General features: G+C 70.5%; 48 protein-coding genes and 3 tRNA genes (2 of these 51 running past the window's edge). 11 read left to right on the forward strand and 40 right to left on the reverse strand.

Annotation, left to right across the window (positions count from 1 at the left end; translation table 11 throughout):
- Positions 1-1,734 carry the 3' portion of a LuxR C-terminal-related transcriptional regulator gene (locus ACFC1I_RS10450; protein WP_376009347.1) on the forward strand. 501 nt of this gene lie to the left of the window's left edge, so only the last 1,734 of its 2,235 coding nucleotides appear in the window; the start codon falls outside the window, past its left edge; its stop codon occupies positions 1,732-1,734.
- A gap of 21 nt (positions 1,735-1,755) precedes the next feature.
- On the opposite strand, the gene ACFC1I_RS10455 is transcribed toward ACFC1I_RS10450, so the two are convergent.
- Complete coding sequence (locus ACFC1I_RS10455; RefSeq protein WP_376008685.1) at positions 1,756-2,079, reverse strand: carboxymuconolactone decarboxylase family protein; 324 nt, start codon at positions 2,077-2,079, stop codon at positions 1,756-1,758.
- A gap of 133 nt (positions 2,080-2,212) precedes the next feature.
- Positions 2,213-2,857 carry a hypothetical protein gene (locus ACFC1I_RS10460; protein ID WP_376008687.1) on the reverse strand — a complete coding sequence of 215 codons (645 nt, stop codon included), beginning with the start codon at positions 2,855-2,857 and terminating at the stop codon, positions 2,213-2,215.
- A gap of 96 nt (positions 2,858-2,953) precedes the next feature.
- Between ACFC1I_RS10460 and ACFC1I_RS10465 the strand changes: the two genes are divergently transcribed.
- On the forward strand, positions 2,954-3,373 hold the full coding sequence (locus ACFC1I_RS10465; RefSeq protein WP_376008688.1) for a hypothetical protein: 420 nt from the start codon (positions 2,954-2,956) through the stop codon (positions 3,371-3,373).
- A 329-nt stretch (positions 3,374-3,702) separates the two neighbouring features.
- Here ACFC1I_RS10465 and ACFC1I_RS10470 read toward each other — a convergent pair whose 3' ends face one another.
- The 10 genes from ACFC1I_RS10470 to ACFC1I_RS10515 form a co-directional block, all read right to left on the reverse strand.
- A complete protein-coding gene (locus ACFC1I_RS10470; RefSeq protein WP_376009350.1) occupies positions 3,703-5,916 on the reverse strand; it encodes a family 78 glycoside hydrolase catalytic domain in 2,214 nt (737 codons plus the stop codon).
- A 347-nt stretch (positions 5,917-6,263) separates the two neighbouring features.
- Positions 6,264-8,705 carry a glycoside hydrolase family 3 N-terminal domain-containing protein gene (locus ACFC1I_RS10475; RefSeq protein ID WP_376008690.1) on the reverse strand — a complete coding sequence of 814 codons (2,442 nt, stop codon included), beginning with the start codon at positions 8,703-8,705 and terminating at the stop codon, positions 6,264-6,266.
- Complete coding sequence (locus tag ACFC1I_RS10480) at positions 8,705-9,982, reverse strand: MFS transporter (protein ID WP_376008692.1); 1,278 nt, start codon at positions 9,980-9,982, stop codon at positions 8,705-8,707. The genes ACFC1I_RS10475 and ACFC1I_RS10480 overlap by 1 nt, the downstream gene beginning before the upstream one ends.
- A gap of 300 nt (positions 9,983-10,282) precedes the next feature.
- Positions 10,283-11,272 (reverse strand): LacI family DNA-binding transcriptional regulator, encoded by a 990-nt coding sequence (locus tag ACFC1I_RS10485; RefSeq protein ID WP_376008694.1) that lies wholly within the window; start codon positions 11,270-11,272, stop codon positions 10,283-10,285.
- A 184-nt stretch (positions 11,273-11,456) separates the two neighbouring features.
- Positions 11,457-12,392 carry an AraC family transcriptional regulator gene (locus tag ACFC1I_RS10490; RefSeq protein ID WP_376008696.1) on the reverse strand — a complete coding sequence of 312 codons (936 nt, stop codon included), beginning with the start codon at positions 12,390-12,392 and terminating at the stop codon, positions 11,457-11,459.
- A 47-nt stretch (positions 12,393-12,439) separates the two neighbouring features.
- Positions 12,440-13,843 (reverse strand): glycosyl hydrolase 53 family protein, encoded by a 1,404-nt coding sequence (locus ACFC1I_RS10495; protein WP_376008698.1) that lies wholly within the window; start codon positions 13,841-13,843, stop codon positions 12,440-12,442.
- Between the two features lie 425 nt (positions 13,844-14,268).
- Positions 14,269-14,342, reverse strand: a tRNA-Met gene (locus ACFC1I_RS10500).
- Positions 14,343-14,376: 34 nt separating this feature from the next.
- Positions 14,377-14,448 (reverse strand) — tRNA-Thr (locus tag ACFC1I_RS10505).
- A gap of 63 nt (positions 14,449-14,511) precedes the next feature.
- Positions 14,512-16,095, reverse strand: a complete 1,584-nt coding sequence (locus tag ACFC1I_RS10510) for a peptidoglycan DD-metalloendopeptidase family protein (protein WP_376008699.1) — start codon at positions 16,093-16,095, stop codon at positions 14,512-14,514.
- 365 nt (positions 16,096-16,460) lie between these two features.
- Entirely contained in the window at positions 16,461-17,270 is an 810-nt protein-coding gene (locus ACFC1I_RS10515; protein WP_376008701.1) for an inositol monophosphatase family protein, read from the reverse strand.
- Between the two features lie 59 nt (positions 17,271-17,329).
- Here ACFC1I_RS10515 and ACFC1I_RS10520 point away from each other — a divergent pair, with 59 nt between their 5' ends.
- Entirely contained in the window at positions 17,330-18,922 is a 1,593-nt protein-coding gene (locus tag ACFC1I_RS10520; protein ID WP_376008703.1) for a phytoene desaturase family protein, read from the forward strand.
- Between the two features lie 42 nt (positions 18,923-18,964).
- Here ACFC1I_RS10520 and ACFC1I_RS10525 read toward each other — a convergent pair whose 3' ends face one another.
- From ACFC1I_RS10525 to ACFC1I_RS10565, 9 genes are all read right to left on the reverse strand, one after another.
- Positions 18,965-19,945, reverse strand: a complete 981-nt coding sequence (locus ACFC1I_RS10525) for a hypothetical protein (RefSeq protein ID WP_376008705.1) — start codon at positions 19,943-19,945, stop codon at positions 18,965-18,967.
- Between the two features lie 130 nt (positions 19,946-20,075).
- Positions 20,076-20,160, reverse strand: a tRNA-Tyr gene (locus ACFC1I_RS10530).
- A gap of 89 nt (positions 20,161-20,249) precedes the next feature.
- Positions 20,250-21,161: a PfkB family carbohydrate kinase gene (locus tag ACFC1I_RS10535; RefSeq protein ID WP_376008707.1), complete on the reverse strand. Its 912-nt coding sequence runs from the start codon at positions 21,159-21,161 to the stop codon at positions 20,250-20,252.
- Positions 21,158-21,658: an FBP domain-containing protein gene (locus tag ACFC1I_RS10540; protein WP_376008710.1), complete on the reverse strand. Its 501-nt coding sequence runs from the start codon at positions 21,656-21,658 to the stop codon at positions 21,158-21,160. Before ACFC1I_RS10540 ends, ACFC1I_RS10535 begins: the two co-directional genes overlap by 4 nt.
- Before the next feature lie 64 nt (positions 21,659-21,722).
- Entirely contained in the window at positions 21,723-22,631 is a 909-nt protein-coding gene (locus tag ACFC1I_RS10545) for a bile acid:sodium symporter family protein (RefSeq protein ID WP_376008712.1), read from the reverse strand.
- Positions 22,632-22,693: 62 nt separating this feature from the next.
- Positions 22,694-24,601, reverse strand: a complete 1,908-nt coding sequence (locus tag ACFC1I_RS10550; RefSeq protein ID WP_376008714.1) for a glycoside hydrolase family 13 protein — start codon at positions 24,599-24,601, stop codon at positions 22,694-22,696.
- Positions 24,602-24,696: 95 nt separating this feature from the next.
- Positions 24,697-25,593: a sugar ABC transporter permease gene (locus ACFC1I_RS10555; RefSeq protein WP_376009353.1), complete on the reverse strand. Its 897-nt coding sequence runs from the start codon at positions 25,591-25,593 to the stop codon at positions 24,697-24,699.
- A gap of 115 nt (positions 25,594-25,708) precedes the next feature.
- Entirely contained in the window at positions 25,709-27,328 is a 1,620-nt protein-coding gene (locus tag ACFC1I_RS10560; RefSeq protein WP_376008716.1) for an ABC transporter permease subunit, read from the reverse strand.
- An 82-nt stretch (positions 27,329-27,410) separates the two neighbouring features.
- On the reverse strand, positions 27,411-28,640 hold the full coding sequence (locus ACFC1I_RS10565) for an extracellular solute-binding protein (protein ID WP_376008718.1): 1,230 nt from the start codon (positions 28,638-28,640) through the stop codon (positions 27,411-27,413).
- A gap of 264 nt (positions 28,641-28,904) precedes the next feature.
- Here ACFC1I_RS10565 and ACFC1I_RS10570 point away from each other — a divergent pair, with 264 nt between their 5' ends.
- Positions 28,905-29,393: a YajQ family cyclic di-GMP-binding protein gene (locus tag ACFC1I_RS10570; RefSeq protein WP_376008720.1), complete on the forward strand. Its 489-nt coding sequence runs from the start codon at positions 28,905-28,907 to the stop codon at positions 29,391-29,393.
- Positions 29,394-29,420: 27 nt separating this feature from the next.
- Here ACFC1I_RS10570 and ACFC1I_RS10575 read toward each other — a convergent pair whose 3' ends face one another.
- On the reverse strand, positions 29,421-30,578 hold the full coding sequence (locus tag ACFC1I_RS10575; protein ID WP_376008722.1) for a MalY/PatB family protein: 1,158 nt from the start codon (positions 30,576-30,578) through the stop codon (positions 29,421-29,423).
- Between the two features lie 47 nt (positions 30,579-30,625).
- Between ACFC1I_RS10575 and ACFC1I_RS10580 the strand changes: the two genes are divergently transcribed.
- Entirely contained in the window at positions 30,626-31,102 is a 477-nt protein-coding gene (locus ACFC1I_RS10580; RefSeq protein WP_376008724.1) for a hypothetical protein, read from the forward strand.
- A gap of 161 nt (positions 31,103-31,263) precedes the next feature.
- Here the strand turns inward: ACFC1I_RS10580 and ACFC1I_RS10585 are convergent, their stop codons facing one another.
- From ACFC1I_RS10585 to ACFC1I_RS10605, 5 genes are read right to left on the reverse strand one after another with little or no spacing between them, the layout of a single operon-like run.
- Positions 31,264-32,352, reverse strand: a complete 1,089-nt coding sequence (locus ACFC1I_RS10585) for an alpha/beta hydrolase (protein WP_376008726.1) — start codon at positions 32,350-32,352, stop codon at positions 31,264-31,266.
- 24 nt (positions 32,353-32,376) lie between these two features.
- A complete protein-coding gene (locus ACFC1I_RS10590; RefSeq protein ID WP_376008728.1) occupies positions 32,377-33,750 on the reverse strand; it encodes an FAD-dependent oxidoreductase in 1,374 nt (457 codons plus the stop codon).
- A 27-nt stretch (positions 33,751-33,777) separates the two neighbouring features.
- Positions 33,778-34,833, reverse strand: a complete 1,056-nt coding sequence (locus tag ACFC1I_RS10595; protein WP_376008730.1) for a polyprenyl synthetase family protein — start codon at positions 34,831-34,833, stop codon at positions 33,778-33,780.
- Positions 34,834-34,842: 9 nt separating this feature from the next.
- Complete coding sequence (locus ACFC1I_RS10600; protein WP_376008732.1) at positions 34,843-35,622, reverse strand: demethylmenaquinone methyltransferase; 780 nt, start codon at positions 35,620-35,622, stop codon at positions 34,843-34,845.
- A gap of 10 nt (positions 35,623-35,632) precedes the next feature.
- Positions 35,633-36,211 carry a DUF402 domain-containing protein gene (locus tag ACFC1I_RS10605; RefSeq protein WP_376008734.1) on the reverse strand — a complete coding sequence of 193 codons (579 nt, stop codon included), beginning with the start codon at positions 36,209-36,211 and terminating at the stop codon, positions 35,633-35,635.
- A 98-nt stretch (positions 36,212-36,309) separates the two neighbouring features.
- Between ACFC1I_RS10605 and ACFC1I_RS10610 the strand changes: the two genes are divergently transcribed.
- Positions 36,310-37,608 carry an isochorismate synthase MenF gene (locus tag ACFC1I_RS10610; RefSeq protein ID WP_376008736.1) on the forward strand — a complete coding sequence of 433 codons (1,299 nt, stop codon included), beginning with the start codon at positions 36,310-36,312 and terminating at the stop codon, positions 37,606-37,608.
- A gap of 26 nt (positions 37,609-37,634) precedes the next feature.
- Here the strand turns inward: ACFC1I_RS10610 and ACFC1I_RS10615 are convergent, their stop codons facing one another.
- The 7 genes from ACFC1I_RS10615 to ACFC1I_RS10645 form a co-directional block, all read right to left on the reverse strand.
- Positions 37,635-38,441, reverse strand: coding sequence for an ABC transporter permease (locus tag ACFC1I_RS10615; protein ID WP_376008738.1), 807 nt, complete (start codon positions 38,439-38,441; stop codon positions 37,635-37,637).
- Positions 38,438-39,469 carry an ATP-binding cassette domain-containing protein gene (locus tag ACFC1I_RS10620; protein WP_376008740.1) on the reverse strand — a complete coding sequence of 344 codons (1,032 nt, stop codon included), beginning with the start codon at positions 39,467-39,469 and terminating at the stop codon, positions 38,438-38,440. The genes ACFC1I_RS10615 and ACFC1I_RS10620 overlap by 4 nt, the downstream gene beginning before the upstream one ends.
- A 68-nt stretch (positions 39,470-39,537) precedes the next feature.
- Positions 39,538-40,428 carry a permease prefix domain 1-containing protein gene (locus ACFC1I_RS10625; RefSeq protein WP_376008742.1) on the reverse strand — a complete coding sequence of 297 codons (891 nt, stop codon included), beginning with the start codon at positions 40,426-40,428 and terminating at the stop codon, positions 39,538-39,540.
- Positions 40,425-40,778, reverse strand: a complete 354-nt coding sequence (locus ACFC1I_RS10630) for a PadR family transcriptional regulator (RefSeq protein ID WP_376008744.1) — start codon at positions 40,776-40,778, stop codon at positions 40,425-40,427. The genes ACFC1I_RS10625 and ACFC1I_RS10630 overlap by 4 nt, the downstream gene beginning before the upstream one ends.
- 77 nt (positions 40,779-40,855) lie before the next feature.
- Complete coding sequence (locus ACFC1I_RS10635; RefSeq protein ID WP_376008746.1) at positions 40,856-41,719, reverse strand: polyphosphate kinase 2 family protein; 864 nt, start codon at positions 41,717-41,719, stop codon at positions 40,856-40,858.
- Between the two features lie 27 nt (positions 41,720-41,746).
- Positions 41,747-43,570 carry a 2-succinyl-5-enolpyruvyl-6-hydroxy-3-cyclohexene-1-carboxylic-acid synthase gene (gene menD / locus ACFC1I_RS10640; RefSeq protein ID WP_376008748.1) on the reverse strand — a complete coding sequence of 608 codons (1,824 nt, stop codon included), beginning with the start codon at positions 43,568-43,570 and terminating at the stop codon, positions 41,747-41,749.
- Between the two features lies 1 nt (position 43,571).
- Positions 43,572-44,066: a PLDc N-terminal domain-containing protein gene (locus ACFC1I_RS10645; RefSeq protein WP_376008750.1), complete on the reverse strand. Its 495-nt coding sequence runs from the start codon at positions 44,064-44,066 to the stop codon at positions 43,572-43,574.
- Between the two features lie 102 nt (positions 44,067-44,168).
- Here ACFC1I_RS10645 and ACFC1I_RS10650 point away from each other — a divergent pair, with 102 nt between their 5' ends.
- Positions 44,169-44,477, forward strand: coding sequence for a DUF4229 domain-containing protein (locus ACFC1I_RS10650; RefSeq protein WP_376008752.1), 309 nt, complete (start codon positions 44,169-44,171; stop codon positions 44,475-44,477).
- A gap of 42 nt (positions 44,478-44,519) precedes the next feature.
- Here ACFC1I_RS10650 and ACFC1I_RS10655 read toward each other — a convergent pair whose 3' ends face one another.
- Positions 44,520-45,503, reverse strand: coding sequence for a 1,4-dihydroxy-2-naphthoate polyprenyltransferase (locus ACFC1I_RS10655; RefSeq protein WP_376008754.1), 984 nt, complete (start codon positions 45,501-45,503; stop codon positions 44,520-44,522).
- A gap of 88 nt (positions 45,504-45,591) precedes the next feature.
- On the opposite strand from ACFC1I_RS10655, the gene ACFC1I_RS10660 reads away from it, so the two are divergent.
- Complete coding sequence (locus ACFC1I_RS10660; RefSeq protein ID WP_376008756.1) at positions 45,592-45,975, forward strand: VOC family protein; 384 nt, start codon at positions 45,592-45,594, stop codon at positions 45,973-45,975.
- A 7-nt stretch (positions 45,976-45,982) separates the two neighbouring features.
- Here ACFC1I_RS10660 and ACFC1I_RS10665 read toward each other — a convergent pair whose 3' ends face one another.
- The gene (locus ACFC1I_RS10665) at positions 45,983-47,137 is read right to left on the reverse strand and encodes an AMP-binding protein (protein ID WP_376008758.1); all 1,155 of its coding nucleotides are present in this window, start codon (positions 47,135-47,137) and stop codon (positions 45,983-45,985) included.
- 13 nt (positions 47,138-47,150) lie between these two features.
- Positions 47,151-48,065, reverse strand: a complete 915-nt coding sequence (locus ACFC1I_RS10670) for a 1,4-dihydroxy-2-naphthoyl-CoA synthase (RefSeq protein WP_376008760.1) — start codon at positions 48,063-48,065, stop codon at positions 47,151-47,153.
- 76 nt (positions 48,066-48,141) lie between these two features.
- Between ACFC1I_RS10670 and ACFC1I_RS10675 the strand changes: the two genes are divergently transcribed.
- Genes ACFC1I_RS10675 through ACFC1I_RS10685 form a run of 3 tightly spaced genes read left to right on the forward strand, consistent with a single transcriptional unit; the run spans position 48,142 to position 52,136 of the window.
- A complete protein-coding gene (locus tag ACFC1I_RS10675; RefSeq protein ID WP_376008762.1) occupies positions 48,142-48,690 on the forward strand; it encodes a hypothetical protein in 549 nt (182 codons plus the stop codon).
- A gap of 1 nt (position 48,691) precedes the next feature.
- Positions 48,692-51,688 carry an ATP-binding cassette domain-containing protein gene (locus ACFC1I_RS10680; RefSeq protein WP_376008764.1) on the forward strand — a complete coding sequence of 999 codons (2,997 nt, stop codon included), beginning with the start codon at positions 48,692-48,694 and terminating at the stop codon, positions 51,686-51,688.
- A 25-nt stretch (positions 51,689-51,713) separates the two neighbouring features.
- The gene (locus tag ACFC1I_RS10685) at positions 51,714-52,136 is read left to right on the forward strand and encodes a hypothetical protein (RefSeq protein ID WP_376008766.1); all 423 of its coding nucleotides are present in this window, start codon (positions 51,714-51,716) and stop codon (positions 52,134-52,136) included.
- Between the two features lie 181 nt (positions 52,137-52,317).
- Here ACFC1I_RS10685 and metH read toward each other — a convergent pair whose 3' ends face one another.
- The 3 genes in view from metH to ACFC1I_RS10700 are tightly spaced (at most 48 nt apart) and all read right to left on the reverse strand, a layout consistent with a single transcriptional unit that may run on beyond the window.
- Positions 52,318-55,950: a methionine synthase gene (gene metH / locus ACFC1I_RS10690; protein ID WP_376008768.1), complete on the reverse strand. Its 3,633-nt coding sequence runs from the start codon at positions 55,948-55,950 to the stop codon at positions 52,318-52,320.
- A 48-nt stretch (positions 55,951-55,998) separates the two neighbouring features.
- On the reverse strand, positions 55,999-56,796 hold the full coding sequence (locus ACFC1I_RS10695) for an LLM class F420-dependent oxidoreductase (RefSeq protein WP_376008770.1): 798 nt from the start codon (positions 56,794-56,796) through the stop codon (positions 55,999-56,001).
- Positions 56,797-56,830: 34 nt separating this feature from the next.
- Positions 56,831-57,070 carry the end of a permease prefix domain 1-containing protein gene (locus ACFC1I_RS10700; RefSeq protein ID WP_376008772.1) on the reverse strand. It continues 726 nt past the right edge of the window, so 240 of the gene's 966 nt are visible here — the last part of the coding sequence; the start codon falls outside the window, past its right edge — the gene reads right to left on this strand; it ends in the stop codon at positions 56,831-56,833.

Raw genomic sequence — 57,070 nt, forward strand, 5'->3', positions numbered from 1 at the left:
GTCGTGATCGCGGGCCGGCAGGATCCCCCTCTGCTCGCTCGGCTGCGCGCTCGGGGCGTCGTGTGGGAGATCTCTGCCGACGATCTCAGTCTTGATGCCACCGACGCCCGGACGGTGTTCGACGAGGCAGGCGTGCCCGACGTCCCTGAGGCTGATCTCGAGGGCATCGTCGCGAAGTGCGAAGGGTGGCCGGCGGGGCTGTACCTGTGCGCGCTGGTCGAGCGCGCAGGCGGCGATGCCACGAGCGTCACCGGCGAAGAACGATATGTCGCGGGCTACCTCTACCGCGAGTGCATCGAGCGTCTTCCCGAGACGACGCAGTGCTTCCTGCGCCGCATTGCGGTGCTCGACCAGATCTCGCCGGAGGCCTGCAACGCGCTGCTTCAGATCGGCGACGCACGACGCCGCCTCCGCGAGATCGAGTCGGCGAACCTGTTCCTGGTGCCCATGGATCGCAAACGGGGCTGGTTCCGCTTCCACGCGTTGTTCCGCGAGTACCTCCTCGACGAACTCGAGCGTTCCGAGGGCGCCGCCGCCGCCGGCGCGCTTCATCTGCGCGCCGCCCAGTGGCACGAAGCACAGGGAGCCCCGGCGAGAGCCGTCGAGCACCTGCTGCGGGCGGACGAACCCGCGCACGCTGCGGCATTGGTCGAGGAGATCGCGCTCGGCATGTACGAACGGGGCCAGATCACCACCGTGCGGCGCTGGTTCGAAGAGCTCGGCCCCGCCGTGCTCCTGGCCAATCCCGCCCTCGTCGTCCTGCGGACCTGGACGGCGGTGCTCCTGGGCGAGGTGGCGGAGGGCGAGAAGTGGTCGACGCTGCTCGACGAGATCGACGCGAGCGTCTTCCCCGACGACGATCGGGTGCAGTTCGAGTCGGCGCGCTCGATGGTGCGCGCCGCCATGTGCCGCGATGGTCACGAGCAGCTCGCCGCCGACGCCGCATACGCGATCGAGCACGAGCCCGCGACCAGCCTCTGGCGAGCCCAGGCCCTCCATCTCTGGGGGTCCGCAGCGATCCTGAGCGCGGACACCGACACCGCGGGTTCGGCGTTCGCCGAGGCGATCGAGGTCGCGACGGCCATCAACGCGCCCGACACCGTCATCCTCAGCGAGCCCGAGCTCGCGCTGATCGCGATCGACCGCGGCCAGTGGAAGGCCGCAGCCCTCCACGCGCAGCGAGGCGTTGAGGCGATCGATGCCAACCATCTCGAGGGCTACCCGACCACGGCCTTCGCGCTGGCGGTCGCGGCGCGCGTCGCCGTGCACGACGGCGACCGCGAGCGCGGCGAACGGCTCCTCGCGCGCGGCATGCGCGCGCGTGTGGGGTGCACCCATCTGCTCCCCTTCCTCTCGCTGCGCGTGCGCCTGCAGCTGGCGAAGGCTCACGTCGCGCTCGGGGACCGATCAGCGGCGTTCCACCTTCTGGTGGAGTGCGACCATCTGCTGCGCAAGAGGCCCGATGTGGGCGTCGTCTCGACGCAGATCGAGGAGTTCCGCGCCGGTCTCGCGGTCGAACCCCACGCCGAGGGAACAGTCCCCCTCACGCCCGCCGAGCTGCGTCTGCTGCCGTACCTGCAGACGCACCTGACGATCGCCGAGATCGGTCAGCGCTTGTTCGTCTCGCGCAACACCGTGAGCTCCCAGCTCAGCTCGATCTACCGCAAACTGGGCGTGACCACCCGGGGTGGCGCTGTCGAGCGCGCCGTCGCGATCGGTCTTCTCGGCGGCTAGGACCGAGGTCGTTGCACCGATTCAGCGCTCGTCGTCCTGCAGGTCCTCGGTGTAGCCGAGCGCGGAGGCGATGCGCGGAGCCGCGGCGACCGCCCGGGGCAGACCGACGACGGTGACCAGTCCGTCCATCACGGCGATGATCTCCTCGGCCGCAACACCTGCGGAGAGCGCATCGTCGATGGCGGTGTGCAACGACACGTCCGGTGCCGACATCGCGATCAGCGCGCCGATCCGGACGAGGTCACGCGTGCGATGGTCGAGGCATCGCGACCACAGCTCGCCGGAATCCTCGGCAAGGGCCGGGTCGCCGATGCAGAACCGCCGGAGAAGCTCAGGTCCATCCAACGCCGGTCTCCCACCTTCGCGAACGAGCTGCAGAATGATCTCCCCACAGTTCACACGGCAGCGGGCGTCACCGCACCATGCAGATGACGTGAACCACGACCGGCCGGCGGGCGACGGTGTCGCCGCCGCAGGGTCAGCCTCCCGGCCCCGACGGGTCGATCGGCGCGCCGTCGCCGTTCTCGGGGATGTCGCCGCGTTCGACCGGCGGCCCCGTCGGCACCTCGGGCGCGTCCGCGAAGAGCAGCGCGAGCTCGGCGGCCGACGGCACGTGCGCGGCCTCGGCCGCGGCGCGCAGATCCCCGGGCGGAGCACCGCTGCCGCTGACGCGGATGAGCACCCCGTCACGCGTCGCGACGTACTCGTGCACGTCGCTCGCCGACCGGTGCCACAGCCCGTCCTCGTCCTCCTCGCAGGTCACCGCCGCGTCGAACGCCCCCTCGAGCGGGATCGCCGCACATGTCTGCGCCGTGAGCTCTCCGCGGTCGGTGCGGATCGTGAGCATCCTGCCCGACGCGGTGTCGAGCCAGGTCCCCTGCAGACCGTCGGCGCCGTTCGGCCCGACCGACTGCACCGCAAGCTCGTACCCGTCGACGTCGGTCGTGTAGACGAGCTCGGGTGCGATGCCGAGGGAGCGCGCACTCTCGGCGATCTGCGCGGAGTCCGCGGGCCCTTCGGCACCCGCATCGTTCGCACCGCTCGCGCACGCGGTGAGGGCGAGGACGACGGATGCTGCGACCCCGACGAGGATCGCCGGCCGGAGCGGAGCGGAGGAGCGCACGACGCCATCCTGCCGCATGGGGATCGCAGCGAGACCCAGCGACGACGTCTGCGGTGAATGTCGGACCGCGCACGCGCACCTGCCAGGCTGTCCTCTATGAGCCTCGCAGCCAAGATCACCATCCGGGTCTCCGCACTCGCCGTTGCAGGGGTCGTCGCGCTCGCAGCTTCCGCCTGCGCATCCCTCGGCGGTGCCACGCCCGAGCCGGCAGCGGTCGAACCCGCCGCCTCGGCTACCCCGCCTGCCGGGGCCACCCCGGGCGAGGACGAGCCACTGACTGAGCTGCCCGCCTGGGCGCGCGGGACGACCTGGCTCATCTACCCGGAGGGGTTCCGGTGCTCCGGCACCGAGGGCTGCGGGAACGACTACGTTGCGACCTTCGGCGAGCCGGGCGGCGTTCTGCCGGATGGCGTCGAGTACTACGACCCCGCCACACACGACTACAACCCCGCAACGAACACCGGCATGGTGTTCCCCGAGGGGCATGACCTGGTGGTCCCCGCCCCCGAGCAGTAACCTCATGGCGATCAGGCGCCAACACCCGCGTAATCAGGGTGGTTCTGATCTGTCGCAGGCCTACGCCCCCGTTGCGGAGAAGGCCGAGCTTCGTCGAACGCTCTACGAAAGAGCAGGATCCCGCTGACGCGTTGCGCGGCGAACAGGTCCAGGGGCGGGCTTGACGGTCGACAGATCCGGCGTGGTTGGCGATGACGACGTTGTAGCCGAGCTCGCTGGACAATCATGACAACCGCGCACGAGCTCCGTCGTCTCGGGCAACAAGTGACCAGCTCGGTCCACGCGACGTCGTTCGCGAGCTGGTCACTTGCACCGGCAGACGGTCCTTCTCAGGCAGCCACGCCTGTCACCACCGCGGCAGAGCAGGTGAACTCGTGCGCGCCACTGGTCACCCTCGTCCGCGTGCCGTCGGGGAGCACGACGAGGCACGTGGTGGACACGGGGACCTCCACACGCAGGCGGAAGAGCTGGTCGTCGTCGATGCGCCAGTGTGATGCGGCCCGTCCGTAGGGGGTTTCGATCGTGGCGTCGGCGTGAGTGAGCCCGCCGCCGAGGAGGGGCGCGACGGTGAAGGACTTGTAACCGCCCTCGAGCGGTTCGATACCCGCGATACGGCGGTAGAGCCAGTCCCCGACCGCACCGGCGGCGTAGTGGTTGAATGACACCATCCCACCGGTGGACTCTTCGTCGGAGCCGCCGTTCAGGTCGGCAGTGTTCACGGTGCCGTCGGGGCGCAGCGCGTCCCAGCGTTCCCAGATGGTCGTGCCGCCCGACTGGACCATGTACAGCCAGGATGGGCACGACGTCTGCAGCAGCAGGTCGAACGCGTCTTGCACACGTCCGTTGTCGGACAGCGCAAACAGCAGTTGCGGGGTGCCGGGGAAGCCGGTGGAGAGGTGCCCGTCCGCGTGAGCGATCAGGCGGACCAGGTTCGAGGCCATCGTGTTGGTCTCCTCCCCCTGTGTCATGCCGAACGCCAGCGGCAGGACGTACCCGGTCTGGAACTCCTTCTTGAGTGTTCCTGCACCATCGGTGAAGACCTCGCGGTACGCGTTGACGATCTCGGCCTGCAGAGCACGGTACTTCTGCGCGTCCACGGTCTCGCCGAGGAGGTCGGCGATGCGGGCGACAATGCCGCACGAGTTCGCGAAGTACGCGGTGGCGACCCACCGACCACGGCGGATCCATTCCTTCACATCACCGTCCGGCGCGGTCCAGTCGCCGAAGTGGAAGAGGAACCGCCAGATTCGCCGCCGGGACCGGCGCACCGAGAACAAGCCCGACCACCACTTCGCCGCGTGCAGGAAGCGCTTCATCACCGGGTACTGGCTACGCAGCATCCCCAGGTCGCCGCGGGCGAGGTATTCCGCCCACGGCGCGATCACGCACACGTCGCCCCAGGTTGCGGTCGCAACGACCGGAAACGGGTTGCCGGCGCGCGGCACGACCATGGGGATGCCGCCGCCGCGGCCCTGTTCGGCGTCGATGTCCCGCAGCCACTTGCCGAGGAAGCGGCTCATGTCGAAGTTGTACGAAGCCGTCGAGGCGAAGACGGCATAGTCGCCCGTCCAGCCCTCGCGTTCGTCGCGCTGCGGGCAGTCGGTGGGGATATCGACGAAGTTCGACCGGCCGCCCCATTCGATCGCGGACTGCAGCTTGTTGATCAGCTCGTTCGAGGTCGAGAAGGTGCCGGTCCGCGGGATGTCGGAGTGCAGGACCAGTGCCTCGAGCTCGAGGTCGGCCGGGTCGATGCCTGTGACGCCAACATACCGGAACCCCATGTAGGTGAGCCGGGGCGAGTATTCTTGATCCCCGTCGGTGCAGGTGTAGGTGGCGGTCGCTTTCGCGGTTCGCAGCGACTTCACGAACAACTCCCCGTCGACGAGGACTTCCGCGTGGCGGAACGTGATCGTCTGCCCGGCGCTGCCGCGCACGCTGGCGCGGATCACGCCGGCGAAGTTCTGCCCGAAGTCGTAGACCGTCTCCCCGCTGGGGGCAGTGGTCTGCTCGACCGGGGTGAACACGCGTTGGACGCGCACCGGTGCACCGTACTGTGCCAGCAGCCGCGGTTCGCCCTGGGGGCGGGTGACAGTGGCGGCCCGCCAGATGCGCTGCGCGTCGGTGACGGTGGCATCGTAGGTCTCCCCGTCGTACCACTCCGCCATCCGGTAAGGACCGTCGGTGCTGACCACCCAGTCGATGCCGGTGGGGATGACCTGGACAGTGCCGTCGTCATAGGCGAGGTGGATCTCGGCGAGCAGCGCCTGGCGGTCCGCGTAAATCTTGCTCTTGCGTTTGTGGGTGAACGAGCCCACCGCCCATCCTCCGGCGACCGTGACCTCCACGAGGTTCTCCCCCACCATGGGGTCAAGCTCGTACGTCTGGTATTGGATCTGATGGGCGTAGGAGGTGAACCCGGGGGCGAAATAGTCCTCGCCGACCTTGGCGCCGTTGAGGGTGAGTTCATAAACGCCGAGAGCGGTGATCTCCGCCCATGCGCGCACCAGGCCAGGGCGCACCGCGATGCCGCGGCGGAACACCATCGGCACCGGTGACTGCTTCTCCGGCGTCTCGTACGCGCCGTCGGTGATCCACTTTCCGGCCCAGGGAAGGCCGAGGCGTCCGGTACGGAAGCTCGCCTGCGCCTGCGCGACTGTTCCGCTGGTACCGGTCGCTGCAACCTCGACCGCATAGTCGGTGCGCGGAGTCAGGGGGCCCGCGTAGACCGTTCCGGTCTGCTCGTTCGTTTGCACCGTCCAGTCTCCGACGGTGATCGTCGCCGTGTCGAGGGCCTCACCGGGGAGGTCGGATTCGAGGGCGAAGGCGAAGCGGGGGGGCTCGTCGGTCACGCACCCGGAGGTGAGCGAGTCGATGGTCAGGCGGGAGATTCTCATGCCGGTCCTTTCCGGAGGATCGTCTTCAGGGCGCGGATCGGATGCCAGGCGGCGAACTCCGCAATCCCCCGCGCGACGTTATACGGGAGCGCGCCGCCGGAGGACATCGCCATGCTCCGCAGCGACTGGAACGGCATCATTCGCAGAACGAAGTGCGCGTTCTTGACCTGGGCGTCCCGTTCCAACCCGTCGGGGAGGGCGAGGGCGCGCTGGTAGTCCTTCCGCACGGTGGCCGACACCATGCGGAGCATGATCGCGCCGATCAGCGTGCGCCTGGCGTCGGTGAGCCGGGTCTCCATCGTCAGCCGGCGCGGCGTCGCCGAGGGCGGGACGTCGCGTCCAAGCAGGGCGGGGAATGAGGCCGGAACCCGGGCCGGCGGGGTGGCGTAATCGCGGTCAACCGCGGCCGGGTATGGGGAGTGGGAGTCCCGCCCGCTGGTCACGACCAGTGGGGTGTGCAGGCGGGGGTCGTGGGCGGAGGCGGCCAGGACGATCTCGTAGTCACCGTTCTCCAGCACCCACCCGTGCTCGGCGACATCCCAGTAGGCGAGGTCGCTGAGCGGGAACGAGATCTCCACCGGCACCGCAGCGCCTGCGGGAACATGGACGCGGGCGAACCCGCGCAGCTCCTTGTCCGCCTTGAACACCTCACCGCGGTTGTTGCGCACATACAGCTGCACGACCTCCGCGCCATCGCGATCGCCGGTGTTCTCCACAACGGCGCGGACGGTGACCGCCCCGTCCTTCACCTTCGCCTCCAGGTCGGAGTAGGTGAATTGGGTGTAGGAACGCCCATGTCCGAACGGGAACCTCAATGCGGTTCGGGCCGCGTCGTAATACCGGTATCCGACGTAGATCGACTCGTAGTACTCGGCGCTTGTCGCCCTGTTGTAGTCGGCGGCGGAGCTCGCATCGGCCGAAACCAGCGGCCAGCTCTCTGTCAACTTCCCAGAGGGGTTTGCTTCGCCGAACAGCAGCTGCGCGGACGCTTCACCGCCCTGCATGCCAGGCAGGTGCAGATCGAGGATCGCCGCGAGCCGATCCGCGAACGGCAACTCCACCGGAGCTCCGGCGAACAGCACGAACACGACGCGCGCCCCGGTGTCCGCCAACTGCTCGAGCAGGGCGGTCTGGCTGTCGCCGAGGGCCATCGTCTGCCGGTCGAAGCCCTCGCTCTCCTCCAAATCGCTGAGCCCGCCGAAGAACAACACGGTATCGCGCGCGTTCACCCCGGCGAGAGCTTCTGCCTCCAGCTTGAGGTCGCGTTCGGTGGACATGGCGCGGTAGCCGCGGGCGTACCGGTACCGGACGCCGCGCGCGTCGAACGCCTCGCGCGGGGTGACGATCGCGGTCGGGTTGATCAGGGACGACCCGGCGCCCTGGAACCGCATCCGATCGAACATCTCCCCCACCACGACGACCTCGCGGGCCGGGTTCAAAGGCAGGGTGCCGTCGTTGGTCAGCAGCACCGCACCATCGGTCGCGATCTCGCGCGCGAGGGCCGCGTGGGCGGCGGGGTCGTGCGGCGCAGAGGGTCGCGTCGCGTCCTGCGTCTGCCGGACGAGGCTGAGGATGCGGCGCACCGCCTCGTCAAGCGTCTCCACCGGGAGCCGTCCATCGCGGACGGCGGCGATGATCGCCGCCCGATTGTGCGGGGTGTCGCCGGGCATGTCCAGCTCGCATCCGGCCGCCAGCGCCGACACACGGTCGTGCGTAGCACCCCAGTCGGTCATCACGACCCCGTCGAACCCCCACTCCTCCCTCAGGAGGCCAGTGAGAAGGTCCCGGTTGTCGGAACTGAAGGTCCCGTTGATGGCGTTGTACGCGCACATCACGGTCGCCGGCTTCGCGTCCCGGACGATGCGTTCAAACTGCCGGAGGTAGATCTCCCGCAACGCGCGCTCATCGACAATGCTGTCGCCGACGAACCGGAAGTCCTCGTTCGAGTTCGCCGCGAAGTGCTTAACCGCCGTCGCGATCCCGTTCGACTGCACACCCTCCACGAACGCCGCACCGAACGCCCCGGACACAAGCGGGTCCTCGGAGAAGTATTCGAAATTGCGGCCACACAGCGGGTTGCGCTTGATGTTCACCCCGGGAGCGAGCAGCACGTCGACATCGAGATCGGCGGCCTCGTGCCCGATCGCTTCCCCCATCCGTCGGGCGAGCTCTGGATTCCACGTGCTCGCCACCGTGACCGCTGGCGGGAATGCAGTGGACGGGATGTTGTCGGCGACACCGAACGCCCCCTCCCCCCCACGCACCTTACGCACCCCGTGCGGCCCATCCGTGAGATACAGTCGCGGGATACCGAGCCGCTCAATCCCGTTGCTGCTCCACGAGTCGACGCCCTCCAGAAGGAGCGCTTTCTCCTCAAGCGTCAGCTCCGCGAGCAGAACGTCGGCGTCGACCGCGGCGGCAAGGGCACTATCGGACATCAGCGCACTCCTCGAACGAAGGCCGTGACCACCCCGGTGCCCAGGGCGATGCCCGCACCGGTAAGGAAAAGGGCGGCGTAGTTCGTTCCCGACGGGGAACCGATCAGCAGCAGCACGGATCCCAGCAGCGGCGCCACGGCACCGGGGAGACTGGCGGCGAGGTTGTAGATCGTCATCCACCTGCCCGCCTGCTCCCGGTCGGGAACGAGGTCACTGGCCATCGCGACATCCACCGCACCGAACATGCCCGCCGCACCCAGGATGCACATCACCGCCGCAAAGAACAGCCCGAACCCGTCCGTGAACCCCATCAATGCCAGTCCCGTCGCCGACAATGCGGATGACGTCATGATGAACACCTTGCGACGCTTCACCTTGTCCGACAGGATGCCCGACACGATCGCGAACGTCATCGTGACCAGGATCCCGATCCCACCCACCAGCGTGAGCTTCTGCCCGGCCTCCGCTGCGGTGAACCCGAGCCGGTCGGCCAGGAAGTACAACTGATAGGTCGTCAGGAATGCCAACGCCATCTGCATCAAGAATTTCCCGAGCCACACCAGGGAGAAGTCGCGGTGCTTTCGGGGGCTGAACACCATCAGCCGGAACGTCTGGCGAATCGTCGTCTGCGGCAACGGCACGATCGGATCCGGAACCACCAACATGTACACCACCGCGAGGACAAGGAACGCAACGACCGGCACGACGAACAACAGCACGATGTTCCCGGTGAGCAGCCCCCCGATGGTGTAGCCGAGCACTCCCGCCAATTGGGTGGCGACCCCGACGATCGCGCCCATCGAGCCGCGCTGCGCCTCCGGCACCTGCTCCGCCACCACCGGTGTGATCGCCGCGGCAGGGCCAGCGCCGCCGACGCAGACAATCACCCACCCGAGCAGCAGCATGGGGACCGACGGGGCAAGTGCCACCAACACAGCCCCGATCAGCCCCACCAGGATCCCACCCAGCAACCACGGGCGGCGGCGGCCCCACCGGGTCCGGGTGCGGTCGCTGAGGACCCCGGCCATCGGACCGGCGACCAAGGAGACCACCGCCCCCGCCGCGGCCACGATGCCCAACACAAGAGCCTTGTTGTCCGGAGCGACCTGCTGCACCTTGTACGGCAGGCTGAACAACGCCGGCATCATCACGGTCAAGTACAGACCGAAGTTCACCAGGCCGAACGCGATCTTGAACCCGACGCCCACCTTCTTCACCGCGCCGGGGGGGCCTGCCGGGCCGGACATCACAGTGGTGTGGTCATCATCGATAGACATAAGCGACTCCGCTGTCATAAGCACACCGAACTAGCGCGCGCTACCAGCGTAGACAAGGAAGGAACACTGCGCAAAGCCGAATCCGAATATCGCGGCGCCGCCCGTTGCCCGACTGGCGCATCGGGTCGTTCCTCGTTACGCTTTCGGGTACTCCGGCACCGGCCGCGCACCCGGTCGATGGCTGTTCTTCTTGCGCCCGTGGAGCGCAGGTCCGCAGCGACACAACATCAACGGTCGAACGGATCAGATGGCCCCGATTGAGAGTTGAGGTCGTCCAGACGGGACGACGGCACGGGATGGTCAGGCGCTTTCGCGCGGCACCAGCACGGCGCGAACGTCCACTGTAGCGCCGGGTCGTGCGGTGCCATTGACCTCACTGAGCGCTAGCTCCGCAAGAAATCTTCCGAGACCTGCGACGTCCACTCGGATAGTCGTCAGCGAGGGGACGGTGAGCGATGCAAGCGGGGTGTCATCGTGACCGATGAGCGCGATGTCCTCCGGCACCCGCACACCGCTGCGGACAGCGGTGCTGATCACGAGCGCGGCGATGTCATCGTTGTACGCTACGATCCCGTCGACACCGTCTGCGAGCCAGCCTGCGAGCACCGTTGTCGCGTTAACCGCGTTCAAGTCGGCGCGACCTTCCAGCTGCCCGCCGGTGAGATCCAGCATCGTCGCCTCGGTGAGAGCAAGACGCTGGGCGACCAGACCTGCGAGCCGTGAGTCACTGGTGCCCGCGAACACGATCCGGCGACAGCCACGCTCTACGAGCCGCTGCACCTGCAGCCTTGGCCCATCGGCGAAACTCAGCCCGCGCTCGATCTCCCCCGCGGCGCCACGGCCCGGCACCAGCGTCTTCGCGCCGGTCGCGACGATCGCGTCGAACTGCTCGTCCGGCAGCGCCGAGAAGGCAAAGACGACGTCCGGTGCAAGCGTCTCCCACAGTGGGGCGGCATGACCATCGGGATGCGGGGTCATGGTAACCAGCGAATAGCCAGCCCGGTCCAGCATCAGCGACGCCTCGTCGAGATGCACACGCATGCTGTGGTCCAGCGGCCATTCCGGCAGCACCAGCAATACGATCCGGCTCCGGCCGCTCGCCAGAGCACGCGCCGCCGTATGTGGCCGGTACCCGAGACGCTTCGCTTCCGCCAGCACACGGTTCGTCGTCGCCGCCGAGATCGACTGCCCCGGAGTGTTGTTCAGCGCGAACCCCACGGTTGCCCGCGACAAGCCCAAGGACCGCGCGACATCAGCCGCCGTCACTCGCTTCGCCACATCACCGCTCATGATCTCCACTCTGTCACGCCCACCCAGTGTCGGCGACGCTCGAGATGCCGTTGATCAGGCGGCTGGTCGCGGGCGGAGGTCCGCAACACCCAAGTGGTGACGTCGGCGTGTCAAACCGCCGAGAGCCTCCGTCATCCGGGCGTTCGCCACGCGCCGGAGCCGCCGTTCAGGATCGGCGCCAGTGTCAGCTCCGGGCAGGGGCGAGCTGCAACGCCCCTCCCGCATGATGCACCTGGCGATAGGCCCTGGGCGCGATGCCGAACTCCGCCCGGAAGCGCCGGGAGAAGTGACTCGCGTCCGCCCAACCCACTTGCGCTCCGATTACTCCCACGGGCAGGTCAGAAGCAATCAACAGCCGCGCGGCAGCCTCAGCACGCAGACGCGAAAGGTAAGCGAGCGGCGGCTGCCCCATCGCCGCACGGAACCGCCTGACCAAATGCTCGGGGGTGACGAATAGGGCGCCTGAGAGATCGCCCAGGTTCCACTCGCGCCCAAGATCCGACCGCAGCAGCCGCGCGGCCTCCGCCACCAGCAGGGGTGGAGATGGCGCAGGTTCGCGTGAGCCGGCACCCACCGCGCGGGCCAAGGCAGCGAAGAAGATGAGGAGCTGTGCAATGGCGTCAGCCTTGCTGGCGTGGTCGGAATAGGGAAGACCGGCAATATGGTGCAGTGGCGCGGCACAGTCGTTCAGTGATCGCGTATCCAGCCGCAGCGTCGACACGCCCACCTGTTCGCGATCCTGATTCACCAGCGCGCCCATCGCGGGGTCGCGGCTCACCCACGCCAACTCATCGTGCAGCAGCGACCTGCTGATACCGCAGTTGAGCACCGTGAGGCCTCGGCACTGCGCGTACGAGTGGGCGATACCGGGAGGAATGATCAGCGCGTCTCCCCGCCGCAAGAGCGTGCGGCCGACGAAACACTCGTGCAGTCCGCTCCCACCGAGAACGAGCAAGATTTCGAGGAAGGAGTGTGCGTGCGTCGGATACCACTCCTCATGGTGATGGACACCCGCATATACCGGGAGCCCGGTGCGAAGGTGGACCATTCCCCCGACATCCTCGACGAGCGGGTCCCTATCCGCGATGCGGGGGCCTACCGGCATGGCTTCATTGCGCACGCGAATACGCTAGCACGCGCTAGCCATCAGGGTCACCGCGGCAGACGTCAAGCGGCGCCGGCGATGACGAGGCCCTCACGAATCGCCCCGATCGCGGGTTCGGCGACCGCGACTGCCCCCTGAGGGGCGAAGAGGCTCATCGGCTGCCAGCCGCCGGCTGTGTAGTCCGGCGCCCATGGCCGGATACCGGCGAGGACTCCGCTGCCGGCGCCCCACGCCGTGAGATCGCGGTAGAAGCGGAACTCGCCGTCGGAATCCGCAGGGTAGCCGGGCACCGGGTTGTTCCAGGCGAAGGGCGGCCCCATGGTCCCCGACGGATATCCCACCTCGGCGATGAAGACCTTCTTGCCGTACTTGGCGCTCGCGGCCGTCGCGGTCGCCTGGAACTCGGTCAGTGCATTCCCGCTCGTGGCTGCGGTCGGATAGAACGAGACGCCGAGCTCTGCCACATCGAAGCCGAAGTCGGCCATCGCCCGGTAGAAGGCATCGAACAGTCCGGGCACCTGGAGGGCGACGGTGCTCGTGTGTGTGCTGAACTTTGCTCCGCGGTCAACCTTGCGCACTCCTTCTGCGACGGCGGTGAAGATCGCCGCGACGTACGGCCAGAGGTGCGCGCGCAGCCACTCGACGCGATCGGGCCTGCCGAACAGCTGGAACGCATCCATCCTGCCGATCTCCGGGTCGACCGCATCCGGTGCGGCGTAACTCCAGTACGACGTCTCGGAGGTGAAGCTCCGCACCGCCACGCCGGCGACGCCGAACTCGACCTCGTTGCCGAGATCCCAGATGTTCACCTTCGCACCGGTGCGCAGCACCTGCTCGGCGACGCGTGAGCCGTACTCACGCATAGCCCTCGTCATCTCCGCGAGGGTCAGCGACTCCCATGGTCCTGGCAGCCGGATCTGGGGGTAGCCCGCGAAGTCCGGGCCGGGCTGATGCGAGATATCGCCGTACACGTTCCATAGCCCGAGTTCGGGATTGAAGGGCAGATCCAGCTTTCGCGCGAGACGCGCCTTCTCCAGGCCCATCTTGAACCCGTGCTCCGCATCTGGAGCCTGCAGCGCATCGCGTCGGGTAGCGATTCGCGCGAACACCTCGTTAGCCCCATGCCTCATGAACAGGCGCTGAACACCTTCCAGACTATCGACGGTGCGAACGCCGTCCGTGTAAGCCACCCCTGCTGCGAGCAATGCCGCAGTGAACGGGCTGATAGACAGGGCATTGCGGAACGAGCGCGGAGAATCGTGTCGGTCGCCGCCGCGAGCCGCGTGCGCGGCCGGGGTAGCCATCCCTGCGAGCACAGCTCCGGAGGCGGCCGCGCCGATCATGAACCCGCGGCGGCTGATGCCGTTGCCTTCGACCGGCCCCACAGTGTTTGCGCCTGACGTCATCGTCATTCTCCTTTGCTCTGGCACCCGTTGCATGCCTCCCCCGATCATCAGCTTGCGCACGCGTGACCGGGTAGGACGAGGTTGTGGAGGACTAGCACCGTATTGATCACTTCGCCTTTCCGTTGCGGAAGCGCTCCGCTCGAGACGAGGACGGGATGCCGCCGATCGCAGTTCTCGTTGACGCATCCGCCGAGTTGGGTGACCTATTGGCCATGCTCGCGCACACCGGTGTCCGGTGGGATGAGCTCGCGGCGATACGCGTGCGAAACGTGGATCTGCCTCATCGTCGCCTGGTGACCGTCCGCGATGCTGCCGCTCACCTCACAGGAAAGGTGTGGCCGACGGCCGACCTCGGTCCCCTCCACGAGGAGGTCACGAACAGCTGGGCCGAGAACTTAGGGGAAATTTGTGGCTAGCGCCGAATCACTGTGGCGCGCCGAGCGTGCAAACCAGAAAACCCCCGGAATTCCGGGGGTTCTGATCTGTAGCGGGAGCGGGGCTTGAACCCGCGACCTCACGATTATGAGTCGTGCGCTCTCACCAACTGAGCTACCCCGCCATACGCATCCGACGGTCACGATGTGGATGCTGCGAGCCCCGAGTCAGGATTGAACTGACGACCCCTTCCTTACCATGGAAGTGCTCTGCCACTGAGCTATCGGGGCGTGCTGCCCGCAAGCAGGCAACTAGAAGAGGATACCAGAGCCGCGGCATCCTTCCGAACCGGCTCAACCCACCGTGTGGGTCCCGTCGGTGTACTCCTGCAGCCACGGCCACGGGTCGATGGCGGTGGTGCCGTTCTTGAGGATCTCGAAGTGCGTGTGAGCGCCGTACGAGCGTCCGGTGTTGCCGGTGCGGCCGATGACCGTGCCGACCGTCACGTGCTGGCCGGGGCTGACCTGCAGCGATCCGTACTGCATGTGCGCGTAGTGGCTCGAGACCAGCTGCCCGTCGACGATGTGGTCGATGGTGACGTGCACGCCGTAGGCGCCGCCGGCCTCCGAGGCGATGCGGACGGTGCCGTCGGCGATCGCCTGCACCGGCGCGCCGTTGCCGGGCGTGAAGTCGATGCCCTCGTGCATGCGGCCGGAGCGCATGCCGAACCCGTACGACATCGTCACACCGACCGCGAAGGGCCACTGGATGTTCGAGTTCGGGTTGTTGTGGAACAGGTTCGAGAAGTTGCTGATGCCGGCCTCGGACGCGAGCTGAGCCGTCGTCGTCGTCGAGTAGTTCTCGGTGCGCTGCAGCATGTCGCTCTGCGCGTCGCCGGGAGCGACGTAGGCCTGGATCTCCGCCTCGTCGATGACGGGCACGGAGTCATCGGCCGCGGCGAGCACCGAGAGCGAGGCATCCGTTCCGTTCACGGCCGCGACCGCTTCGGCCGGCGTCGTCATGCCGACGGCCATGAGACCGACGATGCCGAAGACGCCGATCGAGAACGACGCGGTGGCGACGCGCTTGAAGGCGCTGCCGCGACGGGCCTGCGCGCGGCGCGGCGCCGTGTGCGGGGCGGCCGCAGTCCCGGCTTCGGCCTGCGCCTCGGCCGCGGGCTGCTGGACGGGGGTCTCGCCGGTGAAGGAGAAGAGGCGCGATGCGGCTTCGAACTCGTCGACTCCGGATGCTGCGGGCTGAGGAATCGGGCCGGTCAAGGGCTCGATCCGCTCGGTGCGGGGGCGCTCGGTGCGCGCGCGCGAGACCCGGGGCTCTGCGGTCGTCTGCGGCTCGGCGACCTCGACCTCGGGCACCGTCGACGCGACGGGCGCGGGGGCCTCGGCCGCACGGTGCTCTGCGAAGGTGTCGGCCGTCCACGTGGAGGCGGCCTCAGCGGGCGTCTCCTCCGAGGCTGGGGCGGGGACGGCTGTGGTGGAGGCGGGCGCCTCGGCCACTGCGACAGGCTCGAGAAGCTCGAACGGCTCGGCCGGAGCGAGCACGGCGTCGAGCAGCGGCGCCGGCTCTTCGCGGGTCGGCAGCTCGGCCTCGAAGGCGGCAGCGGGACGCTCGGGCTCGGCGGGAGCGACAGGGGCGATCGGCGGGACGACCGCGACGGGCTGTGCGCCTGTCTGCGCGCGGCGCGCGCGACGGCTCACGTGCTCGACGACGGGCGCGGCAGGGGCCGAGACAGCGGCGGACGAACGAGCACGGGTGCGCGAGACGCGGGGCTCGACGACGGGCTCGGATGCGACCGGGAGCTCCACCGACGACGGCGCCGGGGCGGCGGGCGCGGCGGCCTCAGGGGCGGACGTCAGGTACGACGTGGCCTCGGGCTTCGCCACGCGGGTGGCCGCAGCATCCGTCGCCTTCGCGTCCACGGGACGACCCCACACCACCGCGGGACGCTCGGGAGCGGTGCTCGCCGCCTGACGCCGCGCGGTCGCACGGCCTGCCCCGGGAGTCTCCGGCGTCGCCAGAGCAGGCGCTGCGGAGGGTCGACTGGATCGCCGTGTGGGCGCAGATCCGGCCTGGGGGGCGTCGAAAGGCAAAGCGGAAGCGGGCTCTCGGGTCGTGCCGCGACGGGGGGGGTTCGCGACAAGGCGGTCTTCGGGCAAAGAGTACCTCCGCCGGTTCGGGCGGCGAAGGTAACGATCGGGTAAACCCTACCCCGGGCGCCCTGGGAATGCCATGTACGGCTCGGATTTCATGACGCGCGTTTCATGAGGATTGAATGAGAACGCTCTCATGACCCGAGTCCGGCTGCCTCGGCGAGACGGTCGAAGATGGCCGGAGTCGCCGCGACGACGAGGGGCTCGCGCCACCCGCCGTCGGGCTGGGCGCGGCCGAAGCGGCCACCCGCCTCGGTGACGAGCAGCGACCCTGCCGCGAGGTCCCACGGCGCGAGCCCGCGCTCGAAGTACCCGTCGAGGCGGCCCGCGGCGACGTACGCGAGGTCGCTCGCCGCCGAACCGCCGCGACGCAGGTCGCGCGCGGGCACCGCGGGCATGACCCGGCCGATGAGCTCGATGTCGCCGGGCCGCGTCGCCGGGTCGTAGCCGAACCCCGTCGCCAGCAGCGCACCCGCTCCCCCGACCTCGGGGTTGACCGCGAGCCGGTTCACACCGAGCCACGCGCCCTCGCCGCGGGCGGCGTGGAACATCTCGCCGAGCACCGGGGTGTACACGACGCCGGCCAGCGCCTCCCATTCGCCGGGCGTCGGCTCACCCCGCACCGCGGCGATGCTGACGGCGTACGACGGGATCCCGTAGGCGTAGTTGACGGTGCCGTCGATCGGATCGACCACCCACGTCACGCCGCTCGCGCCGCGGTCGCCGCCGGTCTCCTCTCCGAGGAACCCGTCGTCGGGCCGGGCCGCGGTCAGCCGCGCGCGGATCAGCGCCTCGACCTCGCGGTCGGCCTCCGTCACGATGTCGGCGAGGGCCGTCTTGGTCGCGGCGATCGCGACGCCGGCATCGCGGCGCGTCCGCGCGAGCTCCCCGGCTTCGCGGGCGATGTCGATGGCAAGGGATTCGAGGTCGTGCTCGAGGCTCATGCCTCCACGGTAACGAAGCCGCACGGGACCGGCGCAACCGTCCTGGGTAGCGTGGACCCATGGTCGCTGCCGCCCGCCCCTCCCGCTACGACGTCGCGATCGTCGGCGGCGGTCACAACGCCCTCGTCGCGGCCGCGTACCTGGCCCGGGCCGGGCACTCGGTGGTCGTGCTGGAGCGGCTCGACCACGTCGGCGGCGCGGCGGTGTCGGAGCGCCCGTGGGCCGGTGTCGATGCCCGGCTCTCGCGCTACTCCTACCTCGTCAGCCTGCTGCCGCAGCGCATCATCGACGACCTGGGCCTCAGCATCCGTCTGCTCCGGCGCCGATACTCCTCCTATACGCCTGATCCCGCGGCGCCGTCGCGCGGCATCCTGATCGATACGGCGGATGCGGCGGCCACCGCCGAATCGTTCACCCGCGTGACAGGAGGCCCGGGCGAGGCGGCGCGGTTCGCCGACTTCGCCGACCGGATCGCCCCCGTCGCCCGTCTCCTCTTCCCGTCGACGACGCAGCCGCTCCGCCGCGAACAGGAGGTACGGTCGGACCTCGGCGACGACCGCCTCTGGTCGGACCTCTTCGAACGGCCACTCGGAGAGGTGCTCCGGTCGTCGCTCGACACCGACATCGCCCGGGGCATCGCCCTCACCGACGGCCTCATCGGCACGTTCGCCTCGGCCGACGACGCGGGCCTGCGTCAGAACCGCTGCTTCCTGTATCACGTGATCGGCGGCGGCACCGGGCACTGGGACGTGCCCGTCGGCGGCATGGGCCACGTGACGGCGGAGCTGTCGCGCGCTGCGCGCGAGGCGGGCGCCGAGCTGCGCACCGGCGCCGAGGTGACCGCGGTGACGCCGGACGGCGAGGTCGCCGTCGCGGGCGGCGCCGCCCCGCACGCGCGGCTGGTGCTGAGCGGCGTCGGCCCCGCGGTGCTCGCGCGCCTCCTCGCCGCCGGCGGCGCAGCCACGCCCGGCGACGACACAGCCGCGCCCGAAGGCGCCCAGCTCAAGGTCAACATGCTCCTGCGCCGGCTCCCCCGCCTGCGCGACGACCGCGTCGCACCCGAGGCCGCGTTCGCCGGAACCTTCCACGTCAACGAGACCATGACCCAGCTCGACGACGCGTACCGGGCGGCGGCGGGTGGCAGCATCCCTGATCCCCTCCCCGCCGAGATCTACTGCCACTCCCTCACCGACCCGACGATCCTCGGCGCCGAGCTACGCGCCTCGGGTGCGCAGACCCTGACCCTGTTCGGCCTGCAGGTGCCGCATCGCCTGATCGAGGGACGGGACACGGATGCTGCGCGCTCAGCGCTGCTCGACGCCGCCCAGCGTTCGCTCGACACGGTGCTGGCCGAGCCCCTCGCCGACTGCGTCTACGAGGCTCCGGACGGCACGCCGTGCGTCGAGGCGCGGACCACGGCGGATCTCGAGGCCTCGCTGGGAATGGCCGGCGGCGACATCTTCCACGGACCGCTCTCGTGGCCGTGGGCCGGCGAAGACGAGCCGCTCGACACGCCCGCACAGCGGTGGGGTGTGGCGACCGCGCACCCGAACGTGCTGCTGTGCGGGTCGGGCGCGCGCCGCGGCGGCGCGGTCAGCGGCCTCGGCGGACACAGCGCCGCGATGGCCGCGCTCGAGCTGCTCGCGCGCTGACCCGGCATCTGCCTGGATGACGCGGTCCGGCCCGGCTCGCGGTCAGGGGCGCGGTGGCAGCGGCGGGGGCGGCGGGTAGCCCTCGTACCCAGGCTGGTTCGTCGGCGGCTGCGGCGGAGCCGGCTCGGCGGGTGCGGGTGCGCTCAGCTCCGCGGGAGTCGCCGGCTCGAGCCGCGCGAAGACGTGCGCGCCGGGCGACGGGTAGCCGGTGTAGTACGCGTTCCAGTCCGGCGAGCCGTCGGGCAGCATCGGCAGCGGCGTCACCGCGTCGACGTACGTCGGCCAGGGCAGCAGCTCGTGTGCGGCCGGACCGGCGGCGGGAGCAACGGCCGTGGGCGCCGCGAGCACGGGATACGCGGCGTGGGCGCGGGGCTTCTTGGGCGCGAACAACACGTTCACGAGCGGCACGAGCGCCGTGCCGACGGCCGCCAGGATCGCGACGGCGACCACGATGCGCCAGTAGATGTCGGCGAAGTACAGCCACTCGCCGAACGCCAGCGGAATGATCAGGAGCGCCGCGAGCCCCACCACGAGGGCGATCGTGATGACGACCACGGTGCGGGTGAAGGCCGTGTCGTGACGCTGGAAGGCCTTGATGTACAGGCGCACGTGCAGCAGCACCAGTTGCAGGATGAGCACGATCAGCAGGAAGTCGATGAACTTCGTGAATCCGATCCAGTGATACCGCTCCGGCATCCAGATCATGATCGCTCCCAGCAGGAGCGCGATGATCCACGAGGCCATGCTCGCGAGCGCGAACCACGCCGGGCGCCGCGGCGCGAGGTGGGCGTCGAGCAGGGCGACGCCGGCGAACGCGGCCAGCAGCAGGATCGTCAGGAACGCCCGTCCGATGAGTCCGTTCTGCCCGCCGATGAGCACCCAGACCACGCAGACCAGCGCGGCGGCGATGAGGGCGCCGATCGCCACCCAGATCGCGGCCCGGAGCAAGGGCGAGGACGAGGCATCCGTCCGCCCCGCTTCCGCTCTCGGAGCGGGCGTCGCATACGGGTCGGGCGCAGTCATGGCGTTCCTCTCGTGACGCGGGCGGAGTGCCTGCACCGCCCATCCTGACACGCGGACCGGCGGCGCGTGGGAGCCGATCGCGGAGGCGCCGGAACCACGCAGCGCCCCGCGGTGCGGGGCGCTTTCGAAATGGTGGCGAGTGAGGGATTCGAACCCCCGAAGTCGATGACAGCTGAGTTACAATCAGATCCCTTTGGCCGCTTGGGTAACTCGCCAGGTGCGCACCCGTCCGACTTTTCCAGACGACCGGAGGCGCGATTCACCATAGTACGCGTAGATCCGCGAGGGTAGAAATCGACGCGGCTCAGGTGCCGATGTGGTCCAGATCGACGGTCTCGAGGGCGCTCGGGGTGCGCAGCAGCGCCCCCTCGAAACTGCACGTCGCGGCAGCGGCATCCATCGCCGAGACCAGCACGGCGTCCCAGCCCTCGCTGGTGTCGGGCGCGCCCGCCACCAGCGCCGCGACCGTGGCGGCGAAGGCGGCGTCGCCCGCGCCCATCGTGTCGACGATGCGGCCCGGCAGGTTCGAGATCGGCCGCGTCACGACGATGCCGCCGGCCTCGATCGTGGCGCCGGCGGCGCCCTCCGTCGCCAGCACGGCGCGGGCACCGAGGTCGATCAGGCGGGCGCGCAGCGCGTCGAGTCTCTCGTCGTAGAGCAGCGCGGCGTCGTCCTCCCCGACCTTGACGAGAGCCGCACCGGCCGCGAGGGCCTCGAAGCCGCGCACGAACGCGTCCTTGTCGTGCATCATGCCCGTACGGGGGTTGGGATCGACCGCGACGGATGCCTCGGCCCCCGCGATCGCGTCGGCCAGCTCCACGGCCTGCTCGGCGTCGTCGAAGGCGAAGCAGCTCACGACCACGAGGTCGGCATCGGCGAAAGCCTGGCGCTCGACCTCGCCGAACCGGATCCGACGGCGCTGCGACGCCTCGTTGAACTCGTACACGGGCTCCCCCGCACCGGACCGCGTGCTCACGGCGCGTGCCGTGCCGAGCAGCGACGGCGTCGCGATCAGCTCGACGCCGAAGTCGGCGAGGTAGCGCCGCACGCGCGAGGCCGGCTCGTCGTCGCCCAGCATCGCGACGAGGGTCGCGGGCACGCCGAGCCGGGCGAGGCCGACCGCGACGTTGAGCGCGGCTCCCCCGACGAACTCGCGCACGCCGTGGTCGTCGCGCAGCTCGTCGATGAGCGCATCGCCCACGACGACGACGGTCACCTGGGCACCCCCGCGGTCTCGAGCACGCGGCCGACGAACGCCTCGGTGCGCCGGCGCGTGCCGTCGATCTTCATGTCGACGCTCGCGCGCACCTCGTTCGGCGCCAGCGGCGGCGCGAGGCGCACGTTCTCGTGGCACGACAGGTCGGCGCAGATGTACGTGCCCACGCTGTCGCCGTGAACACCGGCCTCACCGGCCTTGCGCGCCGTGTACATGGTGACCTGGTCGGCAGGCTGCATCGTGTGGCACAGGTTGCACAGCGCCGCGCGCGCGTGGGACGAGCCCTCCGCGCCGCGCAGCACGATGGCGGCGGGTTCGCCGTCGATCTCGGCGACCAGATAGCCCCGGCCGCGCGTGCGCGGGTCGCGCCACGCCAGGAAGTCGAGGTGATCCCAGTCGGTGAGGACGAAGTCGTGGGGCAGGGTGACGAGCCGCAGCTCGTCGGCGGAGGCGTTCACGAACGCGGAACGCAACTCGTCTTCGGTCAGTGGGCGCATGGCACCTCCTCGCCCGCCCAGTCTACGAAGGACGACGGATGCCGCCACCCCACGCCCGCCCGCGTCAGCGGGCGGCGGGGGCGGCGGTGTCGTCGACCGGGTCGGGCTGGGACGCGTCGGCGGCGCCCGAACGGTCTCGGATCAGGAAGCCGAAGCCGAACGCGATGAAGAACATCAGCACGCCGTAGACGGCTGCCGGCAGCGACAGCTCGACCGAGCCGAGCACCGTCTGCGCGATGACGATCGCGAGCGTCGCGTTGTGGATGCCGATCTCGAACGACGACGCGATCGACTGGCGCTTGCCCACCCTGACCAGCCGCGGCGCGAAGTAGCCGACCGTGAGGCTGATGAGGCAGAACGCGATCGTGATGAGCGAGAGTCGGCCGAAGTTCTCGACCAGCAGCGCCCAGTTCTGCGCGACGGCTCCGGCGATCACGACGACGAGGATGATGACCGACGCGATGCGCACCGGCTTGTCCATCGCCTTCGCGAAGCGCGGCCAGAAGCGCCGCACGATCATGCCGAGCGCGACGGGCAGCAGCACGATCGCGAACACCTCGAGCGTCTTCGCCCACTGGAGTCCGAGCTGGTCGTCGAACGGGTTGAAGTAGAGGATCGCGAGGTTCGTGATGATCGGCAGCGTGAACACGGCGATCACCGAGTTCACCGCCGTGAGCGAGATGTTCAGGGCCACATCGCCCCGGAACAGGTGGCTGTAGAGATTGGCGGTGGTGCCGCCCGGCGACGCCGCGAGCATCATCATGCCGACCGCGAGGATCGGCGGCAGCTGGAACGCGAGCACGAGGCCGAAGCAGATGAGCGGCAGCAGCACGAGCTGGCACAGCAGCGCGACGATCACCGCCTTCGGCTGCTTGAGGACGCGGGCGAAGTCGCCGAGGGTGAGGCTCAGGCCGAGCCCGAACATGATGATTCCGAGGGCCACGGGCAGGCCGATGGTGGTCATCGCTGACATGGGACTCAGTGTGCCAAACGATGCGACTGCGTGTCACGGGTTGTCCACAGCCCACGCCGACGTCAGGTGGACTCGACCTGCTCAGGTGCGGGCACCTCGACGCCCGCGAGCCGCCACACGGCGAACGCGGGGCCGTCGGCCGACAGCAGCACCGAACCGTCGTCGGCGACCGCGAGCGTCGCCTCGCCGAAGAGGGCCTCGGCCTCTGCGGCACCCGGCGCGGCGCCCGCCGGGATCTCGGCATCCGCGTCGCCCTTCGCCGCCAGCACGAGCAGCGTCTCGTCCACCGCCTCGCGCACGAAGACGACCGACTCGTCGTCGACGTGCACCCAGCGCAGGCCCCCGGTCGACAGCACCGGGTGCGCGTGACGCAGCGCGACGAGCTCGCGATAGAGCGCGAGGCGGTCGGCGACCACGGGCTCGCCCTCCGTGCCCCACGGGATCGGGGTCCGGCTCGCCTCGCCGTCCACGCCGACGAGACCGAACTCGTCGCCCGCGAAGATCACGGGAAGACCCGGCAGCGTCATCATGAGGCCCGCAGCGACCGGCACCGTCCCCGGCGCCGCGTTGGTGGCGAACCGCCCGGTGTCGTGCGTGTCGAGCGGCTGCATGTTGCCGAGGCGCACGCGCCAGGGGATGCCGGCGGTGAAGCGCACCACGGCGTCGACGAACTGGCGCGCCGTGTAGCGCGGGATGCCGCCGATCGGCTGGGTGAAGAACCACGGCTCGGTCGCCTCTCGACCGTCGTAGGTGAGGTAGGGCGCGTGCGTCGGCTCGGACAGCCACCCCCACACCGGACGCGTGAAGGACGGGTACGTCATCGCACCGTGCCAGCCGTCGCCCTGCAGGTCGCTCGCGGCGTCGTTGGTCGACTCCCCCAGCAGGATCGTGTCGGGGTTGATCTCGATCATCGTGCGGCGCAGCAGCTGGCGAACCTCGGCGTTGAGGTCGACGGCGCCGAGGCGCCCGGTCATGTTCGCGACGTCGATGCGCCAGCCGTCGGCCGAGTACGGCGGCTTCAGCCATTTCGCGACGACCGAGTCCGGCCCCTCGACGAACCGGGACCGCAGTTCTTGCGACGCCCAGTTGAACTTGGGCAGCGACGGCACCCCGAGCCACGACTCGTACCGCGTGTTCGCGGCATCCGTGAAGTAGTAGAACTCCTCCTCCGGCGCACCGGGGTGTCCGAGCGCCGCCTGGAACCACTCGTGCCGATCGCCCGAGTGGTTGCTCGTGAGATCTCCGATGACACGGATGCCGCGGCCATGCGCCGCTTCGATCAGCCGGATGTACGCCTCATCGCCGCCGAGCAGCGGGTCGACGCGGTCGAAGCTCGACGCGTCGTAGCGGTGGTTGGACGCGGCCGGGAAGATCGGCGTCAGGTAGAGCAGGTTGACGCCGAGTGCGACGAGGTGGTCGAGCTTCTCGATGACGCCGTCGAGGTCGCCGCCGTAGAACTGCTGCGAGCGCGCCGGCACGACAGGATCGACCGGGTCGTCCCAGGCCGCCGGGATCGCCCAGTCCGGCGTCGGGTGCGCATCGGCCTGCGTCGACCGCGCGAAGCGGTCGGGGAACACCTGGTACATCACCGAGTCGGTGAGCCACGCGGGCGGCGCCGGGTAGGCGACGAGGGCGAAGTCCTCGGCGTCGAGCGTCTCGATCGTGTGCAGGCCGGTCTGGTTCAGCCACTCGACGCGCCCGTCCTCGTGCACGAGCACCCAGCGGTAGCCGTGCCGCGGGTTGCGGACCGAGACCGGGGCCTCCCACCAGTCCCAGCCGTCCGCTGTGCCCAGGGGCGCAGCATCCGTCCATTCCGGCTCGTGATCGGGATTCGAGCGCGTGCGGACCGCGGCCAGCGGCCCGTAGCCGGCCGGCACACGCAGCCGCACGGTGACCGTGTCGCCGAGCTGCGGCGCGTGGCTCGAGACGTACAGCGGCGAGCCGTCGTGGTGAGGCAGGAGGGTCGTCATGGCTCGGCCTTTCGTCAGGCGGGCGGTGGCGGTGCTCGCCTCGATCATCGCAGAGGGGATGCCGCGGCATCCCCTCTGCGATGGGCGTGAGTCGATCAGCCCTTCGTGGCGCCCGCGGTCAGGCCGCCGACGATGTACTTCTGCAGCAGCAGGAACACGATCACGACGGGGATCGCGGCCATGACCGCGCCCGCGGCGAAGCCCGACCAGTCCGCGTAGCGCGGGTTCGACACGAGCTTCGTGAGACCGACGACGAGCGTCTGCTTGTCGGGATCGATGAGCAGGACGCTCGCGATCATGTACTCGTTCACGATGCCGATGAACGACAGCAGGCCGACGACCGCGAGGATCGGAGCGACCAGGCGGAGGATGATCGTGAAGAAGATGCGGGCGTGACCCGCGCCGTCGATCTTCGCCGCCTCGTCGAGCTCCTTCGGGATCGTGTTGAAGAAGCCGTACATCAGGTAGGTGTTCACGCCCAGCGCGCCGCCGAGGTAGATGAGGATCAGGCCGCTCAGCGTGTTGAGGCCGATCGCCGGGAACCAGTCGCTGATGGCGCTGAACATGAGGAAGATCGCCACGACCGCGAGCATCTGCGGGAACATCTGCACGACCACGATCGTGATGAGGCCCACGCGGCGGCCCATGAAGCGCATGCGCGAGAAGGCGTACGCGGCGAGGGCGCCGATGAACACCATCGTGAATCCGGTGATCACGGCCACGATCATGGTGTTGAGGAACCACTGCGGATACGGGATCTGCGGGTCGGTCAGGATGCGGATGTAGCTGTCCAGGCCGATCTCGGAGAAAAGCCGGTTGGTGCCGGTGAGGGTGCCGCTCGGGTTGAGCGACGCCGACAGCACGTACAGCAGCGGGAAGATCGCGAACGCCGACACGACGATCGCGACGACGTGACGCCAGCCGGTGTCGGCGAACCAGCGGCCGAACGGGCGACGGCGCGCCGGCCGCTCGGCGCGCGGCGACGGCGCCATGCCGGGTGCGGCGGTCTCGAACTGCTCGGCGGCACTGCCGCCGGCGACGGCGAGGCTCGCGTTCCGGGTCACGGTCTTGTCGGGGTGGGCGAGGCGGTCCTGGGAATCCGACATGTCAGTTCAGCTCCTCGAGGGCCTTGGTCTTGCGGAAACTGATCACCGCGATGACGGCGACCACGATGAAGATCAGGATCGTGAAGGCCGACGCGAGGCCGTAGTCGCGGTTCTGCCCCGTGAAGGCGACCTTGTAGACCATCGAGATCAAGAGGTCGGTGTGCCCCGCGGGTATCGCGGTGTCCGAGAACCGCGGCCCGCCGCCGGTGAGCATGTAGATCAGGTTGAAGTTGTTGAAGTTGAACGCGAACGAGGCGATCAACAGCGGCGCCACCGTCACGAGCAGGAGCGGCAGCTTGATGCGGCGGAAGATCTGCCACGGGCTCGCGCCGTCCATGACGCCGGCCTCGTTGACCTCTTCGGGGATGCCCTGCAGGGCTCCCATGCACACGAGGAACATGTAGGGGAAGCCGAGCCAGAGGTTCACGAGGAGCACGGAGAACTTCGCGATCCAGGGGTCGGTCAGCCACCCGATCTCGGCGCCGTTCAGGAGCACCTGGTTGATGAAGCCGAAGCTCTTGTTCATCATGCCCGCCCAGATGAGGGCCGACAGGAACGCCGGGAACGCGTACGGCAGGATCAGCATGATCCGGTACCCGTTCTTGAACCGCATGCGCTTGTTCTGGAAGAGCATCGCGAGCAGCAGGCCGAGGAAGAACGTCGTGGCCACCGAGACGATGGCGAAGACGAACGTCCACGCGGTCACCGCCAGCAGCGGTCCGCGGATCGCCGTGTCGGTCAGGGCGCGCACGAAGTTGTCGAAGCCGACGAAGACCTGCCAACCCGGCAGCAGCTGCTCGCCGGACTCCGAGGTGAAGGCGCCCTCGCCGTTGTCGGTGTAGACCGTGCCGGTGGCGGTGTCGGTCATCGTGTCGGCGGCTTCGTCGTACACGAGGGTGGAGGTGTAGAGGTACCCCTTCTGGCCGTCCTGCGTGCGGATGGCGCCGTCGTTGGGGTCGTCGGTGTAGGGCACCGCGAGCTCTTCGACCTCGTTGCTGCGGGCCAGCACGTCGGCGAAGGTGAGCGTGGTCCAGCCGTCGACGGCGACGGCCTTGCCGCCCTCCATCGTGGCGTCGACCGATTCGAGCGGCTTCTGGTTGGTGCCGAGCGACGCTTCGCCGTCGGTGGGGTCGGTCACCAGCAGGCCGAGCTCGCCGACGCGTTCCACGACGGTCACGTCGAACGTCGGCGAGTCGTCGACGCGGACGAGCGAGGACCGCATGAGGGACGAGATCGCCTGGTCCTTCGAGCCGTTGTGGCCGGTGCCGTAGTTGGTGAGGCCGATGTAGGCGGTGTAGCTGAGGGTGAAGATCTGGAAGACGACGAGCAGGATGATGCCGGGCGTCAGGTACTTCCCGGGGATCTGCTTGCGGGAGAAGTAGATCCAGTTGACGAGGATCGTGACGCCGGTCACCAGCGCGAGGACGAGCCACTCGTTGTGGAGGAAGAGCACGAAGACGGCGTAGAGCGCGACGGCGTCGACGATCGCCAGCAGCACGATCTTGAGCACGATCCAGCGCAGGCGGCCGCCGGCGGCATCGGCCGTGCGGGCGGCGCTGCGCTGCCTCGGCGTCTGCGGCGGGGCCTTCTCGTCAGTCGCGGTCGAGAGAGTATCGGTCATCGATCATCCTCATCATCGGGACCGGGACGGATGCCTCGGCATCCGTCCCGGTCGCCTGTCGCGGTCGTCGGACCGCAGGGTGTTACTTGATGGCGGCGGTCACGTCGTCGGTGAGCTTCTGCCACGTCGCCGTGGGGTCCTCACCGTTGATGATGGCGGCCTCGGCGATGCCCCAGTACTGCCACACGGCACCCATTGCGGGGATGGCGGGCATCGGGACGGCGTCGGCACCGACGGTCTGGAAACCGGCGATGATCGGGTCGGCGGCGGCCGTGTCGGCAGCAGCGGTGAGGGCGGGCAGCACGTTGCCGGCCTTGAAGAGCTCGAGCTGGACGTCCTCGGTGCCGATGTAGTTGACGAGGAAGTCGTTCGCGGCGACCTTGTTGTCGGACTCGGAGCTCACGAAGAAGCCCTTGACGCCGGCGAACGGCTGCGCGGGCGCGTCGGTCGGGCTCGCGATCGGGTCGATCGCGACGTTGATGCCGGCGTCGGTCGCGGCGCCGACGTTCCACGGGCCGGTCAGCCAGAAGGCCGCCTCGCCCTCGAGGAACTTCGTCTTGGCGATGTCGCCGTCGACGTCGGTGTTGAAGTTGCCCGCGGCGCCCTGCGCACCGAGCCAGTTGGCGAACTGGAAGCCGCCCTCGTTGCCGATCTGCAGGTCGGTCGGGTCGTAGTTGCCCTCGGCGTCGGTGCCGAACACGGGAGCGCCGAACGCGGTCTGGAACGGGTAGAGGTGGTACGGGTCGCCCTCGACGCCCTGCTGGACGACGAACGGGGTGGCGAGGCCGGCGGCCTGGCCCTTCGCGATCATGTCGTCGAAGCTGGTGGCCGCCTCAGGGATGATGTCGGCGTTGCGGAGGATGGCGATGTTCTCGACCGCGTACGGGAGCATGTAGGTCGTGCCCTCGTAGGTCGAGGCCTGCAGCGCGACGGGGAGGTAGTCGCCGGCGGTGTCGCCGAGCTCGATCGGAGCCACGACGCCGTTGGTCGACAGCTCGCCGAGCCAGTCGTGGGCGCCCATGACCACGTCGGGGCCCTTGCCCGTCGGGGCCTGCTGGATGAAGTCGTCCTTGATCTTGCCGGTGTCCTTGCCCACCAGGTCGACCTTGACGCCGGTCTTCTCGCTGTACGCGTCAGCCGCGCCCTTCAGCGCGTCCACGCGCTCGGAGTCGACCCAGACGGTCAGCGTCGACGTGGCGTCGCCCTCGTCGGTCGAACCGGTGTCGTCACCGCTGCCCGCGCAGCCCGCGAGGACGATCGACGCGACGGCGAGACCGCCGAGCGCGAGCCAGCTCTTCTTGTTCACCTTCATCGGTGCAGTGCCTCTCTGGAGTGCTGAGTGAGTCCGGCCGCACTGCCGGTCGCGACGGTGCGGGTTCGACTCTCGCTCGCGAATGCAAGCGCTTACATTTGTAACTCAGCAGACGGCATATGGCAACACCGGGTTCGGATCGATACCTCGCCGTGACTTTCCCCGCTCACATGGAACCGCTTGCACGTCGCGGCGCCGGTGGAACCGCTTGCAGCGTCATCCGTCCTCCCACGCTCCACAGCACCCGCCGATAGACTGCCCGCCATGGCAGATTCTTCGTTCGACATCGTCAGCAAGGTCGACCACCAGGAGGCGGAGAACGCCCTCAACCAGGCCCGTAAAGAGATCGAGCAGCGCTACGACTTCAAGGGCACCGGCGCCTCGGTCGAGTGGAGCGGCGAGTCCGTGCTCATCAAGGCCAGCACCGAGGAGCGCGCGAAGGCCGTGCTCGACGTCTTCCAGTCCAAGCTCATCAAGCGCGGCATCTCGCTGAAGAGCCTCGACTCGGGCGAGCCCTTCGCCAGCGGCAAGGAGTACCGGATCGTCTCGACGATCAAGGACGGCATCTCGTCCGAGAACGCGAAGAAGATCTCGAAGATCATCCGCGACGAGGGCCCCAAGTCGGTGAAGTCGCAGATCCAGGGCGACGAGCTGCGCGTGCAGTCGAAGTCGCGCGACGACCTGCAGGAGGTGCAGCGCCTGCTGAAGGCGGCCGACCTCGACGTGGATCTCCAGTTCGTCAACTACCGCTGACGCGGCGCCCTTCTGCAGAGGCTCGGCTCAGCCGGCCGCTGCGGCGAGCCGCCGCACGGCCTCGGTGATCGTGTCGGGTGAGCACGCGAGGTTCATCCGCGCGAACCCCGCGCCCTGCGGGCCGAACCTCGGTCCGCTCGACAGGGCGACACGCGCGCGCTGTTCGGCGGTCGCTGCGGGGTCGTCTCCCCAGCCCAGGGCCGACATGTCGAGCCAGGCGAGGTAGCTCGCCGACGGACGGCGAAGTCGCACGGCGGGCAGGTGCTCGTCGAGCTCGGCCTGGAGATGGTCGGCGTTGCCCTGCACGGCGGCGATCGTGCCGTCGAGCCAGTCGCGGCTGCGGGCGAACCCCTCTCGCGTGGCGATCAGCCCGAACTGGCCCGCCCGGAAGGTGACCTCTTCGGGCAGCGAGCGGATGAGGTCGGTCATGCGGTCCGACTCGGCCACGAACAGCGCCGTCTTCAGGCCGGCGAGGTTGAACGCCTTGCTTCCCGACTCGGCGGCGATGCCGTGCGACCGCGCCTGGTCGGAGACGGCGAGATACGGCGTGAACTCGACGCCGTGATGAGTGAGGGGCGCGTGGATCTCGTCCGAGATCACGAAGCCGTCGTGGCGGGCGACGATGCGGGCGAGCTCCTCGAGCGTCGCGCGTTCGTGCACGAGCCCGACGGGGTTGTGCGGACTGCACAGCAGCACGCCTTTCGCACCGCCGGCGAGCGCCCGGTCGATGCCCTCGAGATCGAGCGCATATGCGTTCCCGTCGTCGGCGAGCGGAACCTCGACGACCACTCCCCCGCCCTCGGGCACGAGGTCGTAGAACGGCGGGTAGATCGGGGGCGTGATCACGACCCCGTCGCCGGGCTGGATCAGCCGGCGCAGCGACTCGACGATCACGACGCTCACGTCGGTTGTGATGCCCATCCGCTCCGGATCCGGTTCCCATCCCCACGAAGCCCCGGCGTAGTCGCGGAACGCCTCACGAGCGCCCGTGTCGCGAGGATTCACGTACCCGGTGTCGCCGAGGTCGATGGCCTCGTGGAGCGCCTTCTTGATCGCCGGCGCGAGCGGGAAATCCATCTCGGCGACGAACATCGGCAGCACATCGTCGGGGTACACGCCCCACTTCTCGCTCGTGCGTCGGCGGAGGATCGTCAAGGCGTCGGCGGCCGTGGGGATGGTGGGCATCGTCGCTGCTCCTCAGTCGCTGTGCACACTGACCCTACACTCGGGCCATGCGCTTCCTCCGGGCCGTCCTCTCGGCCGTCGTCGCGACGCTGCCTGTGCTCGTCGTCCTTCTCGTCCCCTCGCTCGTCCGCAGCGATGTCGACGGCCGCTCGGCCGTCGGCGTCGGCACCGCGGTCCTCAACGCCGCGTTCCTCGCGGCCATCATCCTGATCCCCCGGGTGAACGGATGGCTCGATCCCGAGGTGCCGGATTGGACGTCGTCGACCGCCATGGCCGCGACAGGACGCGTGTGGCGAAGCCGCATCTGGCTGGCGCTGCTCGCCGTCCTGGCGCTGCTCGCGATCTTCGCCGCGGGCCAGACGGCGACATTCCTGATGAGTCAGAGCTCTCCGGCGGTCGTCGATGGCGTGCTCGACTACAGCCGCTTCGTCGCTCAGGAGCTCGTCGTGTACCTCTTCGGGTACGTGCTGTCGCTCACCGTCTACGTGCTCCTCATGCGCGTGCTCGCGCGCCGCGCGGAGTGACCGGGCACGCTCGGCAACGATAAAGGCCCCGGGTGCTGGGGACACCCGGGGCCTGTCGTCGTCTGCTCTCGCACAACCAACCCCCCGGTTAGCGGCGCGTGACGACGGATTGGGAAGGATTCTTGGGGAGGGCCTTCCCTGAGATGCTGGGGACATCTCCCCTACAGCTTAACCCGACTGTCTACAAGAGCGCTGTCCCCTCTTCGGGGGACAATTCCGTCCGGTACGACGTACGCGCGAGTCCAGCGGTCCAGAGCATCGTACGCGATCGCGCGTGGCGCGGGGCGCGAGAGGAAGACATCGTGTATGGCGCCGTCGACACGCGCGATCGTCACGAGGGCGCCGATCCGGGTCGACGCGCGGGCGATGTCGTCCACCACGAGCACGGAGTCCGTCGCCGTCATCGACTCCCGCCACGACAGCGGCGTCGTCGATCCCGCCGACAGCAGCACCAGCGCGGGGCATCCGACGTCGACGCCGGCCGCGATGCGCCGATGCCCCTCCATCACGGCCGAGAGCCACCCCGGAGCGGTGGGAAAGCCGCGGTCCGGCCGCCACACCGCGCGGCGCTCGTCGTGCGGCAGCGTGCCGATCTCGTCCTGCGCACGCGTGTAGTACCCGAAATCGACGGCGGGCTGCGTGCCGCGGGGATCCAATCGCGCCCGCATGTCCACGAGCGGCGCGAGCGCCTGGCGCCCGAGCGTGCCCAGCTGCAGCTCGAGCCACGGGCTGTTGAGGACGATCGCGTGCGCACGGCCGGGGTGGCGAGCCGCCCAGAGCGTCAGCGTGAGCCCGCCCGTCGAGTGACCCACGAGCACGAGCTTGCGTCCGCGGCGCATGTCCGGTTCGGCCGGCGAGGCTTGTCCGGCCGGCTCCGTGACGTGTCCCATCGCGGCGAGCGCCGCCGCGATGTCGACGTCGTAGTCCTCGAGCGAGTCGACGTATCCCGGCGTCTGCCCCTCGCGGAGGCTCCGCCCGTACCGCCGCAGGTCGAGGGCGTAGAACCGCGCGCCCCGCGCCGTCCAGAAGCGCGCGAGGTCGCGCTGGAAGAAGTAGTCCGACCACCCGTGCACATAGAGAACGTCGACATCACGCAGCGGAGCGAACAGCGTCAGGAGCGGATGCGGGATGCTGCGCACCAGCGTCGCGACCAGTGGCCCGTGCTCGCCATCCACGCCGAGCGGCAGCGTCAGCTGCTCGAACGGCTTCCCGAGGATGTCGGGGACCCACGTGAGGGATGGCCCGGCCATGCCCCTCAGCCTAGGGGCGAGCGGTCACTCGCCCCGGGAGATCGCGACCATCTCGTCGCGGGGCACGACCTTGATGCGCGCCCGCTCGTGGGGTGCGCCGAGGGCCATCTCGTGCTCGTCGAGGCGGTGCCAGCCGTCGAGATCGGTCCACGCGACGCCCCGCTCGGCGAGCAGGGCGGGGATCGCCGCCTCCGACGGGTCGGCCGGCTGCCACCACGTGCCCTGGTCGTTGATGATGTGACGCACCGTCTCCATCGCGTCGGACTTGGTGTGACCGATGAGGCCGACCGGCCCGCGCTTGATCCAGCCGGTCGCGTACACGCCGTTGACGCGCTCGTTCGAATCCTTGCTGAGGACCTGGCCCTCGCGGTTCGGGATGACGCCGTGACGCTTGTCGAACGGCACACCCGGCAGCGGCGATCCGAAGTATCCGACCGCGCGGTAGAGCGCCTGGAGCGGAATCTCGCGCAGCTCACCGGTGCCGACGACGCCGCCCTCCCCGTCGGGACGGGTGCGCTCGTAGACGAGGGCGGACGCGCGGCCCGCAGCATCCCTCTTCACTTCGATCGGCTTGGCGTAGAAGTGCAGGTGCAGTCGCCGCGACGCCGTGCCGCCGGCGTTGTTGACCGAGTCGCGCTTGCGCCAGGACTGGAGGACGCGGTCGATCACCATGACCTGCTTGTTGCTCGCGATCGCGGCGCGGGCGGCGTCGTCGTAGTCGAAATCCTCGTCGTAGACGACCATGTCGACGTCGCGCAGCTCGCCGAGTTCACGGAGCTCGAGCGGCGTGAACTTGACGTTCGCGGGCCCGCGGCGGCCGAACACGTGCACGTCGGTCACGGCCGAGGCGGCGAGCCCCTGGTGCACGTTGTCGGGGATCTCGGTCGGCAGCAGGTCCTCCGCGTGCTTGGCGAGCATCCGGGCGACGTCGAGCGCGACGTTGCCGTTGCCGAGGACCCCGACGGAGGCGGCGTCCAGCGGCCATTCGCGCGGGACATCGGGGTGCCCGTCGAACCAGCTCACGAAGTCGGCCGCGCCGTACGAACCGACGGCGTCGATGCCGGGGATGTCGAGGTCGGTGTCGCGGATCGCGCCGGTCGCGAAGATGACGGCGTGGTAGTGGCGCTTGAGGTCATCGAGGGTGATGTCCTCGCCGAAGCGCACGTTGCCGAAGATGCGGATGTCGCCGCGGTCGAGCACCTCGCGGAGGGCCGTGATGATGCCCTTGATGCGCGGGTGATCGGGCGCGACGCCGTAGCGGACCAGCCCGTAGGGCGCCGGCAGCTGCTCGAACAGGTCGATCGACACGTCGAACTTGCGCTCGGCCTTCAGCAGTATGTCGGCGGCGTAGATGCCTGCCGGTCCTGCGCCGACGATCGCCAGCCGGAGCTTGGTCATAGAGGTCCTTTCGAGAACCGGGGAGGTCTAGCTGGAGCGGTCGGCGACGGCCTGCGCGAAGCGGGTGAGGGCCTCTCGCACCGCGCCGTCCGGCAGCGGCGCGAGCGCCTCGATCGCCTCGGTCGACCAGGCGTTGGCGAGGTCGAGGGTCGCCTGCGTGGCCTCGTGATCGCGCAGCTGCGCGAGCGGCTCGTCGAGGATCGCGGGGTCGGCGCCGTCGGCGATGCGGGCGACGCCGTCGTCGATGCGTTCGCGCAGCTCGAGGGACGCGGCATCCGTCCGCTGTCCGAGCACGAGGTACGGCATCGTCGGCACGCCGGCACGCAGGTCGGTGCCGGGCACTTTGCCGGTCTCGTCGGGGTCGGCCGACAGATCGATGACATCGTCCAGCAGCTGGAACGCGACGCCGGCCTTCTCGCCGAACGTCACCATGGGCTGCTCGAACTCCTTGGGGCCGTTCGAGAAGACGATGCCCGACTGCGCGGCGGCCGCGATGAGCGAGCCGGTCTTGTCGGAGAGCACCTGCAGGTAGAAGGCGACGCGGTCGTCGTCGTCCGACGGGCCGACGGTCTCGTGCATCTGCCCGAGCACGAGACGCTCGAAGGTGTCGGCCTGCAGCTGGATCGCCTCGTCGCCGTGTCGCGCCATGATCTGGCTCGCCCGCGAGAACAGCAGGTCGCCGGTGAGGATGGCGATGCTGTTGCCCCACACCGCATGGGCGCTGGGCACACCGCGGCGCTTGTCGGCAGCATCCATCACATCGTCGTGGTAGAGAGATCCGAGATGCGTCATCTCGAGGGCTGTCGCGGCGTCGATCACCTCGGGCGTCGCGCCGTCGCCGAGCTGGGCGGTCAGCAGCGCCAGCATCGGGCGGATGCGCTTGCCGCCGGCGTCGTAGAGGTAGCGGCTCGTCACGTTGGCCAGCGTGTCGGCCACGCGCAGCTCGCGCTCGAGGGCGCTGTCGACGCGCTTGAGCCCCGCTTCGACGGTCTTGAGCAGGCCGCGCGAACGCGCGCCCGCGAAGATGCGGTCGGTCAGGCCCAGCTTGCCCGCGATATGCGAGCCCGGCGCTGTCGGTGTCACCCGTCCAGCCTACCGGGGGCTCGTTTCGTCGCGGTCCGCCCCATGTCGACGCGGCTGGGGGTGGGGTTTCGTCGCGCGGTGCAGCGCCACGATGCCCATCGACAGGTTGCGGTGGGCGACGTCGGTCCAGCCGGCCTGCCGGATCCAGGCCGACAGCGTCCGCTGGTCCGGCCAGTCCCGGATCGACTCGTTGAGGTAGTCGTACGCCTCGGCGTTCGAGCTGACGGTCTTCGCGACGACGGGCAGGATGCGGTCGTTGTAGAAGCGATACAGGCCGTTGAACGCCTTCGACGGCGGCTGCGAGAACTCGCACACCACGAGGCGTCCGCCGGGCTTGGTGACGCGCAGCAGCTCGCCGAGCGCCTTCTTCGGCTCGTTCACGTTGCGCAGCCCGAACGACATCGTGACGGCGTCGAACTCGTCGTCGCCGAAGGGCAGGTCGGTCGCGTCGGCCTGCACGAACGACAGATTCGGGATGCTGCGGTGCCGGCGCTCGCCCTCGGCGATCATGCCCGGAGAGAAATCGGCGGCGACGACCGTGGCGCCCCGGCCCGCGAGCGCGACGCTCGAGGCGCCCGTGCCGGCGGCGAGGTCGAGGATGCGCTGGCCGGGCCGCGGGTTCACCGCGCGCGTCGTCGCCGCGCGCCAGAACCGGTCATTGCCCATGCTCAGCACGGTGTTGGTGCGGTCGTAACCGGCCGCGACCTGGTCGAACATGCCGCTCACGCGCGACGGGTCCTTGTGGAGGTCGGCGCGGTTCGGCTCGTGATCGGAGGGGTGGGATGCCACGGCTTCGAGTCTAGGCCGCGGTTCCGGGTGCGCCGAAGGCGGCGAGACGAGCGAGCCACGCGTCGGCGGTCGCGTCGTCGAACGGCGCCTCGCCGGCGCCGACGCGCCGCTCGAGGTCGAGCGCGAGCGCCTCGAGGCGCTCGACGATCTCGGGCGGGTAGCCGTAGGCGACGCGGTGCTCGTCCCATTCGTCGCGGTCGTCGATGAACAGCCCGCGTCCGTCGGTGGCCTTCACGACGTCGAGGTCCATGTCGATGCCGCGGGGGCCGGCATCGTCCCAGTGGACGTCCCACGCGATGTCGATGTAGATACGCACGCGATGCGGCGCCGCGTTGACCGTCAGCACGAAGTCGTCTCTCGGCACGAGCATGACCGCCGGCGTCTCGGCCGGGAACTCGCGGCCGGGTCGCGAGTTGCGCCAGCCCTGCGGCTGGCCGACCCAGTCGCCCCAGCGGTCCCTGCCGAGGTAGACGCAGTCGTTGACCCAATGCGGGCCGCCGTCCCACTTGCGCCAGCGGAACTGGAGCGGGGTTCCGGGCTCGGGGCGGGCGGATTCCACGGGGCCGGTTCGGGGCATCGGGGTGGGCATCCGCCCCAGTGTAGGGCTGTCACAGCAGGCGCCGCCTGGACGTGGGAGGACGCCCGCGACCGGCGTCCGCGCGGGACGGGCGAGTCTAGGCTGGAGTCGTGACCGATTCGCACCGCCCGCCTGAGCTGGTGGTCGAGACCCGCGAGATCGAGCACGTCGACGACCTCCTCGCCTACGCCTCCCCCGACGAGCCGCTCGCCTGGCTCCGCCGCGGCGACGGCATCGTGGGCATCGGCTCGGTCGGCGGCTACGTGCGCAATCCTCAGCAAGTGACCGGCATCGATCCGGCGACCCTGCCGTCGCCGGCCGACCACTGGCGGCACCTCGCGGCCACCGCCGAGGTCGACGACCCGGTGGGTCTTCCCGGCACCGGGCTCGTGGCGTTCGGCACGCTCGCGTTCGACGAGCGATCGACGGCGACGAGCCTCCTCACCATTCCGCAGACGGTGATCGGGCGTCACCGCGGCCGCTCGTGGGTCACGCGCATCCGCCAGACGTACGTCTCGCGCCCCGACCCCGCGGTCGAGCCGCGGCCGTACGGCGCCTACTGGTCGGCGACGCTCGGCCCCGGCACGCTCAACCCCGCCGGCTACCAGGCCGCGGTGCGCGAGGCCGTCGACGCGATCGTGCGCGGCGAGCTCGAGAAGGTCGTGCTCGCGCGCGACCTCGTCGGCACGATCCCCGCCGGCGCCGACCTCCGCCGGCTCGTGCGCGCCCTCGCCGACGACTACCCCGACACCTGGACCTTCGCCGTCGACGGCCTCATCGGCGCGAGCCCCGAGACCCTCGTCACCGCGTCGCGTGGTGTGGTGACCGCGCGGGTGCTCGCCGGGACGATCCCGCGCGGAGCCGACGCACACGACGACACCGAGGCATCCACCGCCCTCGCGCACAGCACGAAGGACCTCGACGAGCACCGCTACGCCGTGCAGAGCGTGCTCGCGACGCTGGGCCCGCACGTGCGCCACCTGCGCGCCGACCCCGAGCCGTTCACGCTGAAGCTCCCGAACCTGTGGCACCTCGCGACCGACATCGCGGGCGACCTCGCCGACCACGCGTCGGCGCTCGACCTGGTCGCGGCGCTGCACCCCACTGCGGCGGTAGCGGGCACCCCGACGGATGCCGCGCTCGATCTGATCCGCCGGCTCGAGCCGTTCGACCGCGGCCGCTATGCGGGCCCGGTGGGCTGGATCGACGGCGACGGCAACGGCGAGTGGGCCATCGCCCTGCGCTGCGCGCAGATCGGCGTGGAGCCGCCCCGCAACTTCGCCGAGTACAGCGCGACGATCCCCGTCGTCGCCCATGCGGGTGCGGGGATCGTCGCCCAGAGCAACCCCGACAAGGAGCTGCTCGAGACGCGGGTGAAGTTCCGCCCGATCGTCGACGCCTTGGCGTGAGCGGCGGGTGCCGCCCGCCGGAGGCGTCACACCGAGCGCTGGTAGGCCCGGATCGAGCGCACGGCCCACGCGAACGCCAGCACCGCCAGCAGCGCGAGGCCGCCGAGCTGCCACCACCCGTTCGCGGGGTACTCGCCGGTCAGGCCGCCGCGGCCGAGCTCGACCGCCCACGTCATCGGGTTCCAGCGCGAGACGTCCTGCACCCACTCGGGCATGAGGTCCGCCGGCATCATCGTGGTCGACAGGAACGTCAACGGCAGCACGATGAGCTGCGACAGGCTGATGAGCGCGATCTGACTCCGTGACATGAGCGCGACCGCCGTCGACGCGCAGCAGAAGATCGTCGCGAGCACCGTCGCGATGCCGAGGGCGACGAGCATGCCGCCGACGCCGCCGGTGTAGCGCGCACCCGCGAGCCAACCGATCCCGAGCACCACGAGCGACTGCGCGAGGTTGATGATCAGCTGCTGCGCCAGCTGCCCCGTGATGATCGCCGACCGCGACACCGGCGAGGTCAGGTACTGGTCCATGACGCCCGAGTTGATGTCGTCGATGTAGCCCGTCCCGGCCCAGGCACCGGAGTAGAGCACGGTCATCATGAGGATGCCGGGCACGAGGTAGTCGATGTACCCCGCGCCGCCGAACTGCGGCAGCGCGCCGAGCGACTGGAAGACCTGTCCGAAAAGCACGATCCAGATGACCGGCTGGATCAGCGACATCACCGGACCCCACACCTGACGGAGCGTCGAGATCAGCCAGCGACGCAGCACTTGACCTGCCTGGGTGAACCAGCCCGCGCGGGGCGCCGAGCCGGTGAGGGTGAGTGCGGTCATGCCGCGACTCCTTCCGTGCGGGCGGCGTCCGGTGCGGCGTCGCCGAAGGTGTGGCCGACGAAATGCAGGTACACGTCGTCGAGGGTGGGGTGGGAGGCCGAGACCTGGCCGAAACGGATGCCCGCAGCATCCAACGCTCCGATCACCGCGCCGACCGCCGCCGAGGCGTCGTCGGTGCGCGCCGCGAGGACGCCGTCGACGCCGCTCGCCTCGATCACGACGTCGCGCAGGCCCGGCACGCGCCCGATCGCCGCACGCACGGCGACCGCGTCGGGCTCGACGAGCGACACCCGCAGCGAGTCGCCGTGCAGTGCCGCCTTGAGCTCGTCGGGCGTGCCCTGCACGACAGCGCGGCCGCGGTTGACCAGCAGCAGCTCGTCGGCGAGACGGTCGGCCTCCTCCATGTAGTGCGTCGTCAGCACGACGGTGAGCGCCTCCTCGCCCGAGAGGCGGCGGATCTCGGCCCACATCGTGGCGCGCGCCTCGGGGTCGAGCCCGGTGGTCGGCTCGTCGAGGAAGAGCACGCGCGGGCGGTGCACGAGCGCCGCGGCGACATCCAGACGCCGGCGCATACCGCCCGAGAAGCTCCCGACAGGACGACGGGATGCCTCGGCCAGCCCGAATTCGTCGAGCAGGCGCGCCGCGCGGGCGCGGGCCTCGCCCGGTGCGACGCCCCGCAGCCGTGCGGCGATCTCGAGGTTCTCGCGGGCGGTGAGGAGCGGATCGGTGCTCGCGCCCTGCGACACGTAGCCGATGACGGCGCGCACCGACGCGGGGTCGGCGGCGACGTCGCGTCCCGCGACGACGGCGGTGCCGCTCGTCGGGCGCGACAGCGTCGTGAGGATCTTGGTGGTCGTGGACTTGCCGGCGCCGTTCGGGCCGAGGAGGCCGAACACGCGGCCGGCGGGGACCGAGAATCCGAGGCCGTCGAGGGCTCGGACCCCGGGCTTCCGTCCGCGACCCGGATAGACCTTGACGAGGTCGGTGGCGACGATCGCGCGATCGCCGGTGTGGCGGATTTCAGGCATGGCGAAGCATCCCTTCCTGCGAATGGGTGGTTGTTGAGGGGCGGGCGGCGCGCGGCGCCGCCCGGGGTTCAGGACTTCTTGTCGGAGCCGAAGAGCATGCGCGCGAGGACGAGCATCATGACGGCGAACCCGCCGACGAAGGCGATCGGCGCCCACCACCAGCCGACGGTGAAGACGAGAACCGCGATGACGGCGAACGTCACCAGCCAGATGACGGCGCTGTAGATGCCGAAGCGGGCGGCGGTCTCGGGCTCGCGCTCGAACCGGTTCGGCGGCTCGCTCGTGTGGGCCTGCCGCGTCCACGCCTTGTGGCGGTTGGTCTGGCTCGCGCCGAGGAATGCGAACAGGATGATCGAGGCGATGATCCCGAGTGCGGCGAAGACGATCCCCCATACCGGCAGCGAGCCGAAGGCCACGAGCCCGCCGAATCCGAGCCCGAACACACCGAGGAAGGTGGCGAGAGCGTAGAGGGCTGCCCGCGCCTGCGGCATCGGGTGGTTGGTCGTCGTCTCCTGCGAGAGGGAGTCGCCCACCACGAGGCCGAGCGCGGTCGCCGCGAGGCTGAAGAACGCGATCTGCCCGCCGAGTCCGATGGGGAGCACGCCCGCGGCGCTCAGGATCCCCAGCGTGATGCCCACCGCGGCCGCGATCGACCACACCACGACCCGCACGACGAAGCCCGGCTTCGGGCGCACGCGATGACGCTGCTGCAGCGCGGCGTAGCCGTTCGCAGTCGGCCGGGGCGCAGCATCCGTCGTCTCGTCCAAAAGGATGCGCACGTCGCCGAGCTCGGCGATCGCGCGCTGCGCGGCTTGCGTCGGCGCGACGCCGGCGGCCTCGAGCTCGTCCGTGCGGGCGACGAGGTTGGCGCGCACCTCTTCCTTCAGGTCCTGCGCGTCGGGCGTCATCTCGATGCCCTGGAACGCCTCGTCGAGAAGGCGATGGATGTCGGTGTTCATTGCTGGCTCTCCTTCACGTCGAGCAGTGAGTCGATGATGCGCCGGGTCGCGGTCCAGGCCGCGACGTTGCTGCGGAAGACCGCGCGGCCGGCGTCGGTGATGCGGTAGTACTTGCGGCGACCGCCCTGGGACTCGTCGCCCCAGTACGACTCGACGAGCCCGTCCTTCTCGAGGCGGCGGTACGTCGCGTACAGCGTCGCCTCTTTGATCTCGTGATCGCCGCCGGTCGCATCGCGGATCGCCTTGTAGATCTCGAAGCCGTACGCATCGCCGCGCCGCAGGACGCCGAGCACGATCGTGTCGGTGTGGCCACGCAGGAGGTCGGCCGCGAACGCGTCGTCCTTTGTCATGTCGAGTACTGTATCACGTCAAGTACTCGCAAGCATGAACTACTTTGCGTGATCACCGCCGCCGCGGGAGCCGCGCGTCAGGTGGCCGCGAGGCGCCGCTTCTCGGCCTCGACGTCGAACGTCGCCTTGGGCCACTGCGGGTTGATGTCTTCGAGCGCCTCGAGCAGCAGGTTCTGCACGGCGAGACGCGCGTACCACTTGTGGTCGGCGGGCACGACGAACCAGGGCGCGTGATCCGTCGACGTGCGGTCGAACACCGTCTGGTACGCCGCCATGTACTGCGGCCACAGCTCGCGCTCGTCGACGTCGGTGGGGTTGTACTTCCAGTGCTTGTCGAGACGGTTGAGGCGCCGCATCAGGCGCTTCTTCTGCTCGTCCGGCGAGATGTGCAGCATCACCTTGACGACTCTCGTGCCGGACTCGGTCAGCTGACGCTCGAAGTCGTTGATCGCGGCGTAGCGCCGCTCGATCTCCTGCTCGGGGGCGAGTCGCCGGACACGGCCGATGAGCACGTCCTCGTAGTGCGAGCGGTCGAAGACGCCGATCATGCCCGAGCCGGGGATCCGCTGCTTGATGCGCCAGAGGAAGTCGTGCCGCAGCTCCTCGTCCGTGGGCTTCTTGAACGCGGCGAGCACGACGCCCTGCGGGTCGACCGATCCCACGACGTGGCGGATGATGCCGCCCTTGCCGGCGGAGTCCATCGCCTGCAGCACCAGCAGCACGGAGGCGTTCGTGGCATCGACCCGGCTGCGGGCGTAGAGCCGCTCCTGGTACTCGTCGAGCTGGTCGGCGCCGGCGGTGAGGTCGTCGGCGGCATGCGCCTTGTCCTTCTCGTAGCCGGGCGTCGAGCGGGTGTCGACATCGGCGAGGACGAAGCGCTCGCGGACCCGGAGGAGATCGGCGACGTCGCCGCTCCAGTGCTTCTGACTCGAGGCGATCATGGAGCCATCATGGCGGATGCCGCGGGCTCAGCGCTCGAGCGGAACCTCGATGAGCTGCCGGCCGCCGATCGGCGACGTCAGCGCCTGGTCGAGGGCCGCGCGCGTCGTGACGCGGCGGTACTCCCAGCCGTACGCGAGCGCGAGCTGCTCGAGGCGGACGGTGTGCGGGGTCAGCAGCACGCGGTCCATGACGTCGGCGCCCGCGACGGCGGCCACCTCGAGGCCGTCGAAGATCGTGCCGCCGCCGTCGTTGCCGACGATCAGCTGGATGCGCGGCTCGTCCTCCTGGGGCGGCAACAGCATCGCGCCGGCGTCGTGCAGCAGCGCGAGGTCGCCGAGGATCACGCGTGTGACCCCCGCCCTGCCGCCGGACTGGCTCGCCAGGGCGACGCCTGTCGCCGTCGCGATCGTGCCGTCGATGCCGGCGAGGCCTCGGTTGGCGTGCACCGGCACCTTCTTGCCCGGCAGCACCTGGTCGGCGACGCGCACGAGCCGCGACGACCCGAACACGAGGCGGTCGTGGGGCCACGTCGCGCGCCACACCGCGTCGACGAGCGCCGCGCGGTCGACGGGTGCGCGGATCACGCCCAGCTCCGCCGCGATCGCGCCGAGCCGCTCCCCCGGCACCGCCGACGAGAGGCCGTCGGCATCGGGAGCGGGAGGCGTGAGATCGACGGATGCTGCGCGCGAAGCCTGCAGCCACTCCCCGAGCCATTCGCGGTCGGGGTCGCCGGTGGCGACGGCGATGCGGTCGGCGGCGATCGTCGCGCCGTTGAGGTTGAGCGGCTCGCCGGGTCCGCGGACGGCGATGACCTCGACGTCGGGGTCGGCGAGCAGGGCAGCCGCCTCGCGGCTCAGGGTCGGGTGGCCGAGCACGACGACGCGCTCGATGCGACCGCCGAGCTGCGGGTCGCGCAGCAGTTCGCGGTAGCCGTGCACGAGGTGGCGCCCGTAGCGTGCGCCGCTCACGATCTCGGCGACGAGCGGCCACACGCCCACGTGGGCGAGCTCCTCCGCGTCGGGCCCGGCGTCGGCACCCGCGAGCACGATCGTGCGGGGACCGCGCTCGAGCACGAGCGGCGCGTCCTCGGGCTCGGTCGGCAGGTCGGCCTCGCCGATGCCGCCACCGCCCTGATACAGCGCACCGGATGCCTCGTCCTCGGCGTCGACCGCCACCGGCGGCCCGTCGGGGTCGTCGACGACGGCGGTCTCGAGCTCGGCGGCGGGCACGCCCATCCACGCGGGCAAGGCGCCCGACAGCGGCTCGCGGTACGGCAGGTTCAGGTGCACCGGGCCCGGCGACCGCGTACCCGCACCCAGCGCGGCGGCGACCGCGTCCTCGGCGAGGAGGCGGAGCATCGCGCTCTGCTCGTGCGTGCCGTCGGGGTCGAGCGCCTCGGGCACCGGCACGTCGGCCTCGAGCCGGATCGTGGGCGCGAACATCCCGGGCTGGCGCGTCGTCTGGTTCGCGCCGACGCCGCGCAGCTCCGGCGGGCGGTCGGCGGTGAGCAGCAGCAGCGGAACGCCGGCGTGGTGGGCCTCGAGCGCGGCGGGCAGCAGGTTCGCGACCGCGGTGCCCGACGTGCAGACCACGGCCGCCGGCATCCGTGTCTCACGTCCGATGCCGAGGGCCGTGAAGCCGGCGACGCGCTCGTCGATGCGCACGTGCAGGCGGAGCGCGCCGCGGCGCTCGAGCTCGGCGGCGACCAGCGCCAGCGCCTGCGAGCGCGATCCCGGGCTCAGCACGACGTGACGCACGCCCAGCTCGACGAGCCGGCACAGCAGCGCCGCGGCGGCGTCGGTCGCGGGCGCGGAGTCGAGCGCGCCCTCGGCGCAGCCTTCGTCCCTCACGTCAGCCGAGGGCCCCGCGCTGACCGCGGGCGTCGTCGTCGCCGTCCGCGGGGCGGATCGGCGGCTTCGGCTGCGGCGGGGTGCCCGGCGCAGCGGTGCCGCCCGCGGCAGCCGTGCTGCCGGGTGCGGTGGAGTCGTCGGATGCCGCGGGCTCGACCGGCGGGAGGTAGCGGGGGTCTTCGCCCTCGGCGTCGAGCTGCGCGAGCTCCTCTTCGAGGCGGCGGATGCGCTCGTCCTGGTCGCTGATCGTGCCGATGCGGCCGAGGAACTCGGGGTCGTCGTCGGGGGCCCGGCGGGTGGCGACGGACGATGCGCGCCCGCGGCCCACGATGAGCCAGAGGAGGCCGCCGAGGACGGGCAGCAGGACGACGATCAGGATCCAGACCGGCTTGCTCACCCCGCGGTGACGGGTCGGGGGCTGGACCGCGCAATCGACGATGGTGAAGACCCAGAACGCGGTCGCCACCAGGGCCAGAATCAGCAGCACCCGAGGCATCTTCCCATCCTAGGCGGGCGGGGCCACCAGTGGGCGTCCGCGGGCGCTCCGTGACGCAACCGTCGCCGAAGCCGCACTCGCGACGGAACGTAGGATGGACGGGTGAAAGCGCGCTCTGCCATCGTCTACTCGGTGCTGCGGCTGCTGGCGTTCCTCGTGCCGTTCGGCATCCTGATGCTGTTCCCGATCATGCGCGAGTACTACTGGCTCGCCGCCATCTTCGCCGCCCTCATCGGGCTCAGCCTCTCGGTCCTGTTCCTCCGCAAGCCGCTCGACGACGTCACCTCGGGCCTCGCCGAGCGCCGCGCCCAGGCGCGCGCCGCCGCGAGCGATGAAGCGGCGGAGGATGCTGCGGCCGACGCCGCGGCTCCCGCGACGCCCGACGGCGACGCGCCGGAGCCCCGGGCCTGACGATCCCGCGACCCGGCGCAGCACGCCGGGGCGCAGCATCCGTCAGCCGATGAAGGCCCACATCAGGAACGCGCCGTACGCGACGGACGTGAGCGACGTGAGTCCCAGTGCGACGACGAGTTCGCGCGGGTCGCGGTAGGTCCACACGATGAGCGTCGCCGGTGCGCCGGCCAGGAGCGCGAGCAGCGTGAGCCACGCGATCGGGTAGCCGACCCAGGCGAGGAACGCGGCGATGGCGAACGCGATCAGCAGGAACACCGTGAACAACCACCGCGTGGCCGTGCGGCCGATGAGCACGGTGAGCGTGCGCTTGCCCGCCTTGCGGTCCTGGTCGATGTCGCGCAGGTTGTTGGCGAGCAGCACCGCGCACGCGATGAGGCCGACGCCGACGGCGCCGAACCAGGCCTCCTGCGGGAGGGCGAGTGCCTGCACCCACGTCGTGCCGAGCGTCGCGACGAGGCCGAAGAAGACGAAGACGAAGAGCTCGCCCAGGCCGTAGTAGCCGTACGGGCGCTTGCCGCCCGTGTAGAACCAGGCGGCGACGATGCACACGGCGCCGACGGCGATGAGCCACCACTGCTGCGTGCGGATCGTGATGGCGAGGCCGGCGATCGCGGCGATCGCGAAGAACGCCAGCGCGACGATCAGCACGCTGCGCGGCTTCACCTTGCGGCTGGCGGTGAGGCGTGCGGGTCCGACGCGGTGGTCGTCGGTGCCACGGATGCCGTCGCTGTAGTCGTTGGCGTAGTTGACGCCGATCTGCAGGGCCACCGACACGATGAGGCAGCACAGCGCGATCACCCAGTGGAAGACGTCCACGACGAGGATCGCGGCGCCGGTGCCGACGAGGATCGGCGTGATCGCGAGCGGCAGGGTGCGCAGGCGCGCGGCGCCGATCCAGTCGCGCGCGGTGGCCTTCTCGACGTGGGCGGGGTCGCGCGAGACGTGCGCCTTCTGCGGGTTTCCGCGCGAGGGCTGCTTCTTCTTGCTGCTGGTGGTGCGCTTCTTGCTCGGGGTTCCTGCCACGAATGCACATCTTAGAGGCCGCGCCGATGCGCGCTCGCATCCGTCAACCCCCTGCCGGGCGTCGGCGCCCGGGCGGAGGATGAAGACCATGCTGAGCATCGGATCCACCGTCCTCACCGTGGAGGACATCGCCCGCGCCGGCGACTTCTGGCGCGCAGCCCTCGGCTATGTCAACCGCCGCGAGCCCTCCGACGACTGGGTGATCCTCGATCCGCCGGGCAAGGCGGACTGGTCGGCACCGGGCGCGAGCCTCGCGCTGTCGGTCACCGGCTACCCGCAGCACTATCCGCCGCGCATCCACCTCGATCTGTACGCCGAGGACCAGGCGTCCGAGGTGACGCGTCTGCTCGAGCTCGGCGCCCGCGAAGTGGAGTGGCACGACTACCCCGACGACGCGGACTGGATCGTGCTCGAAGACACCGAGGGCAACCGCTTCTGCGTCGTCGACACCGGCCCGTACCCGCGGGGCTGAGGCCGCGTCAGTGCAGCGACATCACGGCGCGGCGGATCGCCTCGCGGTCGGGCTTGCCGGACGGGAGCGTCGCGAGCTCGTCGACCAGCACGAGCCGGGCGGGGCGCGCGTGGGCACCGATCTCGGCCTGCACGGCGGCGCGCGCCTCCTCGAGCTGGACCGCCTCACTCCGGCGCAGCGCCTCGCCCCGGGAGGCGACCACGACGGATGCCTCGCCCCAGCGCTCGTCGGGAACCCCGACGACGACGGCGAGCGCGAGTCCGGGGATCCCGCGCACGATCCGCTCCACGCGGTCGAGCGAGACGTTGATGCCTCCCGACACGATGACGTTGTCGATGCGACCGCGCACGCGCAGCACCCCGTCTTCGAGGAGCCCCGCGTCGCCGGTGCGGTACCAGCGGGTGCCGTCGCGGTCGCGGAGGAACGCAGCATCCGTCCGCTCGTCATCGCCGAGGTAGCCGTCGGCCAGGGTGGGGCCCGAGACCTGGACCTCGCCGCGCTCGATGCGCAGTCGCACGGTGCCCAGCGGCACGCCGTCGTACACGCACCCGCCGCTGGTCTCGGTGGAGCCGTAGGTGCGCACGATGCGCGCGCCGGCGGACTCGGCGCGTTCGAGCGTCGCGGCGGGAAGGGCCTGACCGCCGATGAGGATCGTCTCGAACGAGCGGAGTGCCGCGAGCACCGACGGGTCGTGGTCGGCGGCGTCGAGGAGCTTCGACAGCTGCGCGGGCACGAGCGACGTATAGGTCGGGACCCGCTCGCCGTGCTCGGTCGACACCATCGTGAGGGCGGCGGCGGCGAAGGCCTGCGGGGTGAAGGCGCCCGACAGGATCGCGGGCTCGCGGTCGGCCACGAGCGAGCGCACCAGCACCTGCAGGCCCGCGACGTAGCTCGCCGGCAGCGCCAGCAGCCAGGCGCCGTCGCCGATGCGATCGGCTGTCGACAGCGCGCTCGCGGTGAGGGCGTCGCGGCTGAGCACGACGCTCTTCGGGACTCCGGTGGACCCCGAGGTCGTCACGACGACCGCGGTGCCGGCGCGCACCTCGCCGGGAAGTCCGCTGACGAGGCCGAGCCCGAGTGCGGGTCCGGCGCCGTGCAGCGCGCCGCGGAGCGCCCGGAGGATGTCTCGGGGGTCTTCGCCGACGACGGGGACGAGCTTCATCGCGCGCGCCGGTTCAGAAGTGCCAGGGGTAGGGCGACCAGTCGGGGTCGCGCTTCTCGAGGAACGAGTCGCGACCCTCGACGGCCTCGTCGGTGGCGTAGGCGAGGCGGGTGGCCTCTCCCGCGAACACCTGCTGGCCGACCATGCCGTCGTCGACCGCGTTGAAGGCGAACTTCAGCATGCGGATCGCGGTGGGCGACTTGGTGAGGATCGTCCGGGCCATCGCCACGGCCTCGCGCTCGAGGTCGGCGTGCGGCACGACGCGGTTGACGGCGCCCATCTCGTAGGCGCGCTGGGCGGAGTACTCCTCGGCGAGGAAGAAGACCTCGCGCGCGAACTTCTGCCCGATCTGCCGGGCGAAGTACGCCGAGCCGTAGCCTGCGTCGAACGAGCCCACGTCGGCGTCGGTCTGCTTGAACCGGCCGTGCTCGGCCGACGCGATCGAGAGGTCGCACACGACGTGCAGCGAGTGCCCGCCGCCGGCGGCCCAGCCGGGGATGACGGCGATCACGACCTTGGGCATGAACCGGATGAGTCGCTGCACCTCGAGGATGTGCAGGCGCCCGGCGCGGGCCTGGGCGTCGGCCGGCACGGCGGCCTCGTCCTCGGAGTACTTGTAGCCGTCGCGCCCCCGGATGCGCTGGTCGCCGCCCGAGCAGAACGCCCAGCCGCCGTCCTTGGCGCTCGGGCCGTTGCCCGTGAGCAGCACGACGCCGACGCGCGGGTCCTGCCGGGCGATGTCGAGGGCGCGGTAGAGCTCGTCGACCGTGTGCGGGCGGAAGGCGTTGCGCACCTCCGGCCGGTCGAACGCGATCCGCGCGATGCGGCCATCTTTCGAGACGTGGGCGGTGATGTCGGTGTAGCCGCCCTCCGGCTGGCCGGGGGCTTGCGCCCACTCGTCTTCGTCGAACAGTTCCGAAACGCTCACCGAGCCAGCCTACGGCCGCCCGCGCGCGGGCGTCATGTGCAACCGGACACCCCGGGCAGGGGCCTAGCCTTGATCGGTGACCTCGACTTCTCGCGCCTTCGCCGCTGCCGCGGCATCCGCCGCCCTGCTGTTCGCCCTTGCCGCCTGCTCGTCCGACGCACCCGAGGCGGCACCCTCCGCCTCCGGCACGCAGACCGTCCAGGTCGGCGACGAGGCCTGCGCGGACGACGCCGGGATCACCGTCGCCGTCGACGCCTCCGCCCTCCAGGACGGCGACAGCAAGGCCTGGTGCATCGACACCGACGAGACGCTCGCCGCCGCCGACGCGCTCACGCTCGTGAACGTCTCGACGGAGGGCACCGACGAATACGGCGACCAGGTCGTGTGCCGGGTCAACGGCGTGCCGGCCGAAGACCTCGCGATCCCCGCCGCGGACGGGTCCGACTACTTCGAGACCTGCGAGTCGATGCCCGCCGCCAACGCCTACTGGTCGCTGTGGGTCAAGCCCGCGGGCGGCGAGTGGGGCTACGCCGAAGAGGGCCTGTCGACCCTCGAACTCGAGCCCGGCCAGTCGCTCGAGCTGCTCTTCCAGCTGAACGGGGAGCCGGCACAGCCGACGACCTGACATGACGTTCCGACCCGGTCCCCTGCGAGCCGCGGCGATCCTCGCCGCAGGGTTCGTGGTGGCCCGGGTCGTCTACCGCATCCTGTTCCACGGCGCGGGCGGCGACGGCTTCGTCCTGCTGGATCTTCCGGCGGTGCGACTGCCGTCGCCGTTCGCGCATGTGGTGCTGCTGGGCCCCGTCACGGTGGACGGACTGTGGGATGCCGCGGCCAGCGCCCTCCCGATCGCGCTGGCGATCCTCGCTTTCGGCGTGGTGAACGCCCTCGTCGACCTGCACCGCGTGTTCGCGCGGGCCTCGCGCCGCGGGCCCCTGCGCGGGGTGGCGCGCGCGCTCGCGATCGCGGCGGCGACCCTCCCGTCACTGGCCGACGGCGCCCGCGCGGTGCGGTTCGCGCAACGCCTTCGCGGCGAGCGCGGCGGGGCACGGATGCTGCTGCCCCTGCTGGAGCGCACGCTCGAGCGCGCCGGGGCCGTGGCCGCGGCGCTCGAACTCCGCGGCTTCGCCGGGCGCGGGCTCGACGGCGACTGCCTGGTGCCGGTGGCGGCGGAGGATGCGGTCATCGGGTTCGGGGACGGGCCGGGTCGCGGCATCCGTCTTCCGCCTTCGTTCGCGCTGGGCGCCGGCACGCTCACGCTCGTCGCCGGACCCACCGGGTCCGGCAAGTCCACGCTGCTGCGGTCGATCTCGGGGCTGCACACCCACACCGACGGCGGCTGGGTCGCCGGATCGCTGCGGGTCGTCGGGCATGACCGGGCCCCCGTGGCCCCGCGCGACCTCGCGCAGCGGGTGGGCGTCGTGCTGCAGCATCCGCGTGACGCGTTCGCCGCCGAGCGCGTGCGCGACGAGATCGGGCTCTCGCTCGAGCTGCGGGGCGTTGCCGCGGTTCTGGTGTCGGCGCGAGTGGCTGAAGTGGCCGACCGGGTCGGCGTGAGCGCACTGCTCGACCGGCCCACGAGGGGGCTCTCGGCGGGCGAGGCGACGCTCGTCGCGATCGCCGCGGCGATCGTCGAGCGCCCGATCCTGCTGCTGGTCGATGAGCCGCTCGCCGATCTCGACGCCGACGCGCGCGTGCGCATCGCCGGGCTGCTCGACGCGCTCGCGCACGAGGCGGGCATGTGCGTCGTCGTGGCCGAGCACCGCGTCGAGGCGCTGGCCGGGATCGCCGACGAGGTGCTGCGGATCGAGGACGACGCGGTGGCGGTGGTGGGGCCGACGGGTTTGGGGCGCACCACGGACCTTCGGGGCGCACGACACGCGCCCCGAGCGCACGGGATGCGCCCCGAACCCGCGGACGTCGGGGCCGTGGTGCTGCACGCCCGCGACATCACGGTGCGGCACCGCGACACCGTGGCCGTGGCGGGGGCGGACGTCGAGCTGCGTGCCGGCGAGATCGTCGCCCTCGTCGGACCCAACGGCGCCGGCAAGTCGAGCCTGCTGGCCGCGCTCGCGCTGCCGGCGCGGGGCGCGGAGATCGAGGCGGCCGGGCGTGTGGCGCTGGTTCCGGATGCCTCGGACGACCTCTTCGTGTCGGACACCGTCGCTGCGGAATGCCGCCGGGCCGACCGCCGGGCCGCACGGGTGCTCGGTTCGCGCGCGCGGCGCGACCGATCCGAGGAGATCGGCCGACCCGAGGACGCTCCCGGGCGAGACGCTCCTCGCGTCGGCCGAGCCCCTCAGTTCGGCGCCGCCGCCGGGCCCGCGGCGGCCACGGCGGAGCGGTTCGCCGGGTTCCTCGGCCTCGACCCCGACGGCCCGGCCTTCGCCGCGCGGCTGGCGCGCCACCCACGCGACCTGTCGGCGGGCGAGCGGCGGTGCCTGGCTCTGGCGATCCAGCTCGCCGGTGCGCCGCGTGTGCTGATGGTCGACGAGCCCACGCGCGGCCTCGACCCCGCCGCGCGCGAGCTGGTGTGGACGGCGCTGGCCTCGCTCGCCGCCTCCGGCACCGCGGTGCTCGTCGCGACGCACGAACCTGCCTTCGCCACCCGGGCCGACCGCGCCCTGAGCATGCGAGCAGGCGTGCTGGCCGCAGCATCCCTCCCCGCCCCTCCCGCCGTCCCCACCGCGTCGCCCGCCGGCCGTTTGCAGGACGACTCCCCGGCCAGCCGGATCGCCGCCCGGAATTCCGCACCCGGCGTCGGCACGCCGCCCAACATTCCTGCAAACGGCGCACCGCACCGCCACACGGGAAGCCGGCGTCGCCCCGGCAGTCGCCTGCCGCTCGCGGCGCTGGCCGCCGCGAACCTCGTCGCGCTCGGGGCGTTCTGCTGGCCGCTCGTCGCGACGGCGGTGCCCGCGCAGGCCTACGCGGCCGTGCCGATCGCGGCGCTCGCGCTCATTCCGCTCGCGGCCCTCGTCGTCGTCGCGACGCTCGACGGCAGCGTGCGGTCGGCGCACATGCTCGCGCTCCTCGGCACGCTCGCCGCGATCGGCGCCGCCGTGCGCATCGCGGGCACCGGCGTCGGCGGGGTGGAGGCGGTGTTCATCCTGCTGATCCTCGCGGGTCGTGCGTACGGCGCGCGGTTCGGCATGCTCCTCGGCATGGCGACGATCGCCCTCTCGACGCTCATCACCGGCACGTTCGGCCCATGGACGCCGTTCCAGATGTTCGCGTGCGCGTGGGTCGGCGCGGTCGCGGGACTGCTCCCGAGACGGATGCCTCGCACCGGCGAGATCGCGATGCTCTGCGTCTACGGGGTCGTCGCCTCGTATGCGTTCGGCCTGCTGATGAACCTGTGGTTCTGGCCGTTCGCCGTCGGGTACGGCACCGGCATCTCGTACAACGGGGGCGCGCCACTGGAAGTGAACCTCTCGAGCTTCCTGCTGTACTCGCTCGTGACCTCGACGCTCAGCTGGGACACTCTCCGCGCGATCACCACCGTGATCGGGCTGGTCGTGGTCGGTCGCCCGATCCTCGCGGCCCTCCGTCGTACCAAGCCGCTGGCCTCGCGGGCCCAGCCCGTCCCTGCCCCACGCGAGCGCGCCGCTGCCCTATCGTGAAGCTCACGTGCCGGGAGGAGCCCACGTGACCACCACCGCGACGCCGACGCCGACGCCGCTCGCCGGCGCCTACATGCCCGAGATCCTGTCGCTCGCGAAGCGCGGACTCTTCTGGGCGATCCTCTACGGACTGTTCGCCCGCGGAGTCCGGGGCGGCTGCCTCACGCCCGCCGACGGCGCGACGACCTGCTACACCGCGACTCTCGACCCGTCGCCGCTCGTGTGGCTGGCCATGGCCGTCATCTTCGTGATCTCGCTGGGCCGCGCTTCGCGTGCCACCGAGACGACTGTCGTCAGCCGGGTGCTGCGCCGCGCGGCCACCGCGATGTGGCTCCTTCCGCTCGTCGCGGCAGCCATCGGCCTCGTCACCTTCTTCACCGCCGATCCCGCCGCCTGGGCTGACACCCCGCCACCCCCGAACGTCAGGTACGAGATCACCACGGACTGACCGGATGCTGCGGCCCGCAGCATCCGTCCCCCCGTCGTCCTCCCCCACCACCGCTCTCTGCCGAAACACGGGCGCGTGACGCGACACGCCGGACGGATCGACGCCGCCACGGCGTGTCGCCGTTACCGACCCGTGTTTCGGCACTGTGGGGGTGTGATCGACGACCCCGGCCGTGCGACGGTCAGACGGAGAAGTACTTCGCCTCGGGGTGGTGGAAGACGAAGGCGTCGGTCGACTGCTCGGGGTGGAGCTGCAGCTCCTCGCTCAGCTCGACGCCCATGCGCTCGGGGCGGAGGAGCTCGACGACCTTGCGGCGATCCTCCATGTCGGGGCACGCGGGGTAGCCGAGGGAGAAGCGGGCGCCGCGGTACTCGAGCTTGAAGAGTCCGGCGGTGTCGGTCGGGTCCTCGGCCGCGAAGCCGAGCTCCGACCGGATGCGCGCGTGCCAGTACTCGGCGAGCGCCTCGGTCAGCTGCATCACGAGCCCGTTGAGCTCGTAGTAGTCGCGGTACCTGTCTTCGGCGAAGAGCTTCGCGGTCACGGAGTCGATGTTCGCGCCGGCGGTCACGAGCTGCACCGGCAGCACGTCGACCTGCCCCGACTCGCGCGAACGCACGAAGTCGGCGAGGCACAGGTGGCGGTCGCGGCGCTGGCGCGGGAAGTGGAAGCGCAGGCGGTCGCTGCCGAGCGTGCCGCCCGAGCCGCCGTCGGGTGCCAGGAGCCCTGCAGCACCCAGCACGCCCGACGGGTCGTCGCCGTGGTGCAGCACGACGACGTCATTGCCCTCGGAGACAACGGGGAAGAACCCGTACGCGACCGAGGCGTCGAGCATGCCCTCGCCGAGGATGCGGTCCAGCCAGTACCGCAGCCGCGGCCGGCCCTCGGTCTCGACGAGCTGCTCGTAGCTCAGGCCGTCCTCGCCGCGGCCGGGCTTCAGGCCCCACTGGCCCATGAAGGTCGCGCGCTCGTCGAGGAACGCGGCGTAGTCGTGCAGCGCGAGCCCGCGGACGATACGGGTGCCCCAGAACGGCGGGGCGGGGACGGGATTGTCGGATGCTACGTCCGAGCGTGCCGGCATCGCCTCGGGCTCCGTGAGGGTGAGCTTGGAGCCTGCGGCGTGCCGCCGCTTCTTCAGCTCCGGCAGCCCGACCGACGCGGGGTCGGCACCGCGTGCGATCTTGACCAGCGGCTCCATGAGCGCGAGCCCCTCGAACGCATCGCGGGCGTAGCGCACCTCGCCGTCGAAGAGCGAGGCGAGGTCGTCCTCGACGTAGGCGCGGGTGAGCGCGGCGCCGCCGAGGATCACGGGCCACTTCTTGCCGAGCCCCCGAGAGGTGAGTTCCTCGAGGTTCTCCTTCATCACGACCGTCGACTTGACCAGCAGGCCCGACATGCCGATCACGTCGGCGTCGTGCTCCTCGGCGGCCGCGATGATGTCGGCGATCGGCTGCTTGATGCCGAGGTTGATGACGTCATACCCGTTGTTGGTCAGGATGATGTCGACCAGGTTCTTGCCGATGTCGTGCACATCGCCGCGGACCGTCGCGAGGATGATGCGGCCCTTGCCCGAGGCATCCGACTTCTCCATGTGCGGTTCGAGGAGCGCGACCGCGTTCTTCATGACCTCTGCCGACTGCAGCACGAACGGCAGCTGCATCTCGCCGGCGCCGAACCGCTCGCCGACGATCTTCATGCCCTCCAGCAGGTGGTCATTGATGATCGCAAGCGGCGTCAGGCCGCCCTCGCGGGCGAGGTCGAGGTCGGCCTCGAGGCCCTTGCCCTCGCCGTCGATGATGCGGCGCTCGAGGCGCTCCCCCACCGGCAGCGCGGCGAGCTCGGCCGCGCGCTGGTTGCGCAGGGCCGCGGTGTCGACGCCCACGAAGAGGTCGAGCATCCGGGCCAGCGGGTCGTACGTGACGTTGCCGTCGGCGTCGTATTCGCGGCGGTCCCACACCAGGTCGAGCGCGACCTTACGCTGCTCCTCCGAGATCGAGGCGAGCGGCACGATCTTCGCGGCGTCGATGATCCCCGAGGTGAGACCAGCCTCGACCGCTTCGTGCATGAAGGCGGAGTTCAGCACGCTGCGGGCGGCCGGGTTGAGGCCGAATGAGACGTTCGAGACGCCGAGGGTCGTGTTGATGCCGGGGTACTTCGCGGTGATCTGCCGGATCGCCTCGATCGTCTCGATGGCGTCGCGGCGGGTCTCCTCCTGGCCCGTCGCGATCGGGAACGTGAGGCAGTCGACGATGATGTCGTTGACCCGCATCCCCCACTCGCCGACGAGCTCGTCGACGAGGCGCGACGCGATCTGCACCTTGCCCTCGGCCGTGCGGGCCTGGCCGTGCTCATCGATCGTCAGCGCGACGACCGCGGTGCCGTGCTCCTTGACGAGCGGCATGATGCGGCCGAAGCGCGAAGTCGGGCCGTCGCCGTCCTCGTAGTTCACGGAGTTCACGACGGGCCGGCCGCCGATGAGCTCGAGCCCGGCGGCGATCACCGCGGGCTCGGTCGAGTCGACGACGAGCGGCAGAGTCGAGGCCGACGCGAAGCGCGAGACGACCTCGCGGATGTCGGCGACGCCGTCGCGCCCTACGTAGTCGATGCAGACGTCGAGCAGGTGCGCGCCCACCCGGATCTGGTCGCGGGCGATCTCGACGCAGTCGTCCCAGCGCTCCTCGAGCATCGCCTCCCGGAACGCCTTCGAGCCGTTCGCGTTCGTGCGCTCGCCGATCGCGAGGTACGAGGCATCCTGCTGGAACGATACGTGCTGGTACAGCGACGCGACGCCGGGGTCGAGCTCCGGGCGACGCACCCCCGACCCGCCGACCTGCCGCAGCCGCTCGACGACCGCTGCCATGTGCTCGGGCGTGGTGCCGCAGCATCCACCCACCAGTCCCAGCCCGAACTCGCGCACGAACTGCTCGTGCGCGGTCGCGAGCTCGACGGGCGTCAGCGGATAGTGCGCGCCGTTCGCGCCCAGTACGGGAAGGCCGGCGTTCGGCATGCACGCGATCGGCACCGTCGCGTGCTTCGACAGGTGCCGCAGGTGCTCGCTCATCTCGGTCGGGCCGGTGGCGCAGTTGAGGCCGATGGCGTCGACGCCGAGCGGCTCGATGGCCGTCAGCGCCGCGCCGATCTCGGAGCCCATCAGCATGGTGCCGGTCGTCTCGACCGTCACCTCGACGAAGATCGGGAGACGGATGCCTCGGCTCACGATCGCCTGGCGGCAGCCGTTGATGGCGGCCTTGGTCTGGAGGAGGTCCTGGCTGGTCTCGACGAGGAACGCGTCGGCGCCGCCGTCGATGAGTCCCTCGGCCTGCAGCGCGAACGTCTGCTTGAGGTTGTCGTAGGTCGTGTGGCCGAGGCTCGGGAGCTTCGTGCCGGGCCCCATCGAGCCGAGCACCCAGCGCACCCGGCCGTCGGCGGCCTCGGCGGCCTCGACGCGATCGCGCGCGATGCGGGCGCCCTTCTCAGCGAGCTCGGCGATGCGGTCGACGATGCCGTAGTCGTCGAGGTTGGACCAGTTCGCGCCGAAGGTGTTCGTCTCGACCGCGTCGACGCCGACCGCGAGGTACGCGTCGTGGATCTCGCCGACGACGTCCGGACGCGACACGTTGAGGATCTCGTTGCAGCCCTCGAGGCCCTGGAAGTCTCCGTCGATCGACAGGTCGTAGCGCTGCAGCATCGTGCCCATCGCGCCGTCGGCGATCACGACGCGCTCGCGCACGCCGTCGAGCAGCTGCTGCGAGCGCTCGGGCCGCGGCACCCCGTCGATGTCGAGGGCGAACCGGGGTGCGGGCGGTGCGGCAGTCACGCCGCGATTTTAGTCGCCGGGTGTTGGGCGCGCCCTTCCGTGACGGAGTCAGGCGTTCTTGGCGTCGCGCCAGGCGAGCCACGAGCGGATGAGGTCGTAGTCCCAGTCGGGGCCTTGGAAGCCGATGGTGAACAGGCGCACGCCGGCGTCGTAGTGGCCGTCGGCGTGGGCCTCGTCGCGCTGGTGCAGCTCGTTCGAGATGACGAGGCTCGAGGTGTCGCGCTGCTCCTTCTCGGACCAGCGCTCGATGACGTCGAGCTTGTGGGGCAGGTCTTTCGCGCTCACGTAGCTGTGCCAGATGTCGGCGTGGCGGGCGACGAGGCGCAGGGTCTTCTGCTCGCCCGCGCCGCCGATCATGACCGGGATGTCGCGGGTCGGCGCCGGGTTGAGCTTCGCCCAGCGCGCCTCGATGCGCTCGAGCCCTGCGGCGAGGTCGTTCAGGCGCGAGCCCGCGGTGCCGAACTCGTAGCCGTACTCCTCGTAGTCGCGGGCGAACCAGCCCGACCCGGTGGCGAAGATGAAGCGGCCGACGCCGTCCTTCGCCGAGATGTGGTCGACCGTGCGGGCCATGTCGGCCTGCAGGTCGGGGTTGCGGTAGCTGTTGCAGTTGACGAGGGCACCGAACTCGACGCGCTCGGTCTGCTCGGCCCACGCGGCGAGCATCGTCCACGACTCGAAGTGCAGGCCCTCGGGATCGCCCGTGAGCGGGAAGAAGTGGTCCCAGTTGAAGACGATGTCGACGCCCATCTCCTCGAGGCGGAGCACCGCGTCGCGGAAGGCGGAGTAGGGGGCGTGCTGGGGCTGCAGCTGCACGCCGAGGCGCACCGGAGTATCGAGGAGGGGCATGGGGAAAGCGTACGGCCGGCCGGACGGGTGGGCGTCAGCGCTGGCGGTGGGCCTTGAGGTACCCGTCCACGGAGTCCCACGCGGCGATCCCGACGACGACGAAGCCGAACACCGTGGGCACGACGCTCGCGACCGTCTCGGCCGAGTCGGCGGGGATCACCGTGGTGAAGAACTCGGGGTTGAGGAGCTGCTGGTTCACGAGCAGCCACAGCGCGCCGCCCGCGACCACGATGTTGAGCACGAGGTTGACCGTCGCCGAACCGACGTCCCACCG

Source organism: Microbacterium sp. NPDC056044 (assembly GCF_042267145.1).
GTDB lineage: Bacteria > Actinomycetota > Actinomycetes > Actinomycetales > Microbacteriaceae > Microbacterium.

What these genes read in the sequence shown, in the direction of transcription:
- ACFC1I_RS10570 (WP_376008720.1), top strand. Translation starts at nt 28,905, where the DNA reads ATGGCAGATTCTTCGTTCGACATCGTCAGCAAGGTCGACCACCAGGAG.
- ACFC1I_RS10480 (WP_376008692.1), bottom strand. Translation starts at nt 9,982, where the DNA reads ATGTCTATCGATGATGACCACACCACTGTGATGTCCGGCCCGGCAGGC.
- ACFC1I_RS10645 (WP_376008750.1), bottom strand. Translation starts at nt 44,066, where the DNA reads ATGCCTCGGGTGCTGCTGATTCTGGCCCTGGTGGCGACCGCGTTCTGG.
- ACFC1I_RS10580 (WP_376008724.1), top strand. Translation starts at nt 30,626, where the DNA reads ATGCGCTTCCTCCGGGCCGTCCTCTCGGCCGTCGTCGCGACGCTGCCT.
- ACFC1I_RS10665 (WP_376008758.1), bottom strand. Translation starts at nt 47,137, where the DNA reads ATGAAGCTCGTCCCCGTCGTCGGCGAAGACCCCCGAGACATCCTCCGG.
- ACFC1I_RS10620 (WP_376008740.1), bottom strand. Translation starts at nt 39,469, where the DNA reads ATGCCTGAAATCCGCCACACCGGCGATCGCGCGATCGTCGCCACCGAC.
- ACFC1I_RS10635 (WP_376008746.1), bottom strand. Translation starts at nt 41,719, where the DNA reads ATGATCGCCTCGAGTCAGAAGCACTGGAGCGGCGACGTCGCCGATCTC.
- ACFC1I_RS10540 (WP_376008710.1), bottom strand. Translation starts at nt 21,658, where the DNA reads ATGCGCCCACTGACCGAAGACGAGTTGCGTTCCGCGTTCGTGAACGCC.
- ACFC1I_RS10475 (WP_376008690.1), bottom strand. Translation starts at nt 8,705, where the DNA reads ATGTCCGATAGTGCCCTTGCCGCCGCGGTCGACGCCGACGTTCTGCTC.
- ACFC1I_RS10555 (WP_376009353.1), bottom strand. Translation starts at nt 25,593, where the DNA reads ATGGCGCCGTCGCCGCGCGCCGAGCGGCCGGCGCGCCGTCGCCCGTTC.
- ACFC1I_RS10560 (WP_376008716.1), bottom strand. Translation starts at nt 27,328, where the DNA reads ATGACCGATACTCTCTCGACCGCGACTGACGAGAAGGCCCCGCCGCAG.
- ACFC1I_RS10615 (WP_376008738.1), bottom strand. Translation starts at nt 38,441, where the DNA reads ATGACCGCACTCACCCTCACCGGCTCGGCGCCCCGCGCGGGCTGGTTC.
- ACFC1I_RS10585 (WP_376008726.1), bottom strand. Translation starts at nt 32,352, where the DNA reads ATGGCCGGGCCATCCCTCACGTGGGTCCCCGACATCCTCGGGAAGCCG.
- ACFC1I_RS10515 (WP_376008701.1), bottom strand. Translation starts at nt 17,270, where the DNA reads ATGAGCCTCGAGCACGACCTCGAATCCCTTGCCATCGACATCGCCCGC.
- ACFC1I_RS10695 (WP_376008770.1), bottom strand. Translation starts at nt 56,796, where the DNA reads ATGCCCCTCCTCGATACTCCGGTGCGCCTCGGCGTGCAGCTGCAGCCC.
- ACFC1I_RS10575 (WP_376008722.1), bottom strand. Translation starts at nt 30,578, where the DNA reads ATGCCCACCATCCCCACGGCCGCCGACGCCTTGACGATCCTCCGCCGA.
- ACFC1I_RS10470 (WP_376009350.1), bottom strand. Translation starts at nt 5,916, where the DNA reads ATGGTGTTCCGCCGCGGCATCGCGGTGCGCCCTGGCCTGGTGCGCGCA.
- ACFC1I_RS10485 (WP_376008694.1), bottom strand. Translation starts at nt 11,272, where the DNA reads ATGAGCGGTGATGTGGCGAAGCGAGTGACGGCGGCTGATGTCGCGCGG.
- ACFC1I_RS10465 (WP_376008688.1), top strand. Translation starts at nt 2,954, where the DNA reads ATGAGCCTCGCAGCCAAGATCACCATCCGGGTCTCCGCACTCGCCGTT.
- ACFC1I_RS10680 (WP_376008764.1), top strand. Translation starts at nt 48,692, where the DNA reads ATGACGTTCCGACCCGGTCCCCTGCGAGCCGCGGCGATCCTCGCCGCA.
- ACFC1I_RS10545 (WP_376008712.1), bottom strand. Translation starts at nt 22,631, where the DNA reads ATGTCAGCGATGACCACCATCGGCCTGCCCGTGGCCCTCGGAATCATC.
- ACFC1I_RS10630 (WP_376008744.1), bottom strand. Translation starts at nt 40,778, where the DNA reads ATGACAAAGGACGACGCGTTCGCGGCCGACCTCCTGCGTGGCCACACC.
- ACFC1I_RS10590 (WP_376008728.1), bottom strand. Translation starts at nt 33,750, where the DNA reads ATGACCAAGCTCCGGCTGGCGATCGTCGGCGCAGGACCGGCAGGCATC.
- ACFC1I_RS10660 (WP_376008756.1), top strand. Translation starts at nt 45,592, where the DNA reads ATGCTGAGCATCGGATCCACCGTCCTCACCGTGGAGGACATCGCCCGC.
- ACFC1I_RS10520 (WP_376008703.1), top strand. Translation starts at nt 17,330, where the DNA reads ATGGTCGCTGCCGCCCGCCCCTCCCGCTACGACGTCGCGATCGTCGGC.
- ACFC1I_RS10605 (WP_376008734.1), bottom strand. Translation starts at nt 36,211, where the DNA reads ATGCCCACCCCGATGCCCCGAACCGGCCCCGTGGAATCCGCCCGCCCC.
- ACFC1I_RS10525 (WP_376008705.1), bottom strand. Translation starts at nt 19,945, where the DNA reads ATGACTGCGCCCGACCCGTATGCGACGCCCGCTCCGAGAGCGGAAGCG.
- ACFC1I_RS10565 (WP_376008718.1), bottom strand. Translation starts at nt 28,640, where the DNA reads ATGAAGGTGAACAAGAAGAGCTGGCTCGCGCTCGGCGGTCTCGCCGTC.
- ACFC1I_RS10625 (WP_376008742.1), bottom strand. Translation starts at nt 40,428, where the DNA reads ATGAACACCGACATCCATCGCCTTCTCGACGAGGCGTTCCAGGGCATC.
- ACFC1I_RS10550 (WP_376008714.1), bottom strand. Translation starts at nt 24,601, where the DNA reads ATGACGACCCTCCTGCCTCACCACGACGGCTCGCCGCTGTACGTCTCG.